The sequence below is a fragment of the Pseudoduganella namucuonensis genome (assembly GCF_900116645.1).
Lineage (GTDB): Bacteria > Pseudomonadota > Gammaproteobacteria > Burkholderiales > Burkholderiaceae_D > Rugamonas > Rugamonas namucuonensis.
Genome location: NZ_FPBO01000004.1, coordinates 226796 through 284466 on the forward strand (window position 1 = coordinate 226796; position 57671 = coordinate 284466).

The following is a 57671-nucleotide window of genomic DNA, read 5'->3' on the forward strand; positions in this document are numbered from 1 at the left end:
GTAGCTCGGGTTGCTGTTCTCGTTCACCGAGGTGCGCTCGGTCAGGCGCACGCCGAAACGCACGTCGCGCAGCACCGGATGGTCGAAGTCATACTTGGCGTCGCCCTTCCAGGCCTTCGAGTCGGCCTTGCTCCGATCCTGGTGCTCCATGGTGAAGGCCCAGTAGTAATTCTTCGGATCGGCCAGGTAGGCGCGGTCGGCGGCGTCGAACGACAGCACCGGCACGTCGCCGCGCAGGTCCAGCGTCTCCTTCGGCATCTGCACGCCGGTGGCCACGGTCGAATCGAAGCTGTTGGTCTTGGCCTTGATGCTCTGCAGGTCGGAGGTCAGGGTCCACGCGGGGGACGGCTTCCACTGCACGTTCCAGGAGATGTCGGTGGTGTCCGACTTGCGGTTCGCGGTGCGCACGTCGTCGCCGAAGTTGATGCCGCCGTCCGCCGGCGCCGTCAGGGTGCCGGTCAGCAGCGCGCCGTTGGCGTCGTAGGTGGCGTCCGGGCTGACGCGGATGTTGTAGGGGTTGGACTGGGCGAAGATGGCCTGTTCGTCCCACTGCATCTGGTAGCGCGACTTGAAGTAGGTGACCGAGCTGCGCAGATCGTTGTTCAGTTTCCACTGCAGCGCGCCGTAGGCGCCTTCGCGCTCGCGGTCGAATTCCAGCGTGCGCCACTGCGCGCCCTTCGGCACCCAGACGGTCTTGCCGTTTTCGGTGCGTGGATAGTAGGGTTCGACCTGGAAGGCGTCGGTGCGGACCGCGCTCTCCGAGTGGGCCAGGTCGACCAGCGCGCCGAATTCGCCCAGGTCGGTCTTCCAGCGGTTCGAGATCAGGCCGGAGATCGACGGCGAGGTCTTGCCGCCCTTCAGCTTGGAATAGGTGGTGTCCACCGAGATGGCGGCCTTGAAGCCCTTGTAGTCGAAGGGCATGGCGGTGCGCAGGTTGACCAGGCCGCTGACGGCGCCCTCGGTCTGCTCGGCGGACGGGTTTTTATAGACGTCCACGCCGGCCATCAGCTCGGGCGGCACGTCCTCGAAGTTCAGCGAGCGGCCGCCGTTGGCCGAGAAGGAATCACGGCCGTTCAGTTCCGAGCGCACATAGGTCAGGCCGCGGATGGTGACGCCGGAGCCTTCCACCGAGTAGTGCTCCGGATCGCCCTTGGACATGGTGCGGTCGATCGCCACGCCCACCACGCGCTGCAGCACTTCCGTCACGGAGCGGTCCGGCAGCTTGCCGATGTCGGCGGCGACGATGGAATCGACGATCTCGTCGGAGTTTTGCTTGAGCTTCTGGGCCGAGTTCAGCGCGGCGCGCTGGCCGGTGACGACCACGACGGCCGCCTCGTTCGCCGGCTCGGCCGGCGCGGTCTGGGCGATGGCGATGTTGCCCGACAGCAGTGCGGCGACGCCGACGGCGATCGCGGTTTTCTTAAACGCTCTCATTTAGTATGTCTCCTGATTTTATACTTTTAGCCACATTTTCATGAAAACGATTTCACTTATCAAGAAATCGATTTCATTTGTTTTGAAACCGTTTTCATAGTACTCATATTGAGGCCGCGGTGTCAAATCAAAATCCGCTCCGCAGTCGCTTTTGTTGCGTAAGCGAACAGTTCCAAACAGTTCCACATAGAAAAACGCATCGCGGGCGCGCTGTCAAATCCCATCCGCGGTCGCCGTCACTTTTGTTGCGCGGACGACGCAAGATCGGCGTCCAGCCGTATCGACGCGCCGGGCTTGAGGCGCAGGTCGGCCACCTTGCCGCCGTAGCGCACCTTGCCGCCGCCCTTGCCCGCCACCGAACGGATGGTGGCGGCCGTCAGCCGTCCCCCCTTCCAGGCCAGATCGACCTCGAAACCGCCGCGGGCCCGCAATCCCCGCACCGAGCCGTCCGGCCAGGACGAGGGCAGCGCCGGAAGCAGGTGCAGCTCCCCCGTCTGCGACTGCAGCAGCATCTCGCAAATGGCGGCGGTGGCGCCGAAATTGCCGTCGATCTGGAACGGCGGGTGGGCGTCGAACATGTTCGGGTAGGTGCCGCCCGCGTTGTTGCCCTCCGAGCCGGGGCCGGCCTGCTGCGCGGCGCGCGCGCCGGGCTTGGCCAGCAGGCCGCGCAGCATCTTGTGGGCCCGGTCGCCGTCCAGCAGGCGGGCCCAGAACGCGGTCTTCCACGCCATCGACCAGCCGGTGCCGGCGTCGCCGCGCGCCTCCAGCGACTTGCGCGCCGCGGCCGCCAGCGCGGGCGTGGTGGTGGGCGAGATCTGCCGCCCCGGGAACACGCCGAACAGGTGGGAGACGTGGCGGTGCGTGTCGCCGGGGGTGTCCAGCACCGGGTCCTTCTTCTCGTCCAGCCATTCCAGCAGCTGGCCCCAGCTGCCGACGCGCGGCGCGGCCAGCCGGTCGCGCAGACGGGCGATCTGGTCGCGGAACGCGCGGTCGCCGCCCAGCGCGTCGGCCGCCTCCACGGTGTTGTTGAACAGGTCCCAGATGATCTGCTGGTCGTAGCTGACGCCGTCCTCGACGGGGCCGTGCTCGGGCGACCAGCCGTTGGGCGCCACCAGGCGGCCGTCGGGCAGGGTCTTGAGGTGGTCCTGCCAGAACTGGCAAACCTCCTTCATCATCGGGTAGGCCACGGTGCGCAGGAACTCGCGGTCCTGGGTGTAGGCGTAGTGTTCCCAGAAATGCTGGGCGTACCAGGCGTTGCCGGTCTTGTTCCAGACGAAGCCCGAGGCGCCGAAGGGATTCGACTCGGTGCGCACGGCCCAGCCGCGCACCGGCTTTCCGGCGGCGGTGAGGAAGGTTTCCTCCTTGGGGTCCTTGTTGAAGGGGGCGCGCGCCGCCGTCTCCGCCAGGTGGCGCCGGTACACCGGCGTCACGCCGCGCACGAAATCGAAGAACGGCGTCGCCAGCTCGCTCAGATTGGCCGGCTCGGCCGGCCAGTAATTCATCTGGATGTTGATGTTGGTGTGATAGTCCGAGTTCCACGGCGGCGCGTAGCTGTTGTTCCACAGCCCTTGCAGGTTGGCGGGCAGCGAACCGCGCGAGCTGGAGATCAGCAGGTAGCGGCCGAACTGGAAGTACTGCGCCTCCAGTTCGGGGTCGCCGCCCTGCAGCGTGTAGGCCTCGATGCGCTGGTCGGTGGTGAGTGCGCGGCGCGCCTCGGGCGCCGCGCCGAAGTCCACCGCCACCCGGCCGAACAGCGCGCGGAAATCCTTCTCGTGCTCGGCCAGCAGTTCGCCCCACGGCCGCGCGGCGGCGGCGTCCACCTGCGCCGACACGCGCGGCAGCGGGTGCTCGCCCTGGAACTTCCTGGCCGGATCGATCACGTAGCTGGTGCCCGCGCCGATGATCAGCGTGATGGCGTCGCAATCGGCGAAGCGGATGGTGTTGCCGTCGACGGTCAAGGTGCCGCCCTCGTTCACCACCTGCACCTGGCTGGCGTAGCTCATCATGTTGGCGGACAGCGGCGAGGTCGCCGGCGTCCACGGGTTGCCGCGGTGCTTGGGCATCACGTAGCCGGCCAGCGATCCGGTCGCGTGGATGCGCTGGCCATGGGCGCTGATGTGGGCGTCGTGCATGTCGGCCAGCGAGATGGCGCCGGTGTACTGGCCCGGCTTGTCCGCCGTGAGGCGCACGGCGATCACCTGGGCCGGATGACTGGCGATGGCCTGGCGCTGGAAGCGCACGCCGTTGAGCGTGTAGGCGACGCCGTGCACGCCGCGGCCGATATCGAGTTGCCGGGCGTAGTTGCCGACGGCGGCCCCGTGTCCGGGCAGGTCGATGAAGACGTCGCCGAAGGGCTGATACGAGCCCATGGTCTTGTCGTCGCCCGTCCACAGCGTGATGTCGTTGAACTGGATGCGCTCGCGCGCCAGTTGACCGAAGATCATCGCCCCTATCCGCCCGTTGCCGATGGGGAGCGCCTGCTGCTCCCATCCCTGTGGCGTGTCGGGCGCGGCCGCCGCGTAGCGCAGCGTGAGCTCGGGCGCGGCGGCGTGGACCGCCGCCGGCGCGAAGGCCATCGTCGCGGCGAACAGGGTGGCCACCACCATGGCCGCCATCGTGGGACGCAACTGGCCGGGGCGCGGCGGCTGCTTCATATGTGCGTTCCTCATCTTATGGCTTCAGCAGCTTCTGCAACTCCGGCTCCATCGCCTTGGCCCACAGCTCGTATCCCTTTTCGTTCGGATGCAGCAAGTCCGGCATGATGTCCTTGGACAGCACCCCGTCGGCGCCGACAAAAGCCGCGTTGAGATTGACGAAGTGGACTTTGCGCTGGTCCGCGAAGCTCGGCAGGATGGCGTTCACGCGCTCGTTGTTGCGGCGGGCCGGCCCATCCGCCGTCGCGTCGCGCGGGAAAATGGCCAGCAGCAGGATCTTGGTGTTGGGCAGGCGCCGCTGGAGCTCGTCGATATTGCGCTTGATGCCGGCCGCGATCAAGGCCGGATCCTCGTAGCGGTGGCCGGTGTTGTTGGTGCCGAACATGAGCACCGCCACCTTCGGATCCAGGCCGTCCACCTCGCCGTGCAGCAGGCGCCACAGCACGTTCTCGGTGCGGTCGCCGCCGAAGCCCAGGTTCAGCGCGTTGTATTTCTGATAGTGGCGGCTCCAGACGGGGGCGCCCTCCTTTTCCCAGCCCTGCGTGATGGAGTCGCCGATGAAGACGACCTCGCTGTTCTTGCCCGCCGCCTTGAGGGCGCGGGCCTCCTCCAGCTTCTTCTCGTGGCGCGGCCGCCACCAGTCGAGGGACCAGGATTCGTTGAGCATGTCCGGCGTCACCGACACGGTCTTGTAGTCCGGGCAGCTGGCGTTGGGGGTGCCGCTGGCCTGGAAGCCGACATTGGCCACCGACACCTCGCCGGCGCCGCCGGCCTGCAGCGCGAAAGGCTGGGTGACGGCGCTGAAGTCGTCGCCCTCATGCACGAAACAGCTCATGGAAAGCACCACGCGGCGCCAGCCCTGCCCCTCCATCGCGCGCGCCGGCAGCATATAAGGCACCTGGCGTTCGCAGTCCTTGCCGCAGCCGACCTTGATCGCCAGGCCGCCCTTGGACAGGTCCTTCACGTTCAGGTCGAACGCCAGCACGCCGGACGGGATATACGGCCGCAGGTCCTGCGGCGCGCCTTCGAACCGCATGGACGCGTACCAGGCGTTGCTCCATTGCAGGGTGAGCGCGTCGTCCGCGCCGTCCTTGCCGGACACCCGCACGGCGACGTTGTTGTCTTGCGCGTTGGCGCCCGGGGGTTTGGGCGCCGCGGCCGACGCGCCGTTCAACACCTGCTGGCGCTCGGAATTGGCCGCCGCCACGTGCAGCGCGGGATGCGGGCGGGCCGAGAAAATGGCCAGCTCCCCGGCGGCGGGGGCCTGCGTGCCCGGTACCGAACACGCCGAAAGGGCGGCCAGGGCCGCGAATAGGGGCAAGCTACGCATTGTCTCTTTAATCATTGTTTATTTATGAAATCGTTTTCAAGTGGTGATGGGATTTAACCCCGTTTCCATTGCGAAGTCAATCACAGCAAAAAGCCGCCTGGCCCTGGGGGCGAGGCGGCAACCCCCTTCGGTGGGGGGCATCGTAGCGCTAGCTGAACGGAGCGGCCAATAACTTATTCGCCGGTATACATACCGTTTTCGATATCGCCTAAAAGCGCGTGCCTGCGCCATCCGGCAGCGTGCGCTGGAAGCCCACGCCCCGTCCTATTCCGGTTGCGGCGAACCTATCTCGAAGTTGGCCATGATCTCCAGCGCGCGCACCAGCGCCGAATGGTCCCAGGCCTTGCCGCCGTGGGCCGCGCAGGTGTTGAACAGCTCCTGCGCCGTCGCGGTGTTGGGCAGGCTGACGCCGACCTGGCGCGCGCTGCCCAGGGCCAGGTTCAAGTCCTTCTGGTGCAGCTCGATGCGGAAGCCGGGATCGAAGGTGCGCTTGATCATGCGCTCGCCGTGCACCTCCAGGATGCGCGACGCGGCGAAGCCGCCCATCAGCGCCTGGCGCACCTTGGCCGGATCGGCCCCCATGCGCGAGGCCAGCAGCAGCGCCTCGCCCACCGCCTCGATGTTGAGCGCCACGATGATCTGGTTGGCCACCTTGGTGGTCTGGCCGTCGCCGTTGCCGCCCACCAGCGTGATGTTCTTGCCCATCAGTTCGAACAGCGGCTTGACGGCGTTGAAGGTTTCCTCCGGGCCGCCGACCATGATGGTCAGCGTGGCCGCCTTGGCGCCCACCTCGCCGCCGGACACCGGCGCGTCCAGGTAGGCGCAGCCCAGTTCATTGACGCGGGCGGCGAACTTCTTGGTCTCGATCGGCGAAATGGAGCTCATGTCGACCACGATCTTGCCGGCCGACAGGCCTTGCGCCACGCCGCCCTCGTCGAACAGCACTTCCGCCACCTGCGGCGTGTCCGGCACCATGATGATGATCACGTCCGCCTTCTCGGCGACCTCCCTCGCGGTGGCGCAGCCGACCGCGCCCTGCTCCGCCAGCTGGGCCGGCAGCGCCTTGCGCTCCAGCACGAACAGCTCGTGGCCCCCCTTGAGAAGGTTGGCCGCCATGGGGGCGCCCATGATGCCGACGCCGATGAATCCGATTTTGCTCATTTGTTTCTCCTTGATAGATACCGCGATACCGTGTTCACGCCGCGGCCTTGAATCGCGCCGCCAGCGCCTCCGCGCCGCGCGCCAGCAGGCCGATGTCGCTGCCCACCGCCGTGTAGGTGGCGCCGGCCTCGATGTAGCGGCGCGCCAGCGCCTCGTCGCCCATCAGCACCCCGGCCGCGCGGCCGGTGGCGACGATGCGGCGGATCGCGTCCTCGATCGCGGCCACCACCTCGGGGTGCTTCAGGTCCCCCAGGTGGCCCATGGACGCGGCCAGGTCGCCCGGGCCGATGAAGACGCCGTCGACGCCGTCGACCGCCGCGATCTCCTCGATGTTGGACAGCGCCAGCGGCGTTTCGACCTGCAGCAGCACGCACAACTCGTCCTGGCAGGTGACGGCATAGTCCTTCACGCGGCCGTAGTCCGAGGCGCGCGCCGCCGCCGAGTAGCCGCGCACGCCCAGCGGCGGATAGCGGGTGGCGGCCACCGCGCGGCGCGCCTCCTCCGCGTCCTGCACGAAGGGAATCAGCAGGGTTTGCGCGCCGACGTCCAGGTAGCGCTTGATGACGACCGTGTCGTTCCAGGGCGGACGCACGATGGGATGGGTGGGCCCCTGCGCGATCGCCTGCAGCTGGGCGTGCACCATGGGCAGCTCGTTGGGCGAATGCTCGGTGTCGAGCAGCAGCCAGTCGAAGCCCGCGTTGGCCAATACCTCGACCGTGATGTTGCTCGACAGCCCGGACCACAGGCCGACCTGCAACTTGCCGCTTTTGATCGCCCGCTTGAAATGATTGATTCTTAATGCGCTCATGCTCCAGCTCCTATGAAGGTTGGTTTGCCAGCTTGAAAAATAATCATGTTGTCAGTCGTCATACAACTTAAATCGAGTATAGATGGCTCTTTTAAAAAATGCAACACAGAAAAAGATCGAAAAAAATTCGAAAAATTCCTCAAGGGCATTTAATGCCCGGCGCGGCGCGGTCGTCTTGTACATTTGACGGCGCAAACAACAAGGGTTGCGCCAAAACGAACCCGCCAATCAGGAGCTTTCCATGCTGAGCCTTCACACCAACAACGCAGCGCTGTCCGCCCAAAACTCGATCTCCCGGACCCAGAGCAACCTGTCCACGTCGATGACCCGGCTGAGCACTGGTTACCGTGTCAACTCCGCCATGGACGACGCGGCCGGCCTGCAGATCGCCACCCGCCTGAAGGCGCAGACCAGCGGCATGAGCATGGCCATGCGCAACACACAGAATTCGATTTCCATGATCCAGACCGCCGACGGCGCGCTGGACGAGACCACCGCCATCCTGGTGCGCATGAAGGACCTGGCGACCCAGGCCGCCGACGGCTCGGCCACCGACACCGACCGCACCGCGATGCAGTCCGAGTACGACGCTCTGACGGACGAGCTGACCAACATCGTCAGCAACACCTCCTTCGGCGGCACCACGCTGCTGAGCGGCAAGGCCGACAGCAAGTTCTTCACCGCCATCACCTTCCAGATCGGCTCGGCCGAAACGGAAACCATGGACGTCGACCTGTCGACCATGCTGGGCACCATGCACACCGACCTGCTGGCCACCAACGGCGGCCACACCTTCTCGGAAACCGGCGTGGTCGGCGCCGGCACCGGCACCGGCATCGCCGTGGCGACCGACGCCAACAACTCGATCTCGCTGCTGGACACCGCGATCGACTCCGTCTCCACCGTGCGCTCGGCGCTGGGCGCGGCGGCCAACCGCCTGGACCACGTGTACAACAACTTGTCCAACATGGTCACCAACACCAAGAACGCCTCCGGCCGCATCATGGACGTCGACTTCGCGTCGGAAAGCGCATCGATGATGTCGAGCCAGATGCTGCTGCAAGCCGGCACCGCGATGCTCAAGCAAAGCAACAGCCAGTCCTCGCTGGTGCTGTCCCTGCTGCAATAACCGCCCGCGCGCCGCGCGGCGCAAAAAAAGGGGTCGCAAAAAAGGGGTCAGGTTCGGTATTAAAAATACCGAACCTGACCCCTTTTTTGCGACCCCTTTACTTTTTACCCCAGGGTTAATTTCCCGCCGCTGTCGCGAGCGCCACGCGCGCGGCGGCCAGGTCCCAGGCGGCGCACCCCACCGTCTTGAAGAGTATGGGCGACCCGTCTCTTGGCGGCCGGGCCAGCGCCAGCGCGAAGGCCCGCACCGAACTCCAGTCGACGCCGGCCTGTATCAGGTCGCCCGCCTCGTGCGAGGCGCCCGCCGGATCGTCGACGTAGACGCGGCTGGCGCGCACGGTGTCCGGGGCGATTTCCGCCGCGTCCGGCTTGAAGGCGCCGACCGCCACCAGCAGGCGCCCGGCCCGCGCCGCCTCCGCGTAGACCGGCGTCTTGCTTGTCGTGCAGGTGACGACGACGTCGGTGTCGTCCGCGACCGGGGTGGCCGCCAAAGGGCGCGCGGCCCTCAACGCCGGGCAAGCGCCGCGATACTGCGCGCAAAAGGCTTCGGCCTGGGCGAGGTCGCGCCCGGCCACGTCGACCCGCGCGCCGGGATACAGCGCGCCCAGCGCCTGCGCGTGGTGGCCCGCCTGCGCGCCGGTGCCGATCAGCAGCACCCTGCGCGGGGCGCGGCCGAGCAAGGTCGCGACGCCCAGCATGGACAGGGCCGCGGTGCGGCGCCCCGTCACGGTGGCGCCGTCCAGCGTCAGCGCGACGCCGCCGGTGACCGCGTCCACCACGCTGACCTGGCCCAGGATCGTGGGCTGGCCGCGCGCGGCGTTGGCCGGCACCACCGAGATCAGCTTGTGCACGGCGATGTCCGGCGCGGTGGCCACCATCGACAGCAGCGCGGCCCCGTCCCGCATGGGGACCACCTGCCGCTCCGGGCAGGCGATCACGCCGTCCGCCACCTGCGCCACCGCCAGCCGCAGCGCCTCCACCAGCGCGGGATAGGGCAGCAGCGCGGCCGTGCCGCGCGCGTCCAGTTTGGCGTCCATGCCGGGCTCCCCGCGGGTCACTTGGAGGGAGGCAACTCGGCGGCGCGCGGCGCCGCGGCGGCCAGGTTCGGGCTCACATCGGCCTGCGCGTCGCCAACCGCCCAGGCCAGGCCGCCGAACAGCAGCTTCTGGAACAGGGGATTGGTCCAGACGTCCTCCCGGTGTCCCATGGCGGTGTAGAACACCCTGCCCCGCCCGTGGCGGCGCGCCCAGGTCGACGGGTAGGACGGCCGCACATAGCTCAGGTTGCCGCCGGTGGCGTCGCGGTCGCCCATGTGGGCGGTGTCCTGCACCAGCAGCACGTGCATGTCCGGCGCGAACTCCTTCAGCGAGTACCATTCCTCGGTCAGGTCGAAGCTGTCGCCGAGGCCGGCGAGGCCGGGAAAGGCCCGGTCGGCCACGCGCATGCGCCCGCTTTGCTGCGAGCCGTGCATGATGAACTCGCCGCCCAGCATGCGGATGTACGGATCGGCCAGCGGCCCGTGGTCGCGGTAGCCGGGCGCGGCGGCGGCGGCGGCCGGCGCGGCCGTGTGGAAGGTGTCGCTGGCCGAGTGCGCGCCGACGAAGCCCTTGCCGCCCTCGATCGCCGCCAGCAGCGCGGCCTTGCCGGCCGCCGTCATGGGTGGCTGGCCGTCGGTGCCGGCCTGCGTCAGGTCGCCCGTGGTGTAGAACAGGAAGGCGTCGAACTGGGCCAGGTACTCCGGCGTGAACTTGCCGCCGTCCTTGGAGAAGGTGAAGGCGATGCCGTGCCTGGGACCGAGCTCGGCCAGCACGCGGGCCGCGAAGCTGGGTTGGCCGTCGACCTCCTTGACCACGCTGTGCTCGAAGCCCGAGGACTTGCTGAAGAACAGCACCTTCTTGGGCGGGGTGCCGGCCTGCGCCGCCCCCAGCATCAATGACAAGGCACTCGACAGGACGGCGCGGCGGCCGGGAATGGCGAACATCGGAACTCCTTCTGGTTGCGTACGGTGGCGTCTGGGCGCAGGGATTATCCATCAGAAACGAACGGGGGACAACCGCGGTGCCGTGCGCCGTGCCGCCCGGAACGCGCTTACGATAAGGGCCACGTGGCCGGGCGGGCGTTGCCCGGCCCTTGAGAAGCGGGAGTGCGATGCGTAACCATGCGGCCAATGAACATTTGGTGCAGTTTTATGAAGATGACAATTTCCTGATCGAGCGCCTCGCGGACTATGTGGGCGCGGCCCTGGAAGGCGGCAACCACGGCATCGTCATCGCCACCCGCGCGCATCTGGACCTGCTGGACGTCCGCTTGCGCCAGCGCTGGCCGGGCGGCGGCGGCGGCATGGCCGCGCCGCCGCGCGCCTACACCGCGCTGGAGGCGGATCGCATGCTGCCGCTGTTCATGGCGGACGGCCTGCCGGACCGCCAGCGCTTCCACGAGGCGATCGGCAAGGTGATCGCGGCCGCGGCGCAGCGGCATCCCGGCCACGTCTACATCTTCGGCGAGATGGTGGCGATACTGTGCGGCGCGGTGGAATGCCAGCTGCGCTCGCCCGGCGGGCACCAGGCGGCGGTCCAGGTCGAACGCTATTTCAACGAGTTGCTGGAGCACCATTCCTTCACGCTGCTGTGCGCCTATCCGCTGAGCGCCTTTCCCCGCGAGCAGGACCGCGCCATGTTCCAGGAGGTGTGCGCGCTGCACGGCGAGGTGCTCCCGGCGGAGAGCTACGACCCGCAAGGCAGCGCCGACCAGCTGCGGCGCACCGTGGCGTCGCTGCAGCAGCAGGCCTACGCGCTGGCGTGCGAGGTGCACGACCGCCGGCAGGTCGAGCGCGCGCTGCGCGAGGTCAATTTCGACCCGCTGACCGGCCTGCCCAACCGCAGCGTCTTCCTCGACCGCCTGGAGATGGAGATCCGCAAGGCGCACCGCACCCGCACCACGGTGGCGCTGCTGTTCATCGACCTCGACCACTTCAAGGAAATCAACGACACGCTGGGCCACGTGATCGGCGACCGCCTGCTCAAACAGGTGGGCGAACGCCTGGTGGCCCAGGTGCGCGAGTGCGATTCGGTGAGCCGGCTGGGCGGCGACGAGTTCACCGTCACGCTGAGCGACCTGGGCAACCTGAACACCGTGACGGACGTGGCGCAGGAGATCCTGGCCGAACTGTCGCGCCCCTTCGAGCTGGACGGCGAGGTGGCCTATATTTCCGGCAGCGTCGGCATCACGCTGTATCCGCAGGACGCCGCCACCACGGGCGAGCTGGTGCGCAACGCGGACCAGGCCATGTACCAGTCCAAGAAACTGGGCCGCAACCGCGTGTGCTATTTCACGCCCGGCCTGCAGGTGGCCGCGCAAACGCGCATGACCCTGGGCAACGACCTGCGCCGCGCGCTCGACACCGACCAGTTGCGGGTGCACTACCAGCCGGTGGTCGACATGGCCGACCGGCGCATCGTCAAGGCCGAGGCGCTGCTGCGCTGGCAGCACCCCGAGCGCGGCGCCATCAGCCCGAACGAGTTCATCCCCATCGCCGAGCACAACGGCATGATCGTGGCGCTGGGCGACTGGGTGTTCCACATGGCGCTGGCGCAGGCCGTGCTGTGGCGCGCGCAGCGGCCGCGGTTCAATATCAGCGTCAACGTCTCGCCGGCCCAGCTCTACCGCGGCAACGACGAGCAGTGCAGCCTGTGGATCGAACGCTACGCCGCCGCCGGCCGGGCCGGCCACCCGGTGATGCTGGAGATCACCGAAGGCATGATGCTGACGGCGGACGAGGGGGTGATGGTGCGGCTGAACGCCCTGCACCAGGCCGGCATCCAGATCGCGCTGGACGATTTCGGCACCGGCTACTCGTCGCTCTCCTACCTGCGCAAGTTCGACCTGGACTTCATCAAGATCGACCAGTCCTTCGTGTGCGACCTCGAGCACGACGCGGCCCACATGGCGCTGTGCGACGCCATCATCGTCATGGCGCACAAGCTGGACTTGAAGGTGATCGCGGAGGGCATCGAGACGCCCGCGCAGTATGAATTGCTGCGCCGCGCGGGCTGCGATTACGGCCAGGGCTTCCTGTTCGGCCGGGCCATGCCCGCCGAGCGCTTCGGCAAACTGCTGGCCGGCGCCTAGACGACTCAATGCTTCCCGTGCCCGGCCTCGTGCCGCTGGTCGTCGCAGCAGGTGAGCTTGTGGATGATGCGGCAATCCTTGACGGCGCGCTCCTGGCCGCACAGGCCGCGCAGCGCGGTCAGTTGCCGCTGCAGCGAGACCAGGCGCTCGATGCGCTGCGCGACCTTGTCGATCTGCGCGTCCAGCAGCGAGTCGACCAGCACGCAGTTCTCGTTCGGCGCCTGCTGGAAGCGCAACAGGCTGCGGATCTCGTCGAGCGTGATGTCCAGCGAGCGGCACTGGCGGATGAACTGCAGCCGCTCCACGTGCTCCGGCCCGTACACGCGGTAGTTGCCCGTGGACCTGGCCGGCGCCATCAGCAGCCCCTCCTGCTCGTAATAGCGGATGGTTTCCACCTGCACATCCGTCAGCTTCGCCAATTCACCGATTTTCATGCCGACTCTCTTGCAAACATAACAATATCTCCATAGTAATTACTCTGGACCAAATACGCAAACCCCTCATAAATACCCCTGGGGTATTTAATTAGAAGACGAACGCCAGTTCGAAAAAGCCCAGGCGGTTGCGGGCGCGCGCGCCGAAGTAGGACTGGGTATCGCCATGGAAGTAATCGACGCCGGCCGTCAGCTTCACGGCGTCGCTGACGCTGTAGCTGACGCGGGGGCGGACCAGGCCGCTATGGCCGCTCAGGTCGAGGATGGCGCCCAGTTCCGCCTTCAGCCGGTCGTTCCAGTAGCGGTCGTACACGCGCAGGCTGAGCCCGTGCTCGTGCGCGCCGAACTCGGAGTTCAGGCGGTTGATGGCGAGCCCGGCCGGCCGCAGCTGCGCGGGCAGTCCCGCCGTTTCGGAATAGCCGGACCGCCGTATCGCGAAGGCCTGGAGGTTGATGTTGGCGCCGTCCCCGATGTCGCGGTCCACGCCCAGCACCAGGCGGCGCACCGAGCGCCGGGGACCCGCGGGGGCCGCGCATGCCGCGCAATCGGGCGAGAACCTGCCGGCCGCGAACTCGCCGCGCACGCCCCAGCCATGGGCGGTGGTGGCGAAGTCGGCGCCCAGCGTGCGCATGCGTTCATGGGCGCCACTGAACACCAGCGTGGCCGGACGGGGAAACGCGGCGCCGTAGCGCACGAAACGGTCGTGGCCGTCGTAGTACGAGACCGATCCGTCCCAGGCGCCGCCCGACTTCTCCAGCTTCAGCGCCCACTCGCCGTTGTCCGGCGCCGGCGCCACGGCGCGGTTGCCCGGCAGCGCGCCCCGCGGCGTGCGGTGCGGCTCGAATTCGGGCACCAGCACGGCGGCCAGTTCCAGGCTGTCGCCGAGGCGGTAATTGGCCGCCAGCGCGTCGATGCCGATGCGCTGCTCCTCGTCCTCGGGCACCAGCGTGGTGTAGTCGCGCGGCGACAGGTTGTCGGTGGGGTTGATGCGGTCCGCCCTGCCCCACGCGACGACTTGCCGGCCCAGGCGCAGGCGCAGCGGGCCGGCGTCGGCTTCCACGTACGCCTCCCGCAGCCGGTTGCGGGCGCCGCGCGTGTCGCCGGCGTCGCGCACGCCCAGCCGGCTGCCCAGGTTGACCCGCCACTGTTCATTGAACGCGTGCTTCCAGTTCACGAAGCACGTGCCCTTGGCCACGCCGGCGCGGTCGTCCAGGTCGCGGGTCGAGCTCCAGTAGCCGGCGCGGCATTCGCCGAACGGCGCCGCGAAGCTTTGCTCCTGTTCCCGCTCCTGTCCCTGGACCGCCGGCGCGGCCAGCGCGGCCAGCGATGCCGCCGCCGCGCCCAGTTGCTGTTTCAAGCTGGCCAAGCCCTACTCCTCTTTTTCCATGTAGCGCGTGGTGAAGTAGTCGTCCGCCACATTGCCCTTCGCCTCGAACCTCGTCAGCTTGATCAGCGTCTTGTGGCCGGTCTGGTGGTTCTTCACGCTGACGGCCATGGCCTGCCACTTGCCGTGCTTCGCGTCCACCTGCCTGACCTCCGCGTTGTCGGCCGTTTTCAGCAGGTTGCCATTGGCGTCGTAGAACTCGGTGCGCAGGGCCACGCTGTTGTCCCTGGCGATCCAGTTGACGCGCTTGGAATAGCCGGAGTCCGCCGCGATCTCCGGCGTGCGCGGGGTGGACTCCACCACGTGGCACGGCACGCCCTGCACATCCTCCTTGCGCAGCCACTTGTGGTTCCAGTCCGCCGTGCGGTAGCCCACCAGGTCGCCGTAGGACAGGTCGGTGCCGACGAAGCTGCTCTTGGTGTTGTTCGACGCCAGGCGCCGCACCTTCTTCAGGCCGGGCAGGTAGACCCAGATCTCGTCGCTCTTGCCGGTGTTCTCCAGCACCAGGGTGCTGGTGTTGCGCACGTCGCTGGGCGAACGGAAGCGGATCACGCGCCGGTTGTCGACGCCGTTGGCCTGCAGCTTGGTGGCGCCGAAGGTCTGGCGCACCCGTTCCTGGCCGCTGGCGTTGACCATGGTGAAGGTGGCTTCCGAGACGGAGCTGTCGACGCGGGTGGCCTGGTAGCTCTTCTCGGCCAGTTCGGCCGCGTTGACCTCCTCCGCCCTGGCCTCGGCGGGCGCCACGGCCCCCGCGACGCCCGCGGCCATGGCGATGGCCAGGCACGCGGCCCCCGCCGAGCGCAGGCCCGCGCGGCGCGCGCGGCCCTTCAGGAAGGCCGGCGGCCACATGGACAGCAGGCAGGGTATCAGCACCAGCGCGGACACCGCGCTCACCACCATCGACAGCACGATCAGCATGCCGAACCAGATGTGGACGTAGAAGTCGAACGACAGCATCAGCACGGCGTAGCCGCCGGCGATGGCGGTGGCCACGTAGATCACGGCCTTGCCGGCGGTGCGCAGCGTCTCCTGCAGCGCCAGCGTGAAGTCGCTGGTCTTGTCCAGCTCCTCGCGGATGCGATACAGCAGGTAGATGGCGTAGTCCGCGCCGATGCCGATCGCCATCGCCGAGCTGACCGAGTTCGGCGTGTTGAGCGGGATGCCGGTCAAGCCCATCATGCCGAAGTTGACCATGACCGTCACCAGCAGCGGGATGATCAGGTACAGGCCCGCCACCAGCGAGCGGAAGATGATGGCGCCGGCCACGAACACGGCCAGGATCATCTGCGCCACGTTCTTGATCTTGCCCTCCACCAGCACCTCGCTGAGCGCGGACGACTGCGGCACGCTGCCGCCAACCTGTATCGTCACGTCCCTGGGCAGGCGCGGTCCCAGGTAGTCGCGGATGTCCTGCACGATCTTTTGCGCGTACTTGCTGCTGTCGCTCCTGGTCCAGATCACCAGGCAGGCGTTGCGGGCGTCATAGTCCAGATAGGCGTCGAAATCGGTCGGGTCGCCGGACATCGAATAGAACAGCAGGTATTGCGACACCAGCTCCGCCGTCGACGGCAGCGCGTGCACCGAGGCGGCGCCGCCGTTCATGGACTGGTTCATCTTCTTGAGGAAGTCCACGATCGACAGGGTCTTGCCCACTTGCGGCATGCGCTCGATGTGGCGCTGGGCGTCCTCGATCACGGCGAGGACGGCCGGGTCCTTCATCTGGTCCTTGTGCTTGCCCTGGAAGACCACGTAGACGGTGTTGGTGCCGGCCAGCCTGGCGTTCAGGTAGCGGTCGTCCTGGCGCACCTTGACGCCGTCCCCGAAATAGGTCTTGGTCGAGTTCTCGCGGTTCACATGCGGCATGCAGACGGCGGCGCCCACCACCACGGCCAGGAAGCCCAGCAGGATGACGGCGCGGCGCTTGACGATCAGCACACCCACCGCGTCGGCCAGCCGGTCCCAGAGCCGGGCGCCGTTGGCGGCGGCGGGCGCGACCCTGGGCGCCGGCAGGTAGCTGCGCAGCGCGGGAATGAAGGTCAGCTCGATCAGCAAGGCGCTCAGGATGCCCAGGCCGGTGAAGATGCCGAAGGTGCGGATGGTGGCGATGTCGAAGGTGACCAGCGAGAAGAAGCCGGCGACGGCCACCAGGCCGGCCGTCAGCATCACCGGCGCGACCTTGCTCAGCGACTCGACGATGGCCCTGTCGTTCAACTGGGCCGCCGAACCGCCCGCCTCGCTGCGCGCCAGCCGGTGGTGCTCCTCGTAGTAGCGCTTGAGGATCTGCACCGCGTGCCCCGCGGCGACGGCGAGGATCAGGATGGGGGTGGTGGCGTTGAAGGCGTCCATCGGCACCTTGGCCGCGCCCATGATGCCCAGGCCCCAGACCACCGCCAGCAGCGCCGTCACCAGCGGCAGCAGCAGCCCTTGCATGGTGCGGAAGGCCTCGTAGTGGATGATACCGATCAGGATCAGCGCCAGCGGGAACAGGATGCCCATGCGCTGCGCATAGCGCTCCACCGCCGCGAAGAACACCGGCGTGCCGCTGGCGCGCATCACCACCGCGGGGCCGGACTCCTCGGCGATGATCTTGTCGACGCCGTCGACGATGGCGCGGAAGCCGCCCGCCCCCGCGTCGATCGCCACCGACACCGAGGCCACCGTCTCGTCCCTGGACACCAGCGTGCCGGCGTAGATGGGGTTCTTCCGCACCTTCTGGCGCACGGCGGCCAGCTCGGCCTCGTCCAGCGCGCCGGAGAACATCCTCTCGACCTTGAGGTCCTCGCCGTCGGCCTGGATGGACTTGGCCTTGTCGGCGGCCAGGCTCATCATGGTGTGGCGCTTCACGCCGGGCACCGCGCCGATGCGCTCGGACAGGCGCCGCACGGCGCTCAGCACGTCGGGCTGGTAGATGGTGCCGCCGTTGGCCGCGCCGACGCCGATGACGATCACGTGCTTGGAGCCGAACAGCGACTCGGCCAGGTTGGTCCCGATCACGTTCTCGTGATGCGCGGGCAGCATGGTGTTGGGGTTGATGACGATCTTCAGGTTGCGGATCTGCAGCCCCAGGAACACCGTCATGGCCAGGATGGCGAGCAGTATCCAGAGCCGTCTCCGGACCACGAACGTAGCGAAATGTCGAAACATGTTTAATTCCCCTGTGCAGGTGCCAATTTGGATGCCGATACCGCGCCCGGCAGCCCCAGCTGCTCGGCGACGTGGCCGAGGACGATCTCCGCGTCCGCCGCCGCGCCCAGCACCAGCTCGGAGGCGCGGCAGGACAGCCACTTTCTTCCCATGACGAAAAAGCCCGGCTGCGCCGTCTTGCCGCGCCGGTGCTCGATGTGCCCGGCGCGCGTGTCGACGCCGGGCAGCGCGATCCAGCCCAGGTCCTCCTTGTAGCCGCCGCACCAGACCACGGTGCCGACCCGGGTGGAGGAGCCGTCGCTGAAGGAGGCGCTGTCGCCGGCGGCGCCGCTGGTGCGCGGCTTGAGCGTGACGCCGGCCTCGCGCAGGCGCTCGTTGTCCGCGTCCCCGGCCGGTATCGGATCGCGCTTGCGCAGCATGCCGGCGATCGGCGAGCCGGTGGGCGCGTACAGCACGCCGAGCCTGGTCAGCCACCAGAAGATGTCGCGGCCCAGCACCCGGTTCGGCACCAGCTTGCGCTTGCGCCCCATCGACATCACGACCTGGTGGGTCGCCGCCAGTTCGAGCGCGATCTGGCGCCCGCTGGCGCCATCGCCCACCACCAGCACCGGTCCCGCCTTGTCCACGCTGTCCGGATCGCGGTAGCTGGCGGCGGTCAATTGCCGCACGCGCGGGTCGAACGCGCCGGCCAGCGCCGGCACGATGGGCACCTGGCTCGATCCGGTGGCGTTGATGACGGTGCGCGCGCGGATCTCCTCGCCGCCGGCCAGGGTCGCCACGAAGGCGCCGTCGCGCCAGGCCACGCGGTCCACCCGGCAGTCCAGGCGCACGTTGAGACGGCGCTCGGCGGCGAACCGCTCCAGGTGGTCCGCGAATTCGGCGGCGGAGGGAAAGCCGCCCTGCTCGCCCGGCATCGCCATGTCGCCCAGCCGGCAGAACTGGCGCGACGTGAACAGGCGCAGATTGCGCGGCCGCTGGCGCCACACGTCGCCGACGCGCCGGTGCGCGTCGATCACCTGGTAGCTGTGGCCGGCGGCCGCCAGCAGGAAGGCGCAGCTCAGGCCCGATTGGCCGGCGCCCACGACCAGACAGTCGATCATGGTCACACGCCCATCAGGTGCTTCTGGTCCACCGGCGTGCCGCTGATCTGGCCCCACACGTAGGCCGACAGCGCGCCCGCCGTCACGAAGTCGTAGGCCAGCGTGGGCTCCAGCGCGACGCCGAAGCGCCGCTCCATGGCCGAGATCAGCTCCACCCGCGCCAGCGAGTCCAGGCCGATGCTGTCGAACGACATGTCCTTGTGCAGCTGGCCGCGCATCTCGGGATGCTTGCCCTCCAGGTGCTCGATCAGCCAGCCGCTCACCTCGATCAGCGCGGCGGGTTGGGATGCTTGCGTGTTTGCTTGGGTCATCTTCATTTTCCTTCGATTTTGTCAGGCGGCGGCCAGGGGGCCGGCGTCGCGTGTGGAGAACAGCTTGGTCTCGGACTGGTTGAGGTCCCCGTTCAGGTACAGGGCCTCGCAGCGGTGGCGCTGGATCTTGCCGCTGGACGTGCGCGGAATGCCGCCGCTGCCGACGAAGAACACGTCGCGCACCGACAGCTCGTGGGCCTCCGAGATCACCTGCCTGAGCGATCCGGCGGCGCGCTCGAAGCCGATATCGAGCTTGCCGCGCCGTCCCAGTTCAACCATCACCACCAGGCCCTTGGCGTCGCGCTCCTCCGGATGGAACACGGCCGTGGCCACCTCGCCGTGCTGGCGCAGGCAGGCGGTGATGGTGGCCTCGATGTCGTGCGGGTAGAAATTGCGGCCGCGGATGATCATCAGCTCCTTGATGCGGCCGGTGACGTACAGGCCGCCCTGGTGCACGAAGCCCAGGTCGCCGGTGCGCATGAAGGGGCCGCGCCCGGCGCCGGTCATGGCCTGGAAGGTGGCCGCGGTGCCGGCCTCGTTGCCCAGGTAGCCCGAAGCCACGCTCGGACCGGCCACCCAGATCTCGCCCAGCGCGTCCGCGCCCAGTTCGGCGCACGTTTGCGGATCGACGATGGCCACCTCGTGCCCGGGCACCACCTTGCCGCAGCAGACGATGGGCTGCGATCCGGCGCCGCCCTCGGGCAGCACGGCCAGTTGGCCCTCCAGCAGTTGCTGGCGGCTGACGTGCACGGTGCGCATGGCGGGTTCGGTGGCGCCGCCGGAAACGATCAGGGTCGCCTCCGCGAGGCCGTAGCACGGCTGCAGCACGTCCGCCCGCAGGCCGTACGGCGCGTAGCGCTGCTGGAAGCGCGCGACGGTGTCCGCGTTCACGGGTTCGGCGCCGCAGAAGATGGCCCGCAGGCTGGACAGGTCCAGGCCGGCGGGGATGTTTTCCTCGGCGACGCGCACGCACATGTCCAGCGCGAAGTTGGGCACGGCGGTGGTCTGGATGCGGTGCGTGGCGATCATTTCCAGCCAGCGGGTGGGCCGGTGCAGGAAATGCAGCGGCTGCATGAAGGTGTAGCAGCCGCCCAGGGCGATGGGCTGCAGCGTCGTGCCTATCAGTCCCATGTCGTGGTACTGGGGCAGCCAGCCGCCCACCGCCGCCCGCTCCGGCAGGCCGCCGCAGCGCTGGATGGCGCGCTCGTTGGCGATCAGCTGCCCGTGCGTGACGATCACGCCCTTGGGCTGGCCGGTGGAGCCGGACGTGTACTGCAGGAAGGCGCGCGCGCCGCCGTCGGGCAGGACCACGTCGAACGCCGCCGGCGCGTCGCCGGCGGGCTCGGTCAGGAACAAGACCGCCTGTTCCTCCACGCCGCTGGCCAGGATGCCGCTCTTCACGGCGCCCCGCAGCGCTTCGGTGGTGAGCACGGCGGCCGCCTCGCAGTTGGCGATGATGTGGCGCAGCCGCAGGAAATGGTGGCTGTTGCGCGCGTGGTTGGCCGGCACCGCCACCACGCCGGCGTACAGGCAGCCGAAGAAGGCCACCACGAATTCCAGGCCGGACGGATACAGCATCAGCGCGGCCTTGCCCTTCAGCCGGCGGGAGTCCAGCATGGCGGCGAAGCGCAGCGCGCGTCCGCGCAGCTGGGCGTAGGTCAGGCGCTGTTCCTTGCGGTCGCCGTCGGCGAGGAAGACGTAGGCCGCGGCGTCGGCCTGGCTGGCCGCGTAGTGCTCCAGGCAGTGCAGGATGGACGCCGCGCCGTCCAGCGGCAGCGCCGGCGGCGCGCTGGGCTTGGGACTGATCCTCCTGAGCAGTTCGACCACGCTGCCGAGCGAGGCGACGAAATGCTCGACGTCCCGTTCCGTGGTGGCGTAGCCGATGCTGACGCGCATGGTGCTCTTGATCTGTTCCTCGCCCATGCCCATGGCCGACAGCACATGGGACAGCGAGACCGCCTTGTTGTTGCTGCACGCCGAACCGAGCGACACCTGGATGCCGTACTTCTGGTCCAGCAGCGCCGCCGCCGCCTCCGCGCGGATGCCGTCCACGCGCAGGCTCAGCGTGTTGGGCGCCACCCTGGCGTCGTCGGCGGGACCGTTGAAGGCGCAGCCGGGAACGCGTTCCAGCAGGCGCGCGCGCAGCGCGGCGCGCCTGGCGCCGACCTGGCGCTGGTAATGCGGCAGCCGCTCCTGCGCCTCCTTCGCGGCGGCGCCCATCGAGGCGATCAGCGGGACCGCCTCGGTGCCGCCGCGCAGGCCGCCCTCCTGGCTGCCGCCGTGCAACAGCGGCTCCAGCGCCACGCCGCGGCGCACATACAGCGCGCCCACGCCCTTCGGGCCGTGGAACTTGTGGGCCGACAGCGACAAGGTGTCGACCTCCAGCTCGTGCACGTCGACGGCGACCTTGCCTATGCCCTGCACGCCGTCCACGTGGAAATGGATGCCGGTGTGGCGCAGCAGCTCGGCGATCTCGCGCACCGGCTGGATGGTGCCCACCTCGTTGTTGACCAGCATGACGGACACCAGATGGGTGTCCGGCCGCAGCGCCGCCTCGACCGCGGCCGCGTCGACCACGCCGTCGCGGCCCGGCTGCACGCGCGTCACGTCGTAGCGCAGCACGCGCTCCAGGTACTCGGCCACCTGCAGCACCGAGGCGTGTTCGATGGCCGACACGATGACGTGGCCGGGACGCTCGCCCGACACCAGGCGCTTGCAGATCGCGCCCTTGATGGCCCAGTTGTTGGACTCGGTGCCGCCGGAGGTGAACACCACCTCGTCCGTGTCGGCGCCCAGCAGGGCCGCCACGTAGACGCGCGCGGCGGCCACCAGGTGCTTGGCGCTCTTGGCCAGCGTGCTGGCGCTGGACGGATTGCCGAACACCGGGGTGGCGTCGGCCAGCGCGGCGACGGCGCCATGGCACATCGGCGTCGTCGCGTTGTTGTCGAAATAGGCGATGGCGGACATGGTCATGCGCTTCCGGCGGCGGTTTTCTGGTTCAGCTGCTCGAACAGCGCGCGCAGCATTTCCAGGCAGTGGTGCTGGGAGGGCTCCAGCTCGCCCAGCATGGCCGCCATGTCGGCCGGCGCCGTGGCGCGCGCGGCCGACAGGGGCTTGCCCTCGATGGCGCCGCAGAAGATGTTGCCGGTCGCCAGCGAGGTGGCGCAGCCCCAGGCCTGGTAGCGCGCGGCGCGCACGGTGCCGCCGTCCAGCCGCAGCTGCACGCGGATGCGGTCGCCGCACACCGGGTTGCCCAGTTCCAGGGTCAGGTCGGCCGCCGCCAGCTCTTCGGCGTAGCGGGGGCTCGAGAAGTTCTCGACGATGATTTCGTTGAACATGATGATCCCCTCTAGTTGACGACAGGACATACGGCTTCGTCGGCCTGGCCGTCCATCTTCTTTTCCAGGTTGACGGCGCAGCAGCCGAACTCCAGCGACGACGGCGCGCGCATGATGTACTCGATGCGCTGGCCGGAGCGGCCGGACCGGCTGTCGGGGATCAGGGCCACGATGTCCTCCGTCAGGATCATGCCGGGGGTGGCCAGCGCGACCGGGTCCAGGATGCCCAGCACGCCCTTCTGGCCCATCGGCACTTCCTTGCCCAGGTCGTTGGGATCGCGCACCGAGAAGTGCACATAGGGCGAAACGTGCTTGACCTGGTACTCGTCGTCGATGGCCAGCACGTTGGACTCGACCAGCGCGTAGATGTCGCGCACGCCGTTCGGCTCCAGGCCCAGGTATTCCTCGCACATGAGGTTGAATTCGCGGCGCGAGATCATCTGGCCGGTGAAGCGCTTCCAGCCGCCCAGCGTGATCACGCGGCTGCCCTTGTCCAGCTTGATCTTCCGGCCGGTCTGCTTGAGGAACTGCACCAGGCGGTGGATCAGGAACGGCGGCCCGATGATGTGGCGGGTGAAGCCGTTCTCCCAGGCCATCAACTGGGCGATCGCGTCCTCGGGCACGAAGCGCTCCTCCTTCACCATGAAGCGGTGCGTGTCGAGCAGGCCGGCCAGCATGTTGAGGGCCTTGATCATGCCCATTTCCGGGATTTCCTCGGTGGACGGGCAGATGTAGAGGCCGGCGCCCTTGGAGATGCCGAGGAACTCGCGGTACATGGCGTAGATGCCGGTGATGGCGGTGTCGAGCGTGTCGCCGCAGCGGCGCGACACGCTGGGGATGCCGCTGGTGCCGGTGCTGCGCATCTCGTGCTCGATGGTGTTGAGCGGGCGCGACAGCAGTTCGTGGTTGGACGCCGATTTGAACTTGGCGATCGGGATCAGCGGAATGCGGACCAGGTCGTCGTAGCCGGCGATGCCGGCGGGCGTCACGCCCTTCTCGTCGCAGGCCTTGCGGTAGAAGGCGTTGTTGTCGTAGTGGAAGCGGAAGGCATCGGCGATCAGCTCGGTCTTGAGCTGGTTCAGCTCGGCGTCGGTCATGCGATACAGCTCGCTGACCGACGCCGCCGCCGCGGCTAGGGGGTCGATGCCCAGGTTTTTCAGGGTTGCAACGTAATTGGACGTTTTCAGCATGTTGTTTTTCTCTCCAGGAATAAGGCGCCCAAAGAAAAAGTAATACCCTTATTACTTTTTCATGGGTTCGCAATTCGGATTGGAAAGCCTCTAGTAACTAGAGGGTCAAGTGCCAAATCGGACACAATGACTTAAAAACAACATTAACTAAAAAAGTTATGATATTTAGCAATACCTCGTCGTGGACAGGCCGGGCCGGACGCCGGTTTCAGCCGGCAAGCCGGCGGGCCGCGCCCTACTGCTCCGGCATGCCGCGCAGGTGTTCGATGTCGGCCACCGCGCTTTTCCAGCTGAGCTCGTTGCCATTGGCGGCCACGGCGTCCAGCGGCAGTTCGATTTCCTTCAACACCTTGCCGTCGAGCGATATCTTGTAGCGCAGGCTGGTGTATTCGATCTCGTAGGTTTTCTTCAGGCCCTGCTGCCTTACGTAGGTCTCAAATGACATGGCTGATCTCCTTTACCGAAACATGGGGGCGGCCGGCCCGTCCCGGGCGGAACAAGGCCGGTCACCTCCAGCTTAGCAAACCCCGGCGAAACCTGGCGCAAAGATCCCATTCCGCGTGGAAATCGGCACCGTTGTTTTGTTTCGCGGAGTGTGCGCCGCTGTGACAATGTGTGAGCCTTTCGTCATGATTGCACTCCTATACTACGTGCACTCCAAGACCAGCCAAGGCGAAACGCCATGCACACCTTGCACGTCGAACTGCAGGAAGGCTTCCACGATGACCGTGTCGTCGCGCGCTTGAACGGCGTGGAAGTGCTGGATATGGAGCGCGTCACCACCCGCATGCAAACCGGCTTTGCAGCGGCGGCCGGCACGCCCGCCCCGGAGGGAAGGGCCACGCTGGAGATTTCACTGCCCGCCAAAGGCGCCAGTGGAAGCGTCGAAATCGATTTTCAAGAGGCCGTCTGGGCCGGGGTGAGCATCGGCCCCGGGCAGGCCATCCAATTCAAGATTTCGAGGGAACCGTTTGGTTACGTGTAGCGCGCGCAGGCCGGTCCCACCATCCTGAAAGGAGACATCATGCGTGTACAAGACACCCCCGCGGGCATACTGCAGCAGGCTTTGACCCAGATATTCGAACAGAGCGACGAGAGCGCCGAGGCGGCGCTGCCCGGCCTGCCCATCCAGGTGCCGCTGAACATCACGGCCAGCGGCGCCTACACCTGGGACCCGCAATTGCCGATCGCCCAGCCCGCCGGCAGCCAGATCAAGCTGGAGGACGCCGGCCCGGCCGACGCCCAGGACCTGATCCTGCCCTTCGTCAGCGAGCGCCTGCACCTCGACATCGACGGCCGCTATCCGCTGATGGTGGCCAGCGGCAGCATCCGCCGCTTCCTCACCGAGGAGATCAACTGGATCGCCCGCCTGCGTCCGGGCAGCGCGCCCAACCAGTACCAGGGCGCGATCTGGAACAAGGACGGCAACCTGGCCTCCTTCCCCTACACCAACGTGGACATCGTGGTGCAGACCAGCCCCTTCCCCAGCCTGCGCAAGGCCACGGTGACCTTCTCCGGCGGCGGCGCGGCCAAGCGCGTGCGCGCCTACCAGTTCAATTCGGCGTATTTCCGCCCGGTTGAATTCGAATTCGACGCCACGCCCGACGCCAAGCCGGTGCAGGCCATCCAGACCCACGCCCACCCCAACCGTCCGGCCAGCCTGCCGAGCGAATCGCTGAGCATCCAGAAGGTGTTCCAGCGCGCCGGCTTCAACGTGACCACCTCGCCGGGCGCCAGCGTGGTGCCGCTCGCCGGCGCCGGCGCCAACGGCCAGTGGAGCGACATGGAGATGCACGACGCGATGCAGGTCTACTGGTCGCGCTTCGCCAACAAGAGCCAGTGGGCCTTGTGGACCTTCTTCGCCGCGCAGCACGAGCAGGGCAGCAGCCTGGGCGGCATCATGTTCGACGACATCGGCCCCAACCACCGGCAAGGCACGGCCATCTTCACCAACTCCTTCATCACGCAGGCGCCGGCCGGCGACGCCAACCCGGCCGCGTGGGTGAACCGCATGGTGTTCTGGACCGCCTGCCACGAGATGGGCCACGCCTTCAACCTGGCGCACTCGTGGCAAAAGGCGCTGGGCACGCCGTGGATCCCGCTGGCCAACGATCCCGAGGCGCGCAGCTTCATGAACTACCCGTACAACGTGGCCGGCGGCCAGACCGCCTTCTTCAACAACTTCCAGTTCCGCTTCTCGGACGCCGAACTGCTGTTCCTGCGCCACGCGCCGCACCGCTATGTGCAGATGGGCAACGCGGCCTGGTTCGACCACCACGGCTTCGAGCACGCGGCCGTGTCGCAGGAGCCCACCTTCAAGCTGGAGGCGCGCGTCAACCGGGCCAAGGCGGACTTCGAGTTCATGGAGCCCATCGTGCTCGACCTCAAGCTGAGCAACGCCACCCAGCAGCCGCAAATCATCGACGAGAAGGTGCTGCTGACCCTGGAGCACATGACGGTGATCATCAAAAAGGAGGGCCGCGAGGCGCGCGTGTTCAGTCCCTTCGCCCGCTACTTCTGGGAAGAGAAGAAGCAGGTGCTGCTGCCGGGCCAGGCCACCTACCAGTCGCTGTTCATCTCGGCCGGCCAAAACGGCTGGGACATCTCCGAGCCGGGCCGCTACACGATCCAGATGTGTCTGCACCTGGGCAAGGAGGACATCGTCTCGCCGCCGCTGAAACTGCGGGTCGCCCCGCCGCGCAACTACGACGAGGAATACCTGGCGCAGGACTTCTTCACCGAGGACGTGGGCCGCATCCTGCGCTTCGACGGCAGCCGCGTGCTGCGGGAAGGCGTGGACACGCTGCGGGAACTGGCGCAGCGGCTGCCGGAGTCGCGCGCGGCCCTGCACGGCAAGGTGGCGCTGGCCAGCGCGCTGGTGCGCGACGCCAAGTCGCTGGACATGAGCCACCTGCCCGACGGCCCGGTGGCGCAGCGCGACGCGAACGCCACGCTGACCTTGCAGCGGGCCGACTTCGGCGCCGGCAGCAAGCTGTTCGCCGACGCCCTGCTGGGCCGTCCGCAACTGGCGGCCGAGACGCTGTCGCACTTCGACTACCACTACTACGTGGACCGCTACAGCGACGCGCTGGCCGGCCAGGGCCTGCGGCGGGAGGCCGGCGAGGCCACCGCCACGCTGTACCAGACCCTGCAGTCGCGCAAGGTGATCCAACCCGTCCTGGAAAGCATCAAGGCCAGGGAACGTGAATTCAAGGCGGGAGGCGATTAACAATGATGTCCCCCCGTCCACATGGCCGGGGGGACCACTGTGTAAACCACACAAAACGCGACCGTGCGCGTCAACGGAAAAACGACACCTCTGGCCGGTTCGACCACGCTTTCGGGCGTTAAGCGGCGGCCGGGGGCCGAATAGGCTTCAAATTGCGCGCCAAACGGCATACGATAGAAAACTGATTTGCTGGTGCCGCCAGCTTTTGATATGACTGCGGAGTAACAATGGAACAACAAGATCTAACAGACCATTTCCACATCTACGTGCGCACCGCCTCGGGCGAGCGTTTGTCGTGGACGGAAACCACCGCATCCGACCTGTCCATGGCCGACGAGGCCTACCTGGACCTGCTCACCCGGCCCGATTTCGAGGGCAGCCCGTTCACCCTGGTGGCCGCCTTCAAGGAGCATGTGTTCTGCGTGTACGACTTCGAGGAGAACATGGCCCAGATCAACCAGCTGCGCCGCAACGCCGGCCGCACCGACTGGCTGAGGACCCGCTCGCTGCACTGACCGGCTTCACGCCATCGCGTTGGCCAGCCGCAGCATGGCCTCGAACTCCGCCGCCGGCAGCGGCTTGCTGCTCAGATAACCCTGGTACTGGTCGCAGCCCAGCTCGCGCAGATAATCCAGCTGCTCGTCGGTCTCCACGCCCTCGGCGATCACCCGCAGCCGCAGGCTGTGCGCCAGCGCGATGACGGAGCGGACGATGGCCGCGTCGTCCGCGTCCGAGCTGATGTCGCGCACGAAGGAGCGGTCGATCTTGAGCGTGTCGAGCCGGAACTGCTTCAGGTAGCTGAGGCTGGAATAGCCGGTGCCGAAATCGTCGACCGAGATGTGGATGCCCTGCGCGTGCAGGCGCTCCAGTATCTGCGCCGCCTCGACGGGATTGTGCATGACCACGCTCTCGGTCACCTCCAGCTCCAGGAAGGACGGCGCCAGGCCGGTTTCCTCCAGCACCGAGGCGACGAACTCCGGCAAGTCCTTTTGCCGGAACTGGTAGGTCGACAGGTTGACCGCCATCCGCATGCCCGGCAAACCGGCCAGCTGCCAGGCGCGGTTCTGCCGGCACGCCGCGCGCAGGACCCAGGCGCCCAGCGGGATGATCAGGCCGATCTCCTCGGCCACCGGGATGAAGTCGTTGGGCGGCACCAGGCCCCGCTCCGGGCTGCGCCAGCGCAGCAGCGCCTCCATCGCCACCACCTCGCCGCCGGCCACGTTGACCTTGGGCTGGTAGTGCAGTTCGAACTCGCCGTGCTCCAGCGCGCGGCGCAGGTCGCGCTCCAGCGCCAGCCGCGCGCCGGCCGCCGCGTTCATCTCCGGCGCGAAGAACTGGTAGTTGGCCCGGCCCATCTTCTTGGCGTGGTACATGGCGCTGTCGGCGTTGCTCATCAGCTCGCGCAGGCTGGCCCCGTCGGCCGGGTACATGCTGATGCCCAGGCTGCCCGAAATGCTCTGCTCCTGCCCCTCCACCACCACCTGCGAGGACAGCGCGTCGAGGATCTTCTGGGCCACGGCCGCCACCACCGTGGGCGGCCCCGCGTCCTCCAGCAGCACCACGAACTCGTCGCCGCCCAGGCGCGCCACAGTGTCCTCGGCGCGCAGGCACTGGGTCAGCCGCTCGGCCACGCCCTGCAGCAGCTTGTCGCCGTAGTGGTGGCCCAGCGAATCGTTGATGGTCTTGAAGCGGTCGAGGTCGAGGAACATCACGGCGAACCGCTTGCCGGAGCGCTGGCCGACGGCGATCGCGTGCTCGATGCGGTCCTCCAGCAGGCTGCGGTTGGGCAGGCGCGTGAGCGTGTCGTGCAGGGCCAGGTGGTGCAACTGGCGGTTGGCCTGGCTCAGGGACTGCACCAGGCCGGCCGTGCGCGCGGCCAGGCGCGCGTCCACCACCGACAGCAGCAGCGTGATGGTCAGCAGCGACACGGCGGTGATGCCCACCAGCGCCGCCAGCCAGGTGCTGTCGACGCCGCCGGCGGCCATGCAGACGCTGGACGGGTCGAAGCGGGCCGCCTCCATGCCGGTGTAGTGCATGGAGGCGATGGCCAGGCCCATCACGACCGCCGCCCCCACCTTCTTGAAATGCGCCAGCAGACCGTTGTCCGCGCGCAACGTGAAGGCCAGCCACAGCGCCGCCACCGAGGCGGCGATGGCGATCGCGACCGAGGCGGAGAACAGCGCGGTGTCGTAGCGTATCGCGGGCAGCATCTTCATCGCGTACATGCCCGTGTAGTGCATGCAGCAGATGCCCAGCCCCATCAGCACGCCGGCCTGCAGGAAGCGCGCGCCGCTGACCCGCTTGCGGCTGACGATGCGCAGCGCGAACGCCGAGATCGTGATCGCCACCAGCAGCGACAGCAGCGTCAGCGGCAAGTCGTAGCTCATCCGGATCGGCAAGGTATAGGCCAGCATGCCGATGAAGTGCATCGACCACACGCCGCCGCCCATCGCCACCGCGCCGCCGCCCAGCCACAACATGCTGCTGCGGCCCTCGGTCTCGGTGACGCGGCTGGTGAGGTTGAGCGCGGTGTAGGACGCCATCATGGCGACCAGGATAGACAGCAGGACGAGGCCCGGGTGGTAACTGCCGATGAGATAGGCCAAAGGTAATCCAGCGTGAGGTTAAATCGGTGGAATCCTGTCCAAGACAGGATTCCCACGACTTTAGTTCATCGCGTTAACATTTGCTAGCGCAATTCGTCGGCGACTACTGGTTCAGGGGCAACGGTAGCAATCGACGAAGGCGCCGACGAAGCGCTCGGCCTCCTCCCGCGGCAGGTGGTTGACGCCGGCCGCCAGCGCCCGCCCCCCGCCGGTGGGGTAGCGCCGGCAAAACGCGTCGGCCGGCACGGCGGCGCCGGCCGGCACCCGCAGGCTGACGACGAAGCCGCCGGCCGGATTGGGCGACAGGATGGCCAGCGCGCCGCCCGGCAGCGAGCGCGCCAGTTCGTTGGCGTACACGCCGATGGCGCGCTTGGCCCAGGCCTCGTCCGGCATGCGCATCACCGTGGCGCCCGGCTCCTGGTGCGCGGGCCGGAGTTGGCGCGCGCGCTCCATGTCGGCCGCGTAGCCGGCGCTCAGCGTGGCGTAGGCGGCCGACTCCCGCACGAAGCCCACCGGGTCCGTGTACGGCAGGATCAGGCCCGCCAGCGCGTGCGGGTCCACATGCAGGTCGGCCACGGTGTCGCCGTAGGCGTTGTAGTTCAGATAAGTGCCCAGGTCGCGCAGGGCGGCGGTGGTGGCCGCGTCCAGGCCGGCCTCGGCCGCCATGGCCGCGCCCACCTTGGGCAGGCTGTCGCCGAAGGCGGCCGCGATGGCCCACTGGCGGTGGCGGCCGCCGAGGTGGCGGTCCACCAGGATGGCGGTGCACACGTCCGGCGCCTCGTCGATGTGCGGGGTGAATGCCGGCGACGCGGGCAGCGCGCCGCTGAAATGATGGTCGAAATAGCGCACCGCGGCGCCGCGGCCGAGAATATCGTCCAGCGCCGCGCGGTTCTGGTCGAGGGAAATGTCGAGCACGGTGACTTGGTCGCCCGCGCCCGCCGCCACCCGCCGCAGCAGCGAGATGTCGCGTTTGACGCCGGTGACCAGCGCCACCTCCCCGGTCGCGCTTGGCCCTTCGGCCAGCCGCAGCTGCTGCAGCGCGCACAGGCCGTCGGCGTCGCCGTTGAATGCGTAGAAATGTGTCATAGTTGAAAACTATAACATCCCGGCGCGTTCACCAGCCCATTTTCCCCCGGACGAAGGCGGCGAGCCTGGCGGCGTTGGCCTGGTGCTGCTTGACACGCGGGTGGGCCTGGTAGCCGGTGAACTCGAAGAACAGCGTGTCGATGCGGCCGTCGCCCTCCCGCCGCATCTCCTCCACGGCGGCGCGCACATAGTCCGGCCATTTGGAGCCGGGCCGCACCGCGTCCATGCTGCCCAGCGCGCAAACGATGTGGGCGCGCGGATACAGCGAACGCAACCTCTCCACGAAGCGCTTGTAGGCGCGCGCGCGCTGGCGGTCGTCCGGCACCGGCAGCAGGCGCTTTTCGCGGTCGATCAGCCAGCTGTCGTTCTGCAGCAGGTTGACCACCACCACGTCCGGCGTCCAGCGGCTGAAATCCCACTTCGAGTCGTTGTCGCCCACCGCGTTCAACTGGTCGTAGAAATCGGGCATGGTGAAGGGGAACCAGCTGATCATCACGCCGATGCCGCTTTGCGAAATCACGTGCGCCTCGGCGCCCAGCTCGCGCGCGGCGATGGACGCGTAGGACAGGAAGTTGTTCTTGTCCTCGAGCCGGTGGTCCGGGCCGTCGTCCGGCGACTCGTTGCCCATGCCGCTGGTGATCGAGTCGCCGAAGAACTCGATGCGGCGCTCCTTGCGCGGGGGCGGCGGCAGCAACGCCGCGCCGTCGGCCAGCTCCAGCCCCTGGAACGCGGTCGCCCCCTCCTCGCCCTCGGTGCGCTTGGTGATCAGGAAGCGGTGCGGCCCGGGCGCCAGGCCGGTGGCCACCGCGTAGGTCTTGCTCCCCTCCTCGGCCCGCAGCACCACCGGACGCGCGAGATCGCCGTCGATGAAGACGTTGAAGAAGTTCTTGCCATACTGGTCGCGCAGCCTCACCGCCAGCGTGCCGCCGGTGAAGTTGCCTTCGATGCTGGAGCCGGGCCAGGACAGCACCGGGGCGGCGGCGTCGGCGTGGTCTATCCTGCCCGTGTACTGGAGATGGGCGTGGTCGGCCGGCACCACCGTCGCGGCCAGCGCCTGGCCGGCGCACAGCAGCGCGGCGAGCGCGCCCGCCAGGCGCGGCCCGAAACGGTACGCCATCATGGCCGGCTTACTCGACGTATGCCGGCGCGGCGATGCGCTTGCCCAGCATGAACGCGTCCGCCACGATGCGCAGCGGGGAGAAGTCGGCGTCCGAGGCGCCGCTGGCGATCAGCTCGTGGAAGTGCGCGTACAGGCCCGGGTATTCGCGCTCGGGCTCCTGCATGACGGGCTTGCCGTCGATCTCCAGTATCGTGCCGCCCATGCTCAGGGCCAGTTTGCCGCCATCCTCCGCCTCGACGAAAATGCTCCAGGTCTGCAGGTTCTCCTGCAGGAAGTCGAAGTCGGCCCGGACCGGCACGCCGCCCTCGGTGACCATGTCCATCCCCACCTCGATCGGCGCGTCGCAATTGACCGGGATGTGCAGGTCGGCCTTCTTGACCACGACCGTGTCGCCGACGATGCGGGTCAGGATCGACAAGGCGTTGATGCCCGGATCGAACACCCCCATGCCGCCGGGCGCGAAAATCCAGGCCTGGCCCGGGTGCCACTGCCGCACGTTTTCCTTCCACACCACGTGGATGCTTTTGAGCGCGCGCTGCGCGATCCAGTCGCGCGTGGCGCCCACCGCCGGGGCGAAGCGCGAGTGCCAGCTGGCCAGCAGCGTCACGCCCCGCTCGGCCGCGAAGTCGCGCAGCGCCTCCGCCTCGCCCAGCGTGGCGGCGGGCGGCTTCTCCAGGAACACGTGGCGGCCGGCGGCCAGCGCCTCCTTGGCGATGCGGTGCCGCACCTGCGGCGGCGTGCAGATGGCCAGCGCCTCGATCTCGGGATGGGCCGCCAGCATGGCCTGCATGTCGCTGTAGCCCACCACGCCCTCGGGGCGCGCGTGCGGCGAGCAGCCCGCCACCAGTTCCAGGTTGGGGTTGGCGCGGATGGCGGGAATGTGCTGATCCACGGCGATTTTGCCCAGGCCGACCAGGCCGATCTTGACGGGTTTATTTGTAGAGTTTGCCATTGCGTTCGAGTTGTGATGGTGTGTGAAGGAGTCGACGGCGAAGCCAGGCGTTTCGCGTCTCGCAGTCGGGAGGGTAACTGCCCGTCGCGCACCGCACCTATGCCTTTTTTAGCGAAAGGTATGCGATTTTTATCAAATTTGGCATTCCGGTCACACACCGCGCCCCGGCCGCCCGCTTTGGGGGATAATCGGCCGAGGACAGCCACCCGCGGGACCGGATCGATGCCCCACCCTATCGAACATCACACCGGCGCCCGCCGCGGCCTGCCGGCGCGTTTCGCCAGCCTGGTCCTGACGGACGACTTCCGCCAGCGGCGCCGCGTCGCCATGGTGCTGATGACCGTGGCCATGTACGCCGTCTGCTCGGCCATACTGGGCTATGGCGTGGTGTTCGGCATCTTCGACCCGGCCCGGGCGGCGGTGCTCGGCCTGCTCTTCGCGCTGACCGCCATCGTTTTCTTCGTGCTCATCCGCGGCGGCTACAACCTGCGGTTCGCCGAACCGTCGCTGGCGTTCCCGCAGGCGGCCGTCGCCCAGACGCTGGTGGCCATTTCCTACGCGGTGACCGGACCGGTGCACGCGGCCAACCTGGTTTTCCTGGCGATGGTCATGTGCTTCGGCATGTTCGACATGAGCACGCGCAATGTCCGCCTGCTGCTGGTCTACACGGTTTGCCTGATGGGGGCGGTGATGGCCTGGTGCGCGCACACGGATCCGGCCACCTATCCCGCGCGGCTGGAAGTGATTTATTTCGCCATGACCGCCAGCGCGCTGCCGGCGATCGGTTCGCTGTCGGTGCAGCTGTCGAACATGCGCGGCCGCCTGCGTTCCCAAAAAAAGGAACTGGAGGCGGCGCTCGAACATATCCGCAAGGCCGCCACCCACGACGAACTGACCGGCCTGCCCAACCGGCGCCATGCGCTGGCCCTGATGGCGGAGCACATCAGCCGCGAGGCGCGCGGCGGCCCGATGGTCCACGTCGCGCTGATCGACCTCGATCATTTCAAGAATGTCAACGACACCTTCGGCCATCGCGTCGGCGACGAGGCCCTGGTCTGCTTCGCCAGGCAGGCCCGCGCCCATTTGCGCGGCGACGACATCGTCGCGCGCTGGGGCGGCGAGGAGTTCTTGCTGGTCCTGCCGGAGACGCCGCACGGCGATCCCAACATCGGCATCGAGCGGCTGCGCGGCGCGCTGGCGGCGACGCGGATCAGCGAAGCGGCGCCGCACCTGCGCATCGCGTTTTCCAGCGGGATCACCCGCCACGTCAAGGGCGAGGGAATCGACGACATGATCGAGCGCGCCGACCGCGCCCTGTACACGGCCAAGACCTCCGGGCGCAACCGGACGGTCGCGCTGCACCCGGCGCCGCGGCCGCCCGGCGCCTGAGGGCGTCACGGACAGGAAGGCGGGGCGCCGGGCGTGAAACCCAGCGAGCCGGCGGTGGCGATGGTGGTGGAGGTGGGCAGCGTGACGGGTATCTCGATCAGCGGGAACGCCGTCTCGTAGGGCACGGGGTTGCAGGCGGTGGCGTCGGCCGGGTCGCAGATCCGCACGCGCACGAAGCGGATGCAGCTGCCGTCGTTGGGGTTGCGCAGACAGGTCAGGCGGTTGCCGGCGGGGCAGGAAGGCAGGCTGCCCGTGGCGATCGGCTCGCGCGGCAGGTCGCCCGTCGCGCCGCGCGGCTGCGACATGTAGTCGATGCGGACATGCTGGTCGGTGACCGGAGTTCCCAGCCGCAGGCCGCCCGCCGAGTCGCGGAAGACCGCCGCATGCCGCACCGACGCCATCGCCGTCGCGTCGCTGAAGTCGGTGACCGCCGCCAGTTCGCCCGCGCGGCGCGTGACCTCCTGCAGCGTGTTGAACAGGTACATCATCCGCGCCAACTCGAGCACGCCGAAGATGAAGGCGAAGAAGACCACCAGCAGGATCGCGAACTCGACGACAAAGGCGCCGGCCTGCGGTTCGCGTGGCGGAGCGGACCGCGTGGAGGAGTCAGACGCCCCCGCCGCGGCGCGGCGCCGGCGTGGCGGAAAACGGTTCATCCGTGTCATGGGAAGAGCTCCACTTGGCCGCCCAGCGATTGCTCGGGAACGGCGCCGGCGAATTCCGCGGGGAGGCTGGTCGCGGTCGCCGGCACCGTCATGAAGAACCTGCCGATGCCCAGCACGGTCGCCGTCGTCGTCGCGCCCGCGCCGACGGGACAGGACAGCAACGGCACGTTGAGCACCCGGCGGTTGGCCAGCCCGGGCTTGGTGGCGAGGGTGGGGGCCAGGAAATTGACGCCGGCGATGGCCTTGTAGGGCGTGGACACGCCGGACGGGTAGCTGGCCGCCGCGGTGGGAGGGGCCGACTGGTACAGCGTCGCCCAGACGGAGGTGGCGAACGGCGTGTAGCCGGCCGCCGGCTCGGGCGTGCCCGCGACGTAGGACGAAAAGGGCACGGCCCTGGCGTACGCCCACAGCGGTCCGTAGGCCGACGCGGTGCCGGCGGTTCCCGGCAACTGGTCGGCGACGGTCCAAAGCTTGCCGCCGACCGTCGTCGACAACGCCGTCTGGCCGCTGGGCGCGACGGCCATCCACGAGTTGACGTTATAGATGAATGGCCGGACGTTGGTGTCCGGCGGCGCGCCGTTCGGCGTGCAGTAGCCGCCGGTGTACTGGTCGAAGCGGGAATTGAGATGCTGGTACAGCGACGCCAGCGGGAATGGCCGGCCCACCGTGATGGCGCCGCCCGTGACCCGCGGCATGGCCATGGTGCCGCTGCAGACGAAGGGGCCTATCGTCGCCTGCAGCATGTTGGCGGCGGCGCCGGCGCTGCCCGGCGGCGCGGTGGGGTCGATGGCGAAGTTCTCGGGCGTGGTGGCGCCGGGATTGAGCTGCATGAGGTCATAGACCACGCCCCGGCGGAAACCGAACTCCACCAGTTCAACCTGCGGCGGCGTGCCCGGATTGGTGCGCGACGCGGCCGGCGTGGCCGCCATGGCGCACACGGCCAAGGGCGCGACCCGGATCGAGGCGCGTCCGGCCACCGCGCGCCCGCCGGTCGTGACGGACTCCAGCGCGCCCGACAGCGCGCGCATGAACACCAGGTCTATCTTGCCGTGCGCCTCGTCCAGGGCGGTGGTGTCCACCTTGACGAAGCCCAGGCCGGAGGGGGCGGACTGCGCCGCCGCCGCGTCCAGCCAGGCGCCGTCGGACTCGCTGCCGAACCTGATGGCGGCGTCGCTCCATACGACGTCGCGCTGGTTGTACTGGTACTTGAAACCGCCCGCGATGGCGCTCGCGGCGGCCAGCGCGTTCGCGACCCCGGCCGCCGTGCCGTTCAACTGGCGCGCGGAGGCGAGCGCGATCTGGTCCGCCATGCCCTGCAACTCCGCCTTGCGGTTGTAGAGCATCCCCAGGTCCAAAGCTACGCCGATGAAACCCAACAGCACGGCCGCGACGATCGCGAACATCACCGTCATCGCGCCGCGCTGGCCGGCGCGGCGGGCGTATGCGCCGCGCGGGATGTCGCTCCTTTGCCTCATGCCGCCTCCCCATGCCGCCACGTCAGGATTTAATTTCCAAAGCGCAACAAGCGCCGTAGCTAGCGATTTTAGTCAGCGCGGGAAGGCATGAGTTGACAATGGGCAAACTTTGGCCGGCCTCCGCCTATTCGCTGTCGGGCTGCCGTGACGGGTGCGCGAGCTGGAACGCCGGCAGCTCCAGGCAGGCGGCCTCGATCGCCAGCAGCGTCGGGAACGGCGCCAGGTCCATGCCGAAGCGGCGGGCGGCGAACAGCTGCGGGACCAGGCAGCAATCGGCCATGGTGGGCGTATCGCCAACGCAGTAGCGGCCCCGCTGCGGATCGCGGCGCAGGTCCGCCTCCAGCGCGGCCAGGCCGACGCCGTGCCAGTGGCTGATCCAGGCGGCCTTGCCCTCCTCGCTGGCGCCCAGCGGACCACTGAGGTACTTCAGCACGCGCAGGTTGTTGAGCGGATGGATGTCGCAGGCCATGGCCAGCGACAGTGAACGCACCCTGGCCCGCGCCAGCGGCGCGGGCGGCAGCAGCGGCGCGGCCGGCCGCGTCTCGTCCAGGTATTCGATGATGGCCAGCGACTGGCCGATATCGGCCCCGCCGTCGCTCAGCGTCGGTACCAGTTGCTGCGGATTGCGCGCGCTGTACGCCGGCTTGAATTGTTCGCCGCCGTCGCGGTTCAGGTGCACCGACAGGTACTCGTACGGCAGGCCCTTCAAGCCCAGCGCGATGCGCACGCGGTACGCCGAGGAACTGCGAAAATAGTTATGCAGCACCAGCTGCGAAGTCGATTCCGTCATCAAGAGACTCCCATGTATTGTTGGACGATGCCGGGTTCGGCGCGCAGCGCGTCCGAGCTTCCCTGCCACACCACCCTGCCCTTCTCCAGCACGAAATGGCGGTCGGCGAACTTGAGCAGCGCGCCCACGTTCTTGTCGATGACGATCTGCGACAGCCCCTCCGCCTTCAGTTCGGCCAGCGCGGCCCAGATCTCGGCGCGGATGATGGGCGCCAGGCCCTCCGTGGCCTCGTCCAGCACCAGCAGCCTCGGATTGGTCATCAGCGCGCGGCCGATCGCCAGCATCTGCTGCTCGCCGCCGGACAGCTGCCAGCCGTGGTTGCCGCGCCGCTCCCGCAGGCGCGGGAAGAAGCGGTACACCCGCTCCAGGTCCCAGGGCCGCAAGCCGGCCTGGCCGTGGCGCGGCGCGCGCGCCGTGGCGACCAGGTTCTCCTCCACCGACAGGTTGGGGAACACCTGGCGTCCCTCCGGCACCAGGCCCAGTCCCAGCCGCGCGATGCTGTGCGACGGCAGCCTGGCCAGCGGCTGCCCGCCGAAGGCGATGGCGCCGGACTTCAGCGGCAACATGCCGAACAGGCACTTGATGGCGGTGGAGCGCCCCATGCCGTTGCGGCCCAGCAGGGTCACCACCTCGCCCGCCTTCACGTCGAAGCTGACGCCGAACAGCGCCTGCGCCTGGCCGTACGACGCGTGCACGTCGCGCATCTCGAGTAATGTCGTCATGCCTCTGTCTCCTCTTCGCCCAGGTACACCGCCCGGACCTCCGGATGGTTGCGGATCTCGTCCGGGGTGCCGGTGAACAGCACCTTGCCGTACACCAGCACGGTGATGCGGTCGGCCAGCGCGAACACCGCGTCCATGTCGTGCTCGATCAGCAGGATGGAATAGCGGCCCTTCAGGCGCGCCAGCATCGCCACCACGGCGGCCGACTCCTGCACGCTCATGCCGGCCATGGGTTCGTCGAGCAGCAGGAATTTGGGTTGCGCCGCCAGCGCCATCGCCAGTTCAAGCTGGCGCCGTTCGCCGTAGCCCAAGTCGGCGGCGGGCGCCTCGGCGCGCGCTCCCAGCCCGCAGGCTTGCAGCGCCTCGTCCGCCGCCCTGGTCTGGGCGCCGCGCGCCAGCATGGGCTGCCAGAAACGCCAGCCATGCTCCTGCGCGCCGATGGCCGCCAGCACGGCGTTCTCGCGCACCGTGAAGTCCTCGAAGATGGAGGTGATCTGGTAGGAGCGCAGCAGGCCGCGCCGCGCCCGCGCGTGGATCGGCAGTGCCGTCACGTCCTCGCCGTCGTACCAGACCTTGCCCTCGTTGGACGCCAGCTCGCCCGACAGCTGGTTGATCAGCGTGGTCTTGCCGGCGCCGTTGGGGCCGATGATGGCGTGCAGCTCGCCGGGGCGGATGTCCAGCGACACCGAGTCCGTGACCAGGATGCCGCCGTAGCGCTTGACCAGCGCCTCGGTTCTCAGGATGCTCATGCTTGTCCTCCGGCGGCGGGCGCCGCGATGGGGCCCGCGGCGGTGGCCGCGGTGTTGGCTGCGGTGTTGGTCGCGGCGGGGACCGCGACGGTGGGCGCGGTGGCGGCGACACCGTCCGGCGCCTCCTCCGGCGCGGCGCGGGAACGCGGCGGCGACAGCTTCGCCAGCAGCCCGGCCAGGCCGGCCGTGCGCAGCAGCGCGATCAGGAAGATCGCCAAGCCGAAGATGGCGGGCCAGAACTCGGTGGCCATCTTCAGCAGTTCCTCCGCGCCCATGAAGGCCACCGCCCCCAGCAAGGGACCGAACACCGTGCCCAGGCCGCCGAGCACGATCATCACGATCAGGTCGCCGGAGACGATCCAGCTCAGCGTGGCGGGCGACGCGAAGGCGGTCAGGTTCGCCAGCAGCATGCCGGCCACGCCGCACAGCACCGCCGACATCACATACGCGGCCAGCAGGTAGCGCCGGCCTTGCAGGCCGATGGCGTTGACGCGGCGCGCGTTCTGGCGCGCGCCGCGCAGCACCATGCCGAACGGCGCCACGCGCAGCCGCGCGGTCCACCAGATCACCAGGCACAGCACCGCGAAGGCAACCGCGTAGGCCGTCAGCGGCTGGCCCAGGTCCTGGCCGAAGAAGCGGCTGGTGGCCGTGATGGGCGTGCCGTCGTCGCCGCCGTACTGCTTCAGGCTGACGAAGACGAAGTAACCCATCTGCGCGAAGGCCAGCGTGATCATGATGAAGCCGATGCCGGTGGTGCGCAGGCTGACGGCGCCCGTCAGCAGCCCCACCAGGCCACAGGAGACGACACAGATGGCCAGGTGCACCCAGCCATTGTCGATGCCGTGGTATGCCGGAATCGCCACGCTGTAGGCGCCCAGGCCGAGGAAGAGCGCGTGGCCCAGGCTGACCAGGCCGCCGAAACCGAGCGCCAGGTTGAGGGCGGTGGCGGCGATCGCGTAGACCAGGATGCGGGCGAAGAACACGATGTAGAAAGGCTGTTCGGCCGCGGTGGCGACGAAAGGCACCAGCGCCAGCATGGCCAGCAGCAGCACCGGCACCAGGTTGGCGGGACGCCGCAGCGCGGAGAGATTTGCGGATAACATGATCAAGTCCTTCCAGCGGGGAACAGGCCTTGCGGGCGCAACGCCAGCACCACGGCCATCAACAGATACACCAGCATCGACGCCAGCGCGGGTCCGGCGGCGTTGGCGACGTCGCGGCTGGCGATCTCGCGCAGCAGCGCCGGCAGGAAGGCGCGGCCCAGCGTGTCGGCGGTGCCGACGATCAGCGCGGCGTAGAACGCGCCGCTGACCGAGCCGATGCCGCCGATCACGATCACCACCAGCGCGGTGATCAGCACCGGTTCGCCCATGCCGGTCTGGATCGACATGATGGGGCCGGCCATGACGCCGGCCAGCCCGGCCAGCGCCGCGCCCAGCGAGAACAGCACCGCGTTGAGCAGCTTGATGTCCACGCCCAGCGCCGACACCATGGCCGGATTGACGGCGCCGGCGCGGATCAGCATGCCCAGGCGCGTCTTGTGCATCAGCAGGTGGGCGCCGACGGCCACCGCCAGTCCCACCACGATGATGGCGAAGCGGTAGCTCGGGTAGCTGATGCCGAACAGGTCGACCGTGCTTTCAAGGAAGGCCGGCAGCGGCAGGAAGTAAGGCTGCGGGCCCCAGATGATGCGCGTGATCTCGTTGAAGAACAGCACCAGGCCGAAGGTGGCCAGCACGTGGTCCAGGTGGTCCCGCCCGTAAAGGCGCGAAATGGCCGCCCGTTCCAGGATGAAGCCCAGCGCCACGCAGCCGGCCACCGCCGCCAGCAGCGCCAGCCCGAACGAGCCGGTGTGCTGGTAGGCGGTGGCCGCGAAATAGGCGCCCAGCATGTACAGCGAGCCGTGCGCCAGGTTCACGAAGCTCATGATGCCGAACACCAGCGTCAGCCCCGCGGCCAGCAGGAACAGCAGCACGCCGAACTGCAAGCCGTTCAGCAGCTGCGTCAACAGCAGTTGGATGGTCATGCCGTTCTTCCTCAGGGCAGCGCGCATTTGGGCTGGTAGCTGTCGGCGTGCGCCGGCAGCGGTGTGCCCAGGACCTTGACGGTGGGCTTGCCGCCCTCGCTGGCGACCTGGAAGGCGTAGTAGTTCTGCACCGGCATGTTGTTCTTGTTGAAGCGGAACGGGCCGCGCACCGATTTGAACTCGGAGCCCGCCGCCTTGACGGCGGCGGCCAGCGCGCGCTTGTCCGCCGCCTGGGCGCCGGCCTTGCGCACGGCCACGTCCAGCAAGCGGCCGGCGTCGTACGCGGCGGCGGCGTACTCGCTGGGCACGCGCTTGTACTTGGCCGTGAAGGCGGAGACGAAGGCCTGGTTCTCCGGCGTGTCCAGCGCGGCGTCCCACATGGCGCCGAAGGTGGTGCCGACTGCGGCGTTGTTCAGCGCCGGCATGGTGGTGCCGTCCACGGTGAACACGGAGAAGTTGGGCAGCTTGGCCAGCATGCCGGCCTGGCTCAGTTGGCGGATGTAGTTGACGCCCATGCCGCCCGGGTAGAAGGCGAACACCGCGTCCGGCTTGGCCGACTGCAGTTGCGCGATCTCGGCCGAGTAGTCGGACTGGCCGACCTGGGTGTAGACCTCGTCCACCACCTCGCCCTTGAAGTAGCGCTTGAAGCCTTGCAGCATGTCCTTGCCGGCCTGGTAGTTCGGCGCCATCAGGTAGACGCGCTTGTAGCCCTTCTCCTGCATGAACTTGCCCATGCTCTCGGCCGCGCCGTCGTTTTGCCAGGCCACGCCGAACACGTTGGCCGCGCACGAGGCGCCCGCCACCGGCGACGGGCCGGCGTTGGTGGAAATGGCGACGACGCCGGCGTCGACGATCACCTTGTGGCTGGCCATCATGACGTTGGAGAAGCCCAGGCCGACGATGGCGTTGACGCGTTCCTTGTCGATGAACTTGCGCACGATCTGGTTGCCCACCTCGGGCTTCAACTGGTCGTCCTCCTTCAGCACCGTGACGGCCTGGCCGCCCAGCTTGCCGCCGGCCTGCTCCAGCGCCAGCATGAAGCCGTCGTACTGGTCCTGCCCCACCACGGCCACGGGGCCGGACAGCGGCGCGGAAAAGCCGATCTTGATCTGGGCGTGGGCGGCGCCGCCCAGCAGCATGGCGGCGCAGGTGCAGCAAGCGGCGATAATTTTCTTGTTCATGGTTGTCTCCGTGGTTGTTGTATGGGGATCAGCCGAGGTCGACGTAGACCCGGCCGTTTTCTATCTTGACGGGATAGGTGCGCACCGCCTCCGTGGCCGGCTCGCAGGTCGCGCGCCCGTCGCGGATGTCGAACTTCCCCTGGTGCAGCGGGCATTCGATCTCGTGCCCGTCGAGGAAACCGTCGCACAGCCGCGCGTTCCCGTGCGTGCACAGGCTGGCGGTGGCGTACACCTCGCCGCCGGCGCCGTACAGCGCCAGCTCCACGCCGCCCGCCGCCACCTGCGTCACGTCGTCCTCCGGCACGTCCGCCTCGGCGGCCGCGTCGATCCAGTTGCTGCTCATGGGTGTCTCCTCAGATGGGGTAAATCAGGGAATTGGGGATCATCTCGGTGTCGTAGACGCAGTGGCGCTGTTCGAAGCGCAGGCCGTCCGGCGTGGCGCGCACGCGGTCCAGGTAGCGGCCCACGTTGAACACCGTGCTCTCCTGCGACAGCTTGGTGCGGAACACCGCGTAGTTGGCCTGCGCCACGATGACGCCGCCCTCCACGCGCTCCACCAGCGGCGCGCCGGTCACGTGGCGCTGGTAGTACGGATCGTGGAACAGGGTTTCCTTGATGCCGTAGGCGCGGTCGCGCAGCATGCCCTTGCTGATCAAGGCCAGCGTCGACAGCGGGAAGCCGCGCTCGTGGTTCTCGCGCGGCTGCACGCGGTAGTCGCAATCGTCGACGAACAGATCGACCCACCTGTCCCAATCGTTGCTGTCCACCGCCAGCGCGTAGTCGGCGTACAGGCGGTTCAGCGCGATCCAGGTTTCGAAGTCCAGGGTATTCATACGTCCATCACCTTGCGCCAGTAGTTGTACATGCCGCGTATCAGCGTTTCCGTGACCATGTGGTCGGTGTTCTCCGCGCCGTAGCCGCCCAGTTCCGCCACCGTGCGGTGGTTCGGCTTTTGCTCGAAGCCGCACTGCGACAGCTCGATCACCTCGCCGTCGTCGGCGGACACGAAGCCGGCCGGGCCGAACAGGTTGGCCTGGATCAGGCGGCGTTCCGTCATCTCCGGCGTGTCGTCCTCGAAGCCGAAGTGGGTCCAAACGAAGTCGAACGAGCCGGTGCCGTTGGGCTGGATGTGGCGCGTCGACACGCTGTTCACCTGCTGCTGGAAGATCACGCTGGGGAACACCGTCATCATCACGGCCGTCGGGCCCTTCCACCAGGCCTCGGGCACGATGTCGAGCAGGCGCTTGTCGTTGACCTCCATGCCGGCCTTGAAGCTGGTCACGCCCGCCGTCACCTCGCTGGTGGCGGCCTGCTGGCTGCGGGTCGACACCATCGCCGCGTGGCGGTAGTGGGCGTCCATCTTCAGTTCCGACTTGTTGTCCGCGCGCCACAGGCCGTAGGTGACGAACCAGGTGTGCAGCAGTCCCGGATGGTAGGGATCCTTGATGTTCTCCTGCATCAGCTTCCAGTTGCCCGGGATGCGCTGACGATTGTAGCCCAGGATGGTGAGCTTGCGGCCGTTGAACAGGCGGTCGAAATAGCCGCACATGTCGGGGCCGAGGAAGTCCTCCAGCGATTCGATCCCGTGGTCGAAGGAGGCGAACACCACGCCGCCGCGCACCGCCACCTTGAGCTGGTTCAGGCCATGGTCGGCGGTGTTGAATTCCTTGGGCATGCCGCCATTGACCTTGCCGTCCTGCTTGACGCCGCGCCGGAACGGCACGCCCTGCAAGTCGCCCTTCAGCGTGTAGCTCCACTGGTGGTAGGGGCAGACGAACTCCTTCTTGTTGCCGTGGCGCTCGCGGCAGAACTGCATGCCGCGGTGGGCGCACACGTTTTCCACCACGTTCACGCTGCCGTCGGCGGCGCGCGTGAGGATCACGGAGCGCTCGCCGATGACGGTGCGCTTGTAGTCGCCCGGGTTCGGAATCTCCGCCTCCAGGCCGACATAGCACCAGTGGCCCTGGTAGAACAGGCGTTCCAGCTCGCGCTTGTAGAGCGACGCGTCGGTGTAGGCCCAGAACGGAATGCGGCTCGATCCGGGCTGGTCCCAGACCGGCTTGATCGGGAAGACGGCGGCCATGGTCACGCTCCCTCGACGCGCACCATGATGGGCGCCAGGCCGGCCACCTGGCCGAACATCACATCGCCCGGCACCACGGCGTTCACGCCCTCGGGGGTGCCGGTCATGATGACGTCGCCCGGCTCCAGCGCCTCGTATTCCGACAGGAAGGCGATCGATTCGGCCACCGACCAGATCAGCTTGGAGATGTCCGAACTCTGGCGCGGCTCGCCGTTGACGGTGACGGAGATGGCGCCCTCGGTCAGGTGGCCCACGTCGGCCACCGTCGAAATCGTGCCGATCGGCGCCGACTTGGCGAAGGACTTGCCGAACTCCCATGGGCGGCCCTTGTCGCGCGCCTCCAGCTGGATGTCGCGGCGCGTCATGTCCAGGCCGACGGCGTAGCCGTACACGTGCTCCAGCGCCTGTTCCAGCGGGATGTTGGCGCCGCCCTTGCCGATGACGGCCACCAGCTCGATCTCGTGGTGGAAGTTGGCGGTCTTGGGCGGATACGGAATCGTGGCCTCGCCGGCGCCGGCCTGCACGATGGCGTTGGCCGGCTTCATGAAGAAGAACGGCTTTTCGCGGTCCGGATCGCGGCCCATTTCGCGGGCATGGGCCGCGTAGTTGCGGCCCACGCAGAAGACGCGGTTGACGGGGAAGCGCTCTTCGCTGCCGGCGATGGCGAGGCTGAAGACTGGGGCGGCTGGAACTGCGTATTTCATGGTGGTCTCCTGATGAGGGGGTTCAGTGCTGTGCTTTTTCTTCGCGCCACAGGCCCAGCGCCTGCTGGATAGGCCGGTCCGAGAAACTGAAAAGAATGGTGTCGGCGTCCGCGCGCAGGCGCAGCGGCTGCCAGGACGGCACGACAAACACGTCGTTGAGCGCGAAATCGAATCGCTCGCCGCCGATGTCCGCGCCGCCCCCGCCCTCCAGGCACACGTAGACGGTGCCGTCGGTGCAGCGGTAGGGCAGCGTCTCGAAGCCGGCCGGCAGCAGCTGCGCGAACGCGCCCATGGTCGGCATGGGCGAGGCGCCGGTGGCGGGATTCACATAGCGCAGCTTGTGGCCGAGGTGCGCGTCGATGGCGCCGCGCGCGATGCCCAGCAGGGATTCGCGCGTCTTGGCGAACGGGTAGACGAACACCTTGGTCGGCTGCGCCGCGGTCTGCGCGAAATCGACCGGCAGCATGTTGTTGCCGTAGCGGGCCAGCGCGTCGCCCTCGGGCCGGCTGGCCTCCTGCGTCGCCTGCGCGCCGTGCTCGGCGAAGCCGGCGTCGAAGAAGCGCACGGTCGGGATGTCCAGGCCGTCCAGCCATACCACGGGCTCGTCGCCCAGGTTGCCGTGGTCGTGCCAGGTCCAGGCGGGGGTGATGATGAAGTCCCCGCGCCGCATCGTGGTGCGCTCGCCGTCGACGGCCGTGTAGGCGCCCTCGCCGTCCAGCACCAGCCGCAGCGCGGACTGCGTGTGGCGGTGCGCCGGCGCCACCTCGCCCGGCATGATCAGCTGCAGGCCGGCGTACAGCGACTGCGTGATCGAGGAGTTGCCGCGCAAGGCCGGGTTTTCCATGATCAGCACGCGGCGCTCGGCCTCGGCGGCCGTGATCAGGCGGCCCGCCTCCATCACGTGCGGGCGCACGTCGGCGTAGCGCCACAGCGCCGCTTGCAGCGGCGAGGCCGGCTGCCTGGGCACCAGCGCGCCCAGCACCTCCCACAGGGGGGTCATGTAATGCCGGTCTATGCGCTGGTAGAAGTCCTGGCGGGCGCCGTCGTCCCTGGCGTTGCTCATGCTGTGTTCTCCTTTGTTATTGATGGTCAGATGCCGCTGGGGTAGAACGCGTCCGCGTAGACATGCTCGGGCGGCACGCCTTTTTTCCGGGCCAGCATGGCGGCCGCCTCCACCATGGGCGGCGCGCCGCACAGGTAGGCGCGCCAGCCGGCCAGGCTGTCCCAGTCGCTGTTGAAGGCGTCCGTCACCAGGCCGCTGCGCCATTGCGGATCGTCGTTGCCGGTGCTGACCACGACATGCAGGTGCAGGTTCGGGTGCCCGAGGCGCAGCTCTTCCAGCCACGCCAGGCCGTAGACGTCGCGCGGGGTGCGCACGCCGAAATACAGGTGGATGGGCTGTTCCATGCCGGCCGCCAGCGCGCCGCGCACGATGGACAGCACCGGCGCCAGGCCGGTGCCGCCGGCCACGCACAACATCGGCCCCTCGTGCTTGCGGCGCAGGTAGGCCGTGCCCAGCGGACCGCTGACGCGCACCGCGTCGCCCACCGCCAGCGTGTGCTCGATATGGCCGGTGACGCGGCCGTCCGGCACCAGGCGCACGTGGAATTCCAGCTCGTCGCCGCCGGGAACGTTGGCCATGGAGTACGGGCGCGCCAGCTCCGGGCCGAATTGCAGGGTGGCGTACTGGCCGGGCGAGAATTCCAGCGGCTTGGCCGGCTTGAGGCGCAGGCGGCGGATGTCGTGCGTCATCGGCTCGATGGCCAGCACGGTGGCCTTGACGATGCGCGCCGGATGCGTCACCACCTCATCCGGCTCCGGCACCTCGACCACGCAATTGCCGGTCACCACGCTCATGCAGGCCAGCACATAGCCCTCGTCGTCGGGATGCGTGATCTTCGAGTCGCGCCCCGTTTCCAGCACCTCGCCCTCCAGCACCTTGCAGCGGCAGGTGCCGCAACGGCCGGCGGTGCAGCTGTAGGAGATCGGAACCTGGTGCTCGCGCAGGGCGGCCAGCAGGTTGGCGCCTGGCTCCAGATGCAGGGTGCGTCCCAGCGGTTGCACGACTAATTCCATGACCATCCCCATGTGTTGAACCGACGTTGAACTGATGCTTAACTGATGGGCAAAGTATAGAAAGCGGAGTAATATAAATAAATAGAATCCCGTGAATGCATTAAATCACTCGTAGCAATATTACTCGCCCATGGAACTGAAAAACGTCGACCTCAACCTGCTGCTCGTGTTCAACCAGCTGCTCGCCGAACGACGGGTGTCGAAGGTGGCGGAGGCGCTCGGGCTGACGCAGCCCGGCGTCAGCAACGCCCTCAAGCGGCTGCGGCTGCTGCTGGGGGATGAGCTGTTCGTGCGCACGGCGCGCGGCATGGAGCCCACGCCGTACGCGCTGCGCCTGGCCGAGCCGATCGGCTACGCGCTGTCGACCATCCACGACTCGCTGAACGAAGTGGCGCACTTCGATCCCGCCACCAGCAAGCGCAAGTTCACGCTGGGCATGACCGACATCGGCGAGATGTATTTCCTGCCCAAGCTGATGGAGATCCTGCGCCGGCAGGCGCCGGGCGTCAGCGTCAGCACCGTGCGCAACACCACCGTGAACCTGCAGGATGAAATGGAGGCCGGCCACGTCGACCTCGCTATCGGGCTGCTGCCGCAGCTGAAGTCGGGCTACTTCCAGCGCCGCCTGTTCAGGCAGCGCTATGTGTGCATGTTCCGCAAGGGGCATCCGCTGGACAAGGAGGGCTTGACGGTGGAGGAGTTCCGCGACGCCGACCACGTGACGGTGGTCGCCAGCGGCACCGGCCACGCGATCGTGGACCAGTCGATCGAGCGCCTGGGCATACGGCGCAACATCGGGCTGACCGTGCCGCACTTCGTGGCCGTGGGCCATATCCTGTCCAACAGCGCGATGATCGCCACGGTGCCGGAACGCTACGCGATGGCCTGCGTGCAACCGTTCAACCTGCGCTACGTGACCCATCCGCTGGCGTTGCCTGAGATCAACATCAACGTGTTCTGGCACGCGAAATTCAACAAGGAGCCGGCCAACAAGTGGCTGCGCAGCCTGATCTTCGACAACTTCGCGGATGGACGGGAGGCCTAGCCCGCCTGGAATAGCCCGCCCGGAATGGCCCAAGCATAATTTTTGCTATGATGGCACTTACTTTGAGCATTCAGATTGACAACGCCATGCAGCCCGTCGCCGAAACACCCGTGAAAGAAGAACTCGACTACGTCACCTCCTGCGCGCTGCCGACCCCGTGGGCGCAGTTCACGCTGCACGCCTTCGTCGAGCACGCCACGGGCAAGGAACACCTGGCCATGGTGCTGGGCGACATCGGCGACGGCCAGCCTGTGCTGGCGCGCGTGCACTCCGAGTGCCTGACCGGCGACGTGCTGTATTCGCAACGTTGCGACTGCGGCGCCCAGCTCGAGGGCGCGCTGAGGAAGGTGGCCGCCGAGGGCCGCGGCGTGGTGCTGTACCTGCGCCAGGAGGGCCGCGGCATCGGCCTGATCAACAAGATGCGCGCCTACCGCCTGCAGGAGGCCGGTTTCGACACGGTTCAGGCCAACGAGCAACTCGGCTTCAAGGCCGACCAGCGCAACTACGCGCTGGTCGAACCCATGCTCAAGCAATTCAACGTCACCAGCCTGCGCCTGATGACCAACAACCCGCGCAAGATCGCCGCCATGGAGGCGCTGGGCGTGACGGTGGCCGAGCGCGTGCCGCTGCTGGTCAACCGCAACAAGTTCAACCAGCACTACCTGAACACCAAGGCCGCCAAGCTGGGCCACATGATGACCCCGCCGCCGCCGGCCGCCGAGGATGGCGAGCTGTAACACACCACCGAACATCCCCAAGTACCGGATCTGCATGAAACTAAGCCATCTCGCCGCTGTACTGACCATGACTTGGGGCTGCGCCGAAGCGTTGGCCGCCCCGCAGGGGGGCGCCCCCGCCGCGCCCCCCGCCACCGCCGCCCCGGCCGACAACGCCGCCAACAACCCGGCCAACAACGCGGCCGACACCCCGGCCGTGCAACTGCCGCCGCCGTCCAGCGCGGCGCAGAAGCTCTATTCCAGCGCCAAGGCCGACCTGCTGCAGGTGCGCTCGCTGCTGAAAAGCGGCCGCACCCAGTCCTCGGTGGGCTCGGGCTTCCTGATCGGCACCAGCAACCTGGTGCTGACCAACTACCACGTGGTGTCCCAGTTCGCGCTCGACCCGGACACCTACACCGGCGAGTGGGTCGACACCGGCGGCCAGCGCGGCAGTGTCGAACTGCTGGCGGTGGACGTGCTGCACGACCTGGCCGTGGTGCGCGTGAACCGCCAGGGCACCGGCGTGTTCAACGTGCCCGAGCAGCTGGCGCGGCTCACGCAGGGCCAGTACCTGTACTCGCTGGGCAATCCGCTGGACCTGGGCTTCGCCATCTCCGAGGGCTCGTACAACGGCGTCATCTCGCGCAGCTTTTACGACCAGCTGATGTTCACCGGCCCCATCAACTCGGGCATGAGCGGCGGCCCCAGCGTCACCGTCGGCGGCGAGCTGGCCGGCGTCAACGTGTCCAAGCGCCTGGACGGCGAACTGGTGAGCTTCCTGGTGCCGGCCCGCTACGCGCAGGAACTGCTGAAAAAGGTCAAGCCGGCCGCGCCGCCGCCCAAGGACTTCACCAGCGTGGTGGCCGAACAGCTGCTGGCGCACCAGAAGGCGATGGTGGACCAGTTGCTGGCCACGCCGCTGACCATGAAGGCCATGGGCCCCTACATGGTGCCGGTGCGCGAATCGGAGCAGATGCGCTGCTGGGGCAGGTCCAACGTGAAGGCCGACAAGCCGTTCACGGTCGACATCACCAGCTGCTCGATGGAGTCGGCCATCTTCGTCTCCGGCTCGTTGCAAACGGGCGCGATCGGCATCCGCCACCAGTTCATGCGCAGCGCCGGGCTGGACCGGGTGCGCTTCGCCCAGCTCTCCAGCGCCTCGTTCAAGAACGAGGGCTTCGGCAGCAACAAGGACAGCCGCCTGACCGGACCGCAATGCACCGAGCAGTTCGTGCGCAACGCCACGCTGCCGCTGCGCGCCGTGCTGTGCGTGCGCGCCTACCGCAAGTTCGACGGGCTGTACGACTTCGCCCTGCTGACCGCCAGCACCGACGAGGGATTGATGAACCTGCAAAGCCGTCTGGACGCGCGCGGCGTGTCCTATGAAAACGGCATGCGCACCGCGCGCGCCTTCCTGGAAGCGCTGGCGCGCGGGGCGGTGAAATGACGGCGCCCTACTACATCGAGGTGTTGAGCCGCAACGGCGACGTGCTGCACCGCCACCGCTACGACCAGCTGCCCATCCGCATCGGCCGCAGCTACGGCAACGACTGCATCCTGGACGACGCCCACACCGCCGAGCGCCACGCGGTGATCGAGGCCGACGACGAGGGCCACCTGGTGATGCGCGACCTGGACAGCCAGAACGGCCTGGTCCACCTGGGCAAACGCCAGCCCGCCGTGCCGCTCAACGGCGGCACGGTGGTGCGCCTGGGCCACACCCGGTTGCGCGTGCGCGACGCGGACTTCCCGGTGCCGCCAGAAATCGCCGACACCACCATGCACGCCTGGGAGGGCGGCGCGCCCGCGCTGGCCGGCATGGCGCTGATCGCGCTGTTCACCGGCGTGGAGGAGGCGCTGTCGGACGCCGAGCCGTTCCAGACCATCCGCTACCTGCTGACGATCGCCTCCGGCCTGGGCGCGGGGCTGGTGTGGAGCGGCGTCTGGGCACTGGCCAACCGCCTGTTCGGCGGCCACGCGCGCATGGGACGGCACCTGTTCATCCTGGGCAGTGGGCTGATCACCGCCGGCGCCTGGAAGGTCATCAGCAACGTGCTGGCCTACGCCTGGTCGGCCGAGGTGTTCACGCGCTACGGCAACCTGGTGACCCTGGCGATCGCCTGCGGCATGGTGTTCTTCCACCTGCGCACCATCATGCCGCGCCACCCGGGCCGGCTGGCCTCCGGCTGCGGCATCCTGATGGCGCTGGGCTCGGGCCTGATCTTGATGAGCAACCTGCAGAACACCGGGCGGCTGGCGGACGAGCTGTACATGTCCGTGCTGCTGCCGCCCGAGGTCAGGCAGAGCAAGGAGCACGCGGTCGACGAGTTCATGCGCGACGCGGCCAAGCTCAAGGAAAAGGCCGACGGCGCCCGCTCCGGCACCGTCAAGGCGGAGCTGGACGACGACGAGCAATAGCGATTCATCGGCGCCCCCCCCCCGCTACCGCGGCAACACCAACAAGGCCGCGCGCCTGGCCGTGGCGGCGCGCCAGCACCTGTACGTCCGGGCCGCCGCCGAGGAGAGAGCGACGCCAGCGGCGACATCCACAAATTCACCGCCGGCATGGCGGCCGCGATCGAGCGCCTGGGAAAAGGGGTCAGGAAAAGGGGTCAGGTTCGGTTTTCTTTAAAAGGGGTCAGGTTCGGTTTTTTAATACCGAACCTGACCCCTTTTACTTTTAATTGAACCTGACCCCTTTTTATTTTTCGCCGCGGCGGAAGCTGCAGGAGGCGCGCCGGTCCAGGATTTGAACGCGCGCTGGAATCCGCTTGACATCGGGTGGCCGGCGCCGCCGGGCATTCTTGGGTTGCATGTAAGCCATTGACGTTATCTGTGTGCAATCGCACAGACCATTGCTATTTTTCAACGCATGCTATGGCTCAACTGCAACTAAAACGGAGAACAAAATGAACGGAATCAAAATCATCGGCATCGTGCTGATCGTCGCCGGCCTGCTGGGCGGCGTGCTGGGTGGGTTCAGCTTCACCCAGGAGACGCACAAGGCCAGCGTGGGACCGATCAACCTGTCGGTCGCGGAAGAGAAAAAGGTCAACGTGCCGCTGTGGGCCAGCGTCGCCGCGGTCATCGCCGGCATCGCGCTGGTGGCGACCGGGTCGAAGCGCTGATTCAGCCGCAGCGCACGACCTTTTGATCGAGCTCGCCGAACGGCAGCGTGCCGCGGGCGTCGATGGCGGCCATGCGCACCTGGTCGCCGAAGCGCATGAAGGGCGTGCGCGCCGCGCCGGCCCCGGCAGGTCCCCGCGTTCAGCCGCGCGGCGGGCCGCCGGCCGCGCCGGGAGGCGGACCGCCCGGCGCCCACTTCTCGCGCGACTGGAACAGGAACAGCTGCGAGGCGTCGGCGCCGGCCGGCGCGGAGCGGGCCGTCCATTGCTCGTCGTGCAGGTCCATGTCGGCGTCGTACTCCACGTGGCAGCCGAGCGGGCTGTTGAAGTACCAGAACCAGTTGGAGCCCATCTTGTGGCGGCCCGGTCCCCAGAACGATTGGTAGCCCTTGGCCACCATGCGGCTGCCGGCCTGCATCACCTCCGTCGGCCCGCCCATGTGGAAAGTGAAGTGCTCGCAGCCCTTCATGAACGGCGGGGTCTGGATCAGGAACAGCGTGTGGTGGTCCCGCGTGCCGGCGGGACGCAGGAAGGGACCGGCCCCCAGCAGGCGGTCGGTGCAGCGGAAGCCCAGCCGCCCGGTGTAGAAGGCCTCGGCCTTCGCGGCGTCCGGCACGAAGTAGACCACGTGCGACAGCGAACGCGGTCGCACCACCGCGTCCTCGTCCACGGCCGCCACGTTCACGCCGCGGCCCGGCGCCGCGCCGGGCGCGTTGATGGCCTCGGCCGGCAGGTCCAGCGCGCGGCGCGCCGTCACCTGGAAGCCGAGCGTGAAGCCGGCGTCGTCCCGCGCCTCGATGCCGCCGTCCGGCAGGCGCCGCACTTCCCTGTCTTTGCCCAGTTCCTCGGCGATGGCCGCCAGGGCGGCGGCGTCCGCCACGCCGTAGATGGTCTTGCGCAGCATGCTGGCGGTGCCGAGCGGCGCCGGCAGCGCCGCGTCGTCCTGGCGGGCGATGACGATGGCCGTGCCGTCGAGCGCCTCGAAGCGTCCGCCGCCCACCGGCGCCAGGCCGTAGTCGGCGAGGTATTGCGCGCAGGCGTCGACGTCGTCGACTCCGAAGACCAGTGCGTCGGGTCCGATGATATTCATGTTGTTTCCTTGCTTCTCAAGTTGTTTCTCAAGTTGGTGTTCACACCGAGGTGCGGCCGCCGAGGGTCTCCGCCACCCAGTCGGCGATGTAGGCGCCGGCGTTGGCGGAGTTGTCGAAGCTGGAGTGCTGCACGCCGCCCTCGCGCGTGGTGAAGACCTTCAGCTCGCGGCGCGGGCTGTTGACCAGCTGGTCGTAGGTGCGCTGGGACCAGTGCAGCGGAATCTGCGAATCCTTCTCGCCGTGCGTGACCAGGAACGGCACCTTGACGCGGTCCAGGATGCCGTCCAGGTGGACGTTTTCAGCGATGCGCAGGAAGTCGTCCATGTCCTTGGCGCCCCACACCCATCGCACGTGTTCCCAGTAATGCGGCACCGGCAGGCTGCCCTCGCGCGCCAGGCGTTTCCGCTGCACATCGCGCCAGTCGTGGTTGGCGCCCCACGCCACGCCGCAGGCGAATCGCGGCTCGAAGGCCACCGCGCGCGGGCAGTAGTAGCCGCCCAGCGAGACGCCCTCCAGGCCGATGCGCTTCGCGTCGACGTCCAGGCGCGTCTCCAGCCAGTCCACCACCTTGCCGGCCCAGCGCTCGCTGTCGTACACGGCCGTCATGCCGTGCAGGCGCAGCGCCTCGCCGGTGCCCGGCTGGTCGATCACCAGCGAGGAGACGCCGCGCTTCGCCAGCCACGCGGGCAGGCCGACGCGGTATTTCATTTCCTTGGTCGAGTCCAGGCCGTTGACCTGGACCAGGATGGGCGCCGGGCCCCGCACGCCCTCGGCGCGCACATACAGGCAGGAGATGTGGGCGTCGCCGTAGGGGATTTCGACCCGTTCGCAGTTCTCCCCGGCCAGCTCGACGCCGCGCGCGAAGACGTCCAGGAAACGCCGGTACAGGGCCTCGCGTCCCTCCGCGCCATGCGCCTGCAGGCGCTCGGCGGTGAGGTAGTAGATGGCGGCGCGCGAGTACTTGTCCCCGGCGGAGATCAGGCGGCCGCGGGTCTCGTCCTCGTCGGCCAGGCCGCACAGCTTGTCGGCCATGCGGGCCCAGGTTTCGCGGAAGGCGCGCGTGCCGGCGGCGTCGGGCTGGCGCGCCGCCTCCTGCAGCGGCGCGCACATCTCCTCGATCTCGCCGATGCGGGCGCCCATCTCGATCGCCAGGTCCACCGAGAGGTTCCAAACGTAGTTGGTGGGGAAGTATTTGAACATGGGTTTCTTGGTTAAAAGCCTTAGAAGTTGTAGCCCGCGCGCACGCCGAAGGTCCTCGGGTCGCTGATGAAGAAGGAACCCGGCACGCGGCTTTCGATCTTCACCATGTCTTCAATGTTCTTCACGAACAGCTGCACGTTCCAGGTGCCGTTCGGGCTTTCATAGCCGATCGACGCGTCGGATTTGTGGTACGACGGCTGGCGGTAGCGGATGCCTTCGGTCGGGTCGCTGATGTAGTAGGAAGTCGAATGGCGGGTGGCCACCGTGGCCGCCACCTCGCCGCCGTTCGCCAGCGCGAAGCGGTGCGTGTAGCCCAGGCCGATGGTGGACGTGGGCGCGCGGTCCAGCTTCTGGCCGGAGAAGTCGATGGTGGCCGACGGGTTGTATTTCTTGAACTTGGCGTCGGTGACGGCCCAGGTGCCGCGCAGCATGCCGTCGTCGCCGACCTTCAGCTTGCCCTCGAACTCCAGGCCGTCCACCGTGGAATTGGCGGCATTGGCGGTGAAGGAATGGCAGGTGGACGGATCGTTGGTGCGGCAGGTGGTGGTCGTCAGCTGCTGGTCCTTGTAGGCGTAGTGGAAGACGTTGGCAGACAGTTGCAGGTGGTTGTCGAGGAAGCGACCCTTGACGCCGGCCTCGTAGGCGGTCAGCGTCTCCGGCTTGTACACGCCGGTGTCCGCCTCGGCGTTGAAGCCACCCGACTTGTAGCCGGTGGAGACGCTGGCGTACAGCATGACGTTGCGGCGCAGGTCGTGGTCCAGGCCGACCTTCCAGCTGGTGTTGCTGAATTCGACGTCCTGCGAGTAGGCCTTGGAGCTGGTGGTCGCGGGCGGCTTGGCGGCTTCGCCGCTGAGCGGATCGTAGCCGGTCTTGCGGTCGCGGGTGCCGCGCACGCCCAGCGTCAAGCGGGTGTCGTCGCGCAGCGCGTAGGTGGCTTGGCCGAAGGCGGCCTTGGACTTGTTGGCCAAGGTGGCCATGAAGGGCAGCACCACGTTGAACTTGCCGAAGGGCGCGGTGATGTAGGTGGTGTAGGCCGCCTCGCGGTCGATGTCCTCGTCGAAGGCGTACACGCCGGCCACCCAGCGCAGCGGGCCGTTGCCGGTGGAATTCACGCGCAGTTCGTGCGACAGCGCGCTGCTGCTGCCCCGGTTCAGGGTGGTGAAGGGGAAGCCGAAGTAGATGCCGTTGTTCAGCTGGTCCAGGCGCAGGCGCATGGAGGCCAGCTGGTAGGTCAGATCCACCGCGCCGAGGCGGGTCTTGAACTCGCCGCGCAGCGAGTCGGCCTGGTTGTCGCGGTGCGAGTTGGCGTCCTGCTTGAACGCCAGGCCGGCGGTGCGCTGCGCGTCCCTGCCGCGGTCCACGTAGACCGGGTCCTTGATATGGTTGCCGGTGCCGGCGGGGGAGAAGCCCAGCGTGCCGATCAGGGTGCCGGTGAAGAAGTTCGTGATCGGCACCGGCGACGCCGCGCCGCCGCTGATCTTGCTCGATTCGGCCGTCAGCAGCAGGCTGGTGGTGGGGCTGAAGGTGCCCAGCAGGTGCAGGCGCGCGGACTGGTCGTCCTGGCTTTCCAGCGCGATGGTGTTCGGGCCCGGGTTCAAATAGGTGTCGTGCTTGTTGGTGTTGACGGCGGCGCGCATGGCCCACACCTCGCCCATCGGAACGTTGATCATCGCGTCCAGGCGGCGGGTGTTGTAGTTGCCGATTTCCACGCCGACCTTGCCGGCCAGCGTCTTGCCCGGCTTGTTGGTGATCAGGTTGATCGCGCCGGCCGTGGCGTTGCGGCCGTACAGCGTGCCCTGGGGTCCGCGCAGCACCTCGATGCGGTCCAGGTCGAAGAAGGCCACGGCCTGCGCCTCGTAGCGCGGCACGTAGGCGCCGTCCACGTGGAAGGCGGCGGACGGATCGCCCTTCTCGGTCATGTCCAGGCTGGTCACGCCGCGGATGGACACCTGGAGCATGCCGCTTTCCTGCGCGATTTCCACGTTGGGCAGCATCTCGGCCAGCGAACGGGGATCGGTGGTGCCCGCGTTCTTCAAGTCTTCGCCGGACATGACGGACAGCGCCAGCGGCGTCTTGCTGGCCGGCTGCGCGACCTTCTGCGCGGTGATGATCACCTCGGCGATGCCGCCGTCCTTCTTGGTTTCCGCGTTCTGTGCCATGGCCGTGGCGGCGCCGGTGAGGTAGCCGGCGGCGAGGAGCGCCCGGGCGAGCAAGGTCAGCTTGGGGTTGTGCATGTTGAATCTCCTAGGTGTTCGCGGCAGCTCTCGAGGGTGCCGTATGGGTTGTGTTTGCAGGAAAAATGATAAGCGCTTTCCTGTTTTTTCCCATAGCGATTATTGGCCCCAACCTCACCATTATTTGGATAGCAGGCATTCGCCGTATGAATAGCCGCGCGCTTTCGAAGGTGGTTGGGAAAACGCTTACTACGGACGTGCGAAAGCCGCGCCATGCGCGGCGCGGCCTTCGGTTACCGCGGTTTAGCCAGGCTTAATCCGAGAGGGACACCCAGACGCCGCCGGCGCGCGACGACGCCTGCACGGCTTCGATGAACAGCACGCCGCGCAAGCCGTCGTCGATGGTGGGGAACCGCGCGTCGCCCGCGGCGGCGCCGGAGTTTGCGCAGCGCCTCGCCAGCAGGTGGCTGGCGATCTCGCTGTACAGGGCGGCGAAGGCGTCGATATAGCCCTCGGTGTGCCCGGCCGGCACGCGGCTCACGCGCGCGCCAGCCGCGTTCATGGCGGCGCTGCCCCGTTCAACGATGCGGGTCGGTTCGCCCAGCGGGGTCCAGCGCAACTCGTTGGGATGCTGCTGCGCCCATTCGATGCCGCCCTTGCTGCCGTAGACGCGGATGCGCAAGTCGTTGGCGTGGCCGGGCGCAACCTGGCTGGCCCACAACATGCCGCGCGCGCCACCCGCGTAGCGCAGCAGCACCTGCACGTCGTCGTCGATGACGCGGCCCGGGACGAAGGAACTCAACTCCGCCGCCAGCGCCTCCACCGGAGCGCCGACGATGGTGTCCGCCAGTTGCCAGGCGTGCGAGCCGATGTCGCCGATGGCGCCGCCGCCCGCCTTGGCCGGGTCGGTTCGCCAGGCGGCCTGCTTCTGGCCGCCCTGCTCCAGCGCCTCGGCCAGCCAGTCCTGCGCGTATTCCACCTGCACCACGCGTATTTGGCCCAGCGCGCCCTCGCGCACCATGCGCTGCGCGTGCCGCACCAGCGGATAGGCCGAGTAGTTGTGCGTGACGGCGAATATCAGGCCGCGCTCCTCGGCCAGCGCCTTCAGCATGCGCGCGTCGGCGCTGTTGGTGGTGACCGGCTTGTCGCAGATGACGTGGATGCCCGCTTCCAGGAAGGCGCGCGCCACCGGCGCATGCATGTGGTTGGGCGTGACGATGCTGACCGCCTCGATGCCGTCCTCGCGCGCGCTTTCCGCCTTCGCCATTTGCCCGTAGCTGTCGTAGATGCGCGCCGGGTCCAGCCCCAGCGCCCGCCCGGAGCGCTGCGACGCCTCGGCGGTGGACGACAGCGCGCCGGCCACCAGTTCGTAGCGGTCGTCCAGGCGCGCGGCGTGGCGGTGCACCGCGCCGATGAAAGCGCCCTCGCCGCCGCCCACCATGCCCAGCCGCACGCGGCCCGGAAATACTGCCTTGTCCATGCCTGCTCCTTAAGCGACGCCCAGCATGCGGCGGTTGCGCAGCGGGTCTCCGCCGCTGCCGGCGAAGTCGTCGAAGGCCTTGTCGGTCACGCGGATGATGTGGTCGCGGATGAAGGCCACGCCCTCGGCGGCGCCCTGCTCGGGGTGCTTGAGGCAGCATTCCCACTCCAGCACCGCCCAGCCCTTGAAGCCGTACTGGGCGAACTTGGAGAAGATGGCCTTGAAGTCGATCTGGCCGTCGCCCAGCGAGCGGAAACGTCCCGCCCTTTCCAGCCATGGCTGGTAGCCCGAGTACACGCCCTGCCGCCCGTCCGGCCGGAATTCCGCGTCCTTCACGTGCATGACCTTGATGCGCTCGTGATAGAGGTCGATGAAGGCCAGGTAGTCCAGCTGCTGCAACAGGAAATGCGAGGGATCGTAGGCGATGGCCAGGTTCGGATGGT

Annotated in this window: 50 protein-coding genes (2 of these 50 running past the window's edge); 11 read left to right on the forward strand and 39 right to left on the reverse strand. The window is 68.0% G+C overall.

The features are described from left to right. The 5 genes from BM436_RS06520 to BM436_RS06540 form a co-directional block, all read right to left on the reverse strand. Positions 1-1434 carry the 5' portion of a TonB-dependent receptor gene (locus BM436_RS06520; RefSeq protein WP_093554681.1) on the reverse strand. Its footprint begins 1575 nt before the window's first position, so the window shows 1434 of its 3009 coding nt (coding positions 1-1434); its start codon is at positions 1432-1434; its stop codon lies off the left edge, out of view. Between the two features lie 236 nt (positions 1435-1670). Beyond that, the gene (locus BM436_RS06525) at positions 1671-4088 is read right to left on the reverse strand and encodes a glycoside hydrolase family 95 protein (protein ID WP_229489433.1); all 2418 of its coding nucleotides are present in this window, start codon (positions 4086-4088) and stop codon (positions 1671-1673) included. A 16-nt stretch (positions 4089-4104) separates the two neighbouring features. After that, the gene (locus BM436_RS06530; RefSeq protein ID WP_093554682.1) at positions 4105-5418 is read right to left on the reverse strand and encodes a GDSL-type esterase/lipase family protein; all 1314 of its coding nucleotides are present in this window, start codon (positions 5416-5418) and stop codon (positions 4105-4107) included. 264 nt (positions 5419-5682) lie between these two features. Further along, on the reverse strand, positions 5683-6606 hold the full coding sequence (gene glxR, locus BM436_RS06535) for a 2-hydroxy-3-oxopropionate reductase (protein ID WP_259741426.1): 924 nt from the start codon (positions 6604-6606) through the stop codon (positions 5683-5685). Positions 6607-6613: 7 nt separating this feature from the next. Continuing rightward, positions 6614-7387 (reverse strand): aldolase/citrate lyase family protein, encoded by a 774-nt coding sequence (locus tag BM436_RS06540; RefSeq protein WP_093554684.1) that lies wholly within the window; start codon positions 7385-7387, stop codon positions 6614-6616. Positions 7388-7628: 241 nt separating this feature from the next. Between BM436_RS06540 and BM436_RS06545 the strand changes: the two genes are divergently transcribed. Further along, positions 7629-8516, forward strand: a complete 888-nt coding sequence (locus BM436_RS06545) for a flagellin N-terminal helical domain-containing protein (protein ID WP_093554685.1) — start codon at positions 7629-7631, stop codon at positions 8514-8516. Between the two features lie 115 nt (positions 8517-8631). Here the strand turns inward: BM436_RS06545 and lhpI are convergent, their stop codons facing one another. Beyond that, entirely contained in the window at positions 8632-9552 is a 921-nt protein-coding gene (gene lhpI / locus BM436_RS06550; protein ID WP_093554686.1) for a bifunctional Delta(1)-pyrroline-2-carboxylate/Delta(1)-piperideine-2-carboxylate reductase, read from the reverse strand. A 17-nt stretch (positions 9553-9569) separates the two neighbouring features. Then, positions 9570-10496, reverse strand: coding sequence for a ThuA domain-containing protein (locus tag BM436_RS06555; RefSeq protein ID WP_093554687.1), 927 nt, complete (start codon positions 10494-10496; stop codon positions 9570-9572). Positions 10497-10693: 197 nt separating this feature from the next. On the opposite strand from BM436_RS06555, the gene BM436_RS06560 reads away from it, so the two are divergent. Beyond that, positions 10694-12643 carry a putative bifunctional diguanylate cyclase/phosphodiesterase gene (locus tag BM436_RS06560; RefSeq protein ID WP_177307003.1) on the forward strand — a complete coding sequence of 650 codons (1950 nt, stop codon included), beginning with the start codon at positions 10694-10696 and terminating at the stop codon, positions 12641-12643. 5 nt (positions 12644-12648) lie between these two features. On the opposite strand, the gene cadR is transcribed toward BM436_RS06560, so the two are convergent. From cadR to BM436_RS06605, 9 genes are all read right to left on the reverse strand, one after another. After that, on the reverse strand, positions 12649-13077 hold the full coding sequence (gene cadR, locus BM436_RS06565; protein WP_093554689.1) for a Cd(II)/Pb(II)-responsive transcriptional regulator: 429 nt from the start codon (positions 13075-13077) through the stop codon (positions 12649-12651). Positions 13078-13168: 91 nt separating this feature from the next. Then, positions 13169-14443: a DUF1302 family protein gene (locus BM436_RS06570; protein WP_093554690.1), complete on the reverse strand. Its 1275-nt coding sequence runs from the start codon at positions 14441-14443 to the stop codon at positions 13169-13171. Between the two features lie 3 nt (positions 14444-14446). Next, entirely contained in the window at positions 14447-17605 is a 3159-nt protein-coding gene (locus BM436_RS06575) for an outer membrane lipoprotein-sorting protein (protein ID WP_093554691.1), read from the reverse strand. A 2-nt stretch (positions 17606-17607) separates the two neighbouring features. Next, on the reverse strand, positions 17608-18705 hold the full coding sequence (locus BM436_RS06580; RefSeq protein ID WP_093554692.1) for a flavin-containing monooxygenase: 1098 nt from the start codon (positions 18703-18705) through the stop codon (positions 17608-17610). Positions 18706-18707: 2 nt separating this feature from the next. Further along, positions 18708-19016, reverse strand: coding sequence for an acyl carrier protein (locus BM436_RS06585; RefSeq protein WP_177307005.1), 309 nt, complete (start codon positions 19014-19016; stop codon positions 18708-18710). Between the two features lie 21 nt (positions 19017-19037). Continuing rightward, positions 19038-21989, reverse strand: coding sequence for an aminotransferase class V-fold PLP-dependent enzyme (locus BM436_RS06590; RefSeq protein ID WP_093554694.1), 2952 nt, complete (start codon positions 21987-21989; stop codon positions 19038-19040). Beyond that, positions 21986-22354 carry an iron-sulfur cluster assembly scaffold protein gene (locus BM436_RS06595; protein ID WP_093554695.1) on the reverse strand — a complete coding sequence of 123 codons (369 nt, stop codon included), beginning with the start codon at positions 22352-22354 and terminating at the stop codon, positions 21986-21988. Before BM436_RS06595 ends, BM436_RS06590 begins: the two co-directional genes overlap by 4 nt. An 11-nt stretch (positions 22355-22365) precedes the next feature. Then, positions 22366-23544, reverse strand: a complete 1179-nt coding sequence (locus tag BM436_RS06600; RefSeq protein ID WP_093554696.1) for a LuxE/PaaK family acyltransferase — start codon at positions 23542-23544, stop codon at positions 22366-22368. Positions 23545-23779: 235 nt separating this feature from the next. Continuing rightward, on the reverse strand, positions 23780-23989 hold the full coding sequence (locus BM436_RS06605; protein ID WP_093554697.1) for a hypothetical protein: 210 nt from the start codon (positions 23987-23989) through the stop codon (positions 23780-23782). Between the two features lie 237 nt (positions 23990-24226). Here BM436_RS06605 and BM436_RS06610 point away from each other — a divergent pair, with 237 nt between their 5' ends. From BM436_RS06610 to BM436_RS06620, 3 genes are all read left to right on the forward strand, one after another. Then, on the forward strand, positions 24227-24529 hold the full coding sequence (locus BM436_RS06610) for a hypothetical protein (protein ID WP_093554698.1): 303 nt from the start codon (positions 24227-24229) through the stop codon (positions 24527-24529). Positions 24530-24568: 39 nt separating this feature from the next. Further along, positions 24569-26773 (forward strand): zinc metalloprotease, encoded by a 2205-nt coding sequence (locus BM436_RS06615; RefSeq protein WP_218164821.1) that lies wholly within the window; start codon positions 24569-24571, stop codon positions 26771-26773. A 227-nt stretch (positions 26774-27000) separates the two neighbouring features. Further along, a complete protein-coding gene (locus BM436_RS06620) occupies positions 27001-27288 on the forward strand; it encodes a hypothetical protein (RefSeq protein WP_143132995.1) in 288 nt (95 codons plus the stop codon). Between the two features lie 6 nt (positions 27289-27294). On the opposite strand, the gene BM436_RS06625 is transcribed toward BM436_RS06620, so the two are convergent. From BM436_RS06625 to BM436_RS06640, 4 genes are all read right to left on the reverse strand, one after another. Continuing rightward, positions 27295-29379 carry a putative bifunctional diguanylate cyclase/phosphodiesterase gene (locus BM436_RS06625; RefSeq protein WP_093554700.1) on the reverse strand — a complete coding sequence of 695 codons (2085 nt, stop codon included), beginning with the start codon at positions 29377-29379 and terminating at the stop codon, positions 27295-27297. Between the two features lie 111 nt (positions 29380-29490). Then, complete coding sequence (locus BM436_RS06630) at positions 29491-30465, reverse strand: acetyltransferase (RefSeq protein WP_093554701.1); 975 nt, start codon at positions 30463-30465, stop codon at positions 29491-29493. A gap of 28 nt (positions 30466-30493) precedes the next feature. Then, positions 30494-31585: an SGNH/GDSL hydrolase family protein gene (locus tag BM436_RS06635; RefSeq protein WP_229489442.1), complete on the reverse strand. Its 1092-nt coding sequence runs from the start codon at positions 31583-31585 to the stop codon at positions 30494-30496. Positions 31586-31592: 7 nt separating this feature from the next. After that, positions 31593-32537, reverse strand: a complete 945-nt coding sequence (locus BM436_RS06640) for a Gfo/Idh/MocA family protein (RefSeq protein WP_093554703.1) — start codon at positions 32535-32537, stop codon at positions 31593-31595. Between the two features lie 222 nt (positions 32538-32759). On the opposite strand from BM436_RS06640, the gene BM436_RS06645 reads away from it, so the two are divergent. After that, on the forward strand, positions 32760-33926 hold the full coding sequence (locus tag BM436_RS06645; protein ID WP_177307013.1) for a GGDEF domain-containing protein: 1167 nt from the start codon (positions 32760-32762) through the stop codon (positions 33924-33926). A gap of 5 nt (positions 33927-33931) precedes the next feature. Here the strand turns inward: BM436_RS06645 and BM436_RS06650 are convergent, their stop codons facing one another. The 14 genes from BM436_RS06650 to BM436_RS06715 form a co-directional block, all read right to left on the reverse strand. After that, a complete protein-coding gene (locus BM436_RS06650) occupies positions 33932-34591 on the reverse strand; it encodes a TadE/TadG family type IV pilus assembly protein (RefSeq protein WP_229489444.1) in 660 nt (219 codons plus the stop codon). Continuing rightward, positions 34588-36066 carry a pilus assembly protein TadG-related protein gene (locus BM436_RS06655; RefSeq protein ID WP_093554706.1) on the reverse strand — a complete coding sequence of 493 codons (1479 nt, stop codon included), beginning with the start codon at positions 36064-36066 and terminating at the stop codon, positions 34588-34590. Before BM436_RS06655 ends, BM436_RS06650 begins: the two co-directional genes overlap by 4 nt. Positions 36067-36190: 124 nt before the next feature. Continuing rightward, entirely contained in the window at positions 36191-36835 is a 645-nt protein-coding gene (gene maiA, locus BM436_RS06660; RefSeq protein ID WP_218164826.1) for a maleylacetoacetate isomerase, read from the reverse strand. A gap of 20 nt (positions 36836-36855) precedes the next feature. Continuing rightward, positions 36856-37578 (reverse strand): ABC transporter ATP-binding protein, encoded by a 723-nt coding sequence (locus BM436_RS06665; protein WP_093554708.1) that lies wholly within the window; start codon positions 37576-37578, stop codon positions 36856-36858. Next, on the reverse strand, positions 37575-38327 hold the full coding sequence (locus tag BM436_RS06670; RefSeq protein WP_093554709.1) for an ABC transporter ATP-binding protein: 753 nt from the start codon (positions 38325-38327) through the stop codon (positions 37575-37577). The genes BM436_RS06665 and BM436_RS06670 overlap by 4 nt, the downstream gene beginning before the upstream one ends. Further along, the gene (locus tag BM436_RS06675) at positions 38324-39430 is read right to left on the reverse strand and encodes a branched-chain amino acid ABC transporter permease (RefSeq protein WP_093554710.1); all 1107 of its coding nucleotides are present in this window, start codon (positions 39428-39430) and stop codon (positions 38324-38326) included. The genes BM436_RS06670 and BM436_RS06675 overlap by 4 nt, the downstream gene beginning before the upstream one ends. 2 nt (positions 39431-39432) lie before the next feature. Next, positions 39433-40353, reverse strand: coding sequence for a branched-chain amino acid ABC transporter permease (locus tag BM436_RS06680; protein WP_093554711.1), 921 nt, complete (start codon positions 40351-40353; stop codon positions 39433-39435). Positions 40354-40364: 11 nt separating this feature from the next. Next, entirely contained in the window at positions 40365-41534 is a 1170-nt protein-coding gene (locus BM436_RS06685; RefSeq protein WP_093554712.1) for an ABC transporter substrate-binding protein, read from the reverse strand. Between the two features lie 28 nt (positions 41535-41562). Next, positions 41563-41877, reverse strand: coding sequence for a non-heme iron oxygenase ferredoxin subunit (locus BM436_RS06690; protein ID WP_093554713.1), 315 nt, complete (start codon positions 41875-41877; stop codon positions 41563-41565). 10 nt (positions 41878-41887) lie between these two features. Then, a complete protein-coding gene (locus BM436_RS06695; protein WP_093554714.1) occupies positions 41888-42367 on the reverse strand; it encodes an aromatic-ring-hydroxylating dioxygenase subunit beta in 480 nt (159 codons plus the stop codon). Next, positions 42364-43617, reverse strand: coding sequence for an aromatic ring-hydroxylating dioxygenase subunit alpha (locus BM436_RS06700; protein WP_093554715.1), 1254 nt, complete (start codon positions 43615-43617; stop codon positions 42364-42366). Before BM436_RS06700 ends, BM436_RS06695 begins: the two co-directional genes overlap by 4 nt. A 2-nt stretch (positions 43618-43619) precedes the next feature. Next, on the reverse strand, positions 43620-44321 hold the full coding sequence (locus BM436_RS06705) for a fumarylacetoacetate hydrolase family protein (protein WP_093554716.1): 702 nt from the start codon (positions 44319-44321) through the stop codon (positions 43620-43622). A 22-nt stretch (positions 44322-44343) separates the two neighbouring features. Beyond that, positions 44344-45384, reverse strand: a complete 1041-nt coding sequence (gene gtdA / locus BM436_RS06710; RefSeq protein ID WP_093554717.1) for a gentisate 1,2-dioxygenase — start codon at positions 45382-45384, stop codon at positions 44344-44346. 26 nt (positions 45385-45410) lie between these two features. Then, positions 45411-46397: a 2Fe-2S iron-sulfur cluster-binding protein gene (locus tag BM436_RS06715; protein ID WP_093554787.1), complete on the reverse strand. Its 987-nt coding sequence runs from the start codon at positions 46395-46397 to the stop codon at positions 45411-45413. A 130-nt stretch (positions 46398-46527) separates the two neighbouring features. Here BM436_RS06715 and BM436_RS06720 point away from each other — a divergent pair, with 130 nt between their 5' ends. From BM436_RS06720 to BM436_RS06740, 5 genes are all read left to right on the forward strand, one after another. Then, positions 46528-47442, forward strand: coding sequence for a LysR family transcriptional regulator (locus tag BM436_RS06720; RefSeq protein WP_093554718.1), 915 nt, complete (start codon positions 46528-46530; stop codon positions 47440-47442). 86 nt (positions 47443-47528) lie between these two features. Continuing rightward, entirely contained in the window at positions 47529-48179 is a 651-nt protein-coding gene (gene ribA, locus BM436_RS06725; RefSeq protein WP_093554788.1) for a GTP cyclohydrolase II, read from the forward strand. Between the two features lie 34 nt (positions 48180-48213). Beyond that, positions 48214-49605 (forward strand): S1 family peptidase, encoded by a 1392-nt coding sequence (locus BM436_RS06730; RefSeq protein WP_093554719.1) that lies wholly within the window; start codon positions 48214-48216, stop codon positions 49603-49605. After that, a complete protein-coding gene (locus BM436_RS06735; RefSeq protein WP_093554720.1) occupies positions 49602-50576 on the forward strand; it encodes an FHA domain-containing protein in 975 nt (324 codons plus the stop codon). The genes BM436_RS06730 and BM436_RS06735 overlap by 4 nt, the downstream gene beginning before the upstream one ends. 491 nt (positions 50577-51067) lie before the next feature. Beyond that, positions 51068-51286, forward strand: coding sequence for a hypothetical protein (locus BM436_RS06740; RefSeq protein WP_093554721.1), 219 nt, complete (start codon positions 51068-51070; stop codon positions 51284-51286). A 139-nt stretch (positions 51287-51425) separates the two neighbouring features. On the opposite strand, the gene BM436_RS06745 is transcribed toward BM436_RS06740, so the two are convergent. The 5 genes from BM436_RS06745 to BM436_RS06765 form a co-directional block, all read right to left on the reverse strand. Then, a complete protein-coding gene (locus BM436_RS06745; protein ID WP_093554722.1) occupies positions 51426-52373 on the reverse strand; it encodes a VOC family protein in 948 nt (315 codons plus the stop codon). 40 nt (positions 52374-52413) lie between these two features. Continuing rightward, positions 52414-53574, reverse strand: a complete 1161-nt coding sequence (locus BM436_RS06750; RefSeq protein WP_093554723.1) for an alpha/beta hydrolase family protein — start codon at positions 53572-53574, stop codon at positions 52414-52416. Positions 53575-53594: 20 nt separating this feature from the next. Continuing rightward, complete coding sequence (locus BM436_RS06755; protein ID WP_093554724.1) at positions 53595-55808, reverse strand: TonB-dependent receptor; 2214 nt, start codon at positions 55806-55808, stop codon at positions 53595-53597. Between the two features lie 253 nt (positions 55809-56061). Continuing rightward, complete coding sequence (locus BM436_RS06760; RefSeq protein ID WP_093554725.1) at positions 56062-57228, reverse strand: Gfo/Idh/MocA family protein; 1167 nt, start codon at positions 57226-57228, stop codon at positions 56062-56064. Between the two features lie 9 nt (positions 57229-57237). Then, positions 57238-57671: the final stretch of a sugar phosphate isomerase/epimerase family protein gene (locus tag BM436_RS06765; protein ID WP_093554726.1), read on the reverse strand. It continues 625 nt past the right edge of the window; the window shows 434 of its 1059 coding nt (coding positions 626-1059); its start codon lies off the right edge, out of view — the gene reads right to left on this strand; it ends in the stop codon at positions 57238-57240.

Coding starts and splice junctions, on each gene's coding strand:
- BM436_RS06525 (WP_229489433.1), bottom strand. CDS start 4,088: ATGAAGCAGCCGCCGCGCCCCGGCCAGTTGCGTCCCACGATGGCGGCC.
- BM436_RS06530 (WP_093554682.1), bottom strand. CDS start 5,418: ATGCGTAGCTTGCCCCTATTCGCGGCCCTGGCCGCCCTTTCGGCGTGT.
- BM436_RS06540 (WP_093554684.1), bottom strand. CDS start 7,387: ATGAGCGCATTAAGAATCAATCATTTCAAGCGGGCGATCAAAAGCGGC.
- BM436_RS06545 (WP_093554685.1), top strand. CDS start 7,629: ATGCTGAGCCTTCACACCAACAACGCAGCGCTGTCCGCCCAAAACTCG.
- lhpI (WP_093554686.1), bottom strand. CDS start 9,552: ATGGACGCCAAACTGGACGCGCGCGGCACGGCCGCGCTGCTGCCCTAT.
- BM436_RS06555 (WP_093554687.1), bottom strand. CDS start 10,496: ATGTTCGCCATTCCCGGCCGCCGCGCCGTCCTGTCGAGTGCCTTGTCA.
- cadR (WP_093554689.1), bottom strand. CDS start 13,077: ATGAAAATCGGTGAATTGGCGAAGCTGACGGATGTGCAGGTGGAAACC.
- BM436_RS06575 (WP_093554691.1), bottom strand. CDS start 17,605: ATGTTTCGACATTTCGCTACGTTCGTGGTCCGGAGACGGCTCTGGATA.
- BM436_RS06580 (WP_093554692.1), bottom strand. CDS start 18,705: ATGATCGACTGTCTGGTCGTGGGCGCCGGCCAATCGGGCCTGAGCTGC.
- BM436_RS06585 (WP_177307005.1), bottom strand. CDS start 19,016: ATGACCCAAGCAAACACGCAAGCATCCCAACCCGCCGCGCTGATCGAG.
- BM436_RS06590 (WP_093554694.1), bottom strand. CDS start 21,989: ATGACCATGTCCGCCATCGCCTATTTCGACAACAACGCGACGACGCCG.
- BM436_RS06595 (WP_093554695.1), bottom strand. CDS start 22,354: ATGTTCAACGAAATCATCGTCGAGAACTTCTCGAGCCCCCGCTACGCC.
- BM436_RS06600 (WP_093554696.1), bottom strand. CDS start 23,544: ATGCTGAAAACGTCCAATTACGTTGCAACCCTGAAAAACCTGGGCATC.
- BM436_RS06605 (WP_093554697.1), bottom strand. CDS start 23,989: ATGTCATTTGAGACCTACGTAAGGCAGCAGGGCCTGAAGAAAACCTAC.
- BM436_RS06610 (WP_093554698.1), top strand. CDS start 24,227: ATGCACACCTTGCACGTCGAACTGCAGGAAGGCTTCCACGATGACCGT.
- BM436_RS06615 (WP_218164821.1), top strand. CDS start 24,569: ATGCGTGTACAAGACACCCCCGCGGGCATACTGCAGCAGGCTTTGACC.
- BM436_RS06620 (WP_143132995.1), top strand. CDS start 27,001: ATGGAACAACAAGATCTAACAGACCATTTCCACATCTACGTGCGCACC.
- BM436_RS06630 (WP_093554701.1), bottom strand. CDS start 30,465: ATGACACATTTCTACGCATTCAACGGCGACGCCGACGGCCTGTGCGCG.
- BM436_RS06635 (WP_229489442.1), bottom strand. CDS start 31,585: ATGATGGCGTACCGTTTCGGGCCGCGCCTGGCGGGCGCGCTCGCCGCG.
- BM436_RS06640 (WP_093554703.1), bottom strand. CDS start 32,537: ATGGCAAACTCTACAAATAAACCCGTCAAGATCGGCCTGGTCGGCCTG.
- BM436_RS06645 (WP_177307013.1), top strand. CDS start 32,760: ATGCCCCACCCTATCGAACATCACACCGGCGCCCGCCGCGGCCTGCCG.
- BM436_RS06650 (WP_229489444.1), bottom strand. CDS start 34,591: ATGACACGGATGAACCGTTTTCCGCCACGCCGGCGCCGCGCCGCGGCG.
- BM436_RS06655 (WP_093554706.1), bottom strand. CDS start 36,066: ATGAGGCAAAGGAGCGACATCCCGCGCGGCGCATACGCCCGCCGCGCC.
- BM436_RS06665 (WP_093554708.1), bottom strand. CDS start 37,578: ATGACGACATTACTCGAGATGCGCGACGTGCACGCGTCGTACGGCCAG.
- BM436_RS06670 (WP_093554709.1), bottom strand. CDS start 38,327: ATGAGCATCCTGAGAACCGAGGCGCTGGTCAAGCGCTACGGCGGCATC.
- BM436_RS06675 (WP_093554710.1), bottom strand. CDS start 39,430: ATGTTATCCGCAAATCTCTCCGCGCTGCGGCGTCCCGCCAACCTGGTG.
- BM436_RS06680 (WP_093554711.1), bottom strand. CDS start 40,353: ATGACCATCCAACTGCTGTTGACGCAGCTGCTGAACGGCTTGCAGTTC.
- BM436_RS06685 (WP_093554712.1), bottom strand. CDS start 41,534: ATGAACAAGAAAATTATCGCCGCTTGCTGCACCTGCGCCGCCATGCTG.
- BM436_RS06690 (WP_093554713.1), bottom strand. CDS start 41,877: ATGAGCAGCAACTGGATCGACGCGGCCGCCGAGGCGGACGTGCCGGAG.
- BM436_RS06695 (WP_093554714.1), bottom strand. CDS start 42,367: ATGAATACCCTGGACTTCGAAACCTGGATCGCGCTGAACCGCCTGTAC.
- BM436_RS06700 (WP_093554715.1), bottom strand. CDS start 43,617: ATGGCCGCCGTCTTCCCGATCAAGCCGGTCTGGGACCAGCCCGGATCG.
- BM436_RS06705 (WP_093554716.1), bottom strand. CDS start 44,321: ATGAAATACGCAGTTCCAGCCGCCCCAGTCTTCAGCCTCGCCATCGCC.
- gtdA (WP_093554717.1), bottom strand. CDS start 45,384: ATGAGCAACGCCAGGGACGACGGCGCCCGCCAGGACTTCTACCAGCGC.
- BM436_RS06715 (WP_093554787.1), bottom strand. CDS start 46,397: ATGGAATTAGTCGTGCAACCGCTGGGACGCACCCTGCATCTGGAGCCA.
- BM436_RS06720 (WP_093554718.1), top strand. CDS start 46,528: ATGGAACTGAAAAACGTCGACCTCAACCTGCTGCTCGTGTTCAACCAG.
- ribA (WP_093554788.1), top strand. CDS start 47,529: ATGCAGCCCGTCGCCGAAACACCCGTGAAAGAAGAACTCGACTACGTC.
- BM436_RS06730 (WP_093554719.1), top strand. CDS start 48,214: ATGAAACTAAGCCATCTCGCCGCTGTACTGACCATGACTTGGGGCTGC.
- BM436_RS06735 (WP_093554720.1), top strand. CDS start 49,602: ATGACGGCGCCCTACTACATCGAGGTGTTGAGCCGCAACGGCGACGTG.
- BM436_RS06740 (WP_093554721.1), top strand. CDS start 51,068: ATGAACGGAATCAAAATCATCGGCATCGTGCTGATCGTCGCCGGCCTG.
- BM436_RS06745 (WP_093554722.1), bottom strand. CDS start 52,373: ATGAATATCATCGGACCCGACGCACTGGTCTTCGGAGTCGACGACGTC.
- BM436_RS06750 (WP_093554723.1), bottom strand. CDS start 53,574: ATGTTCAAATACTTCCCCACCAACTACGTTTGGAACCTCTCGGTGGAC.
- BM436_RS06755 (WP_093554724.1), bottom strand. CDS start 55,808: ATGCACAACCCCAAGCTGACCTTGCTCGCCCGGGCGCTCCTCGCCGCC.
- BM436_RS06760 (WP_093554725.1), bottom strand. CDS start 57,228: ATGGACAAGGCAGTATTTCCGGGCCGCGTGCGGCTGGGCATGGTGGGC.